Below are 53910 nucleotides of genomic sequence, written 5' to 3'. Positions count from 1 at the left end.
GTCATCGTTCGTGGTGAACACCGGGGACAAGAGTTCGGCGTCGGTGGTGCTGCAGATGCAGCCGGGGCAGCAGCTCAAGCAGGAACAGATCGCCGCCATCATCCACATGGTGTCCAGCAGCGTGGCCGGACTGGATCCCCAGCGCGTGGCGCTGACCGACCAGGCCGGCAATTTCCTGTCGGCCCGCGTGGACCTGTCGGAAGGCTTCGATCCGCTGGCGCAGGAAGGCCAGGCCGGCAAGCTGAGTGCCGAATTGCGCCAGAACGCCCAGGAACTGCTGACCGCCGCCGTGGGGGCGGGGCATTTCCGTGTGACGGTGACGGCCGACCTGAGCCAGGACCGCACCGAAGAGTCTTACGAACAGTACAACGGCGATCCCCGCGTGCTCAGCGAAGCCACGCGGGAAGAAAACGACCGCAGCGGCGGGGTGGCCCTGGGCGTGCCCGGCTCGCTGAGCAACCGTCCGGTGAATGTGCCCTCCGAACCGGAGGCCAAGGACGGCAAGGACGCCAACAACAGCAACTTCCGCGCTGCCGTGTCGCGCAATTACGCCTACGACCGCAGCGTGGTCCAGGTCAAGCGCGGCAAGGGCCGCATCAACAAGCTGCATGTGGCGGTGATCCTGGACGACACCGTGGCGCCCAAGGGCAGCACGGTGTGGAGCCCGGAAGCGCTGCAGCGCGTGGAGAAGCTGCTGCGCGTGGGCATGGGGGTGGACAGCGTGCGGGGTGACCAGATTGCGGTCTCCAGCATGCCGTTCACCGTGCCGCCCCCGGTGGCGCAGTGGTGGGAAGAGCCGGCCAACTGGTATGGCGCGGTGGTGATGGCGCTGTGGACCATCGCCGGCGGGGTGGTGCTGGTGCTGCTGGTGCGCCTGGTCGATGCGGTGCTGCGCCATCTGCGCGAAGGCGCCAAGACGGCCGCCGCGGTGGCGCAGGCAACCCCGGCCCTGGCGGGTGGCGGCGAGACCGACCTTGCCCTGCTGCAGGCGCCGGACAGCGCCCGGGTGTCCACGACCGATATGTCGATGGTGCCTTTGCTGGAGAACGTGGACCTGCCGCCCCCGGGCTCGGAAGTGGATGTGATGGTGGAGCATTTGCGCACGCTGGCGGCCAAGGAGCCGGAGCGCGTGGCGGAAGTGGTCAAACAATGGGTGCAAAAACATGGCCAACCAGTCGGTAGCGAACGCTGAGGGCGCGGCGCGCCTGGCATTGCCGGGCAAGAGCGCGGAAGAGCTGAACCTCATCGAGCAGGCGGCCATCGTGCTGCTGAGCATGGGCGAGGAGCCGGCCGCTGGTGTGCTGCGCTGCCTGGAGCGCGAGGATCTGCTGGCGGTGACCCAGGTGATGTCGCGCCTGAGCGGCATCCGCGTGGATTCCGTGCGCCAGTCGCTGCAGCATTTCTTCGATGACTACCGGGAGCAAAGCGGGGTGCATGGCGCATCGCGCAGCTTTCTGCAGCGCTCGCTGGGGCTGGCGCTGGGCGGCGACATTGCCGGCAGCGTGCTGGACAGCATCTACGGCGATGAAGTGCGACCCAAGATGGCGCGGCTGCAATGGGCTTCGCCAGCGTGGCTGGCCGAGCGGCTGGCGCAGGAGCACCCGCGCATGCAGGCCGTGTTTCTGGCCTTTCTGCCCCCGAAGCTGGCGGGCGATGTGATCGAGTACCTGCCGGCGTCGGGGCGCGAAGCGCTGGTGCTGAACGTGGCCAAGCTCAAGGATGTGGACCGCGATCTGCTGGTCCAGCTGGAGGTGCTGACCGACCAGTACCTGAGCGAATTCGGCACGCAAAGCGTGGCCATGGAAGGCGTGAAGCAGGCGGCAGAAATCCTGAACCGCATCCCCGGCAACAAGCAGGAGCTGGTGGAGCAGCTGCGGGCGCGGGACCCGGAGATCGCCTCGGCGATCGAGACCGAGATGTACGACTTCTTCGTGCTGTCCACGCAGTCCGAAGCCACGCTGACGCAGATCATCGAGGCGGTGCCGGCCGAGCTGTGGGCCCTGGCGCTCAAAGGGGCGGAGCCTGCCGTGCGCAAAGCCGTGCTGGGTGCCATGCCCCGGCGCCAGGCGCAGAGCTTCGAAGACCAGATGCGCCGCAGCGGACCGGTGCCGCTCAGCCGGGTGGAGCAGGCGCGGCGTGAAATCATGGACCTGGTCAAGGCCATGGTGGATGCCGGCGAGCTGGAGATCCAGCTGTTTGCCGAAGCCGTGGTGGAGTGAGCGTGCTGTACCGTCCTTACCACTTCCCCCCTCTGGACCTGGTGCAGGCCGACAGCCTGCAGCAGACCTGCGCACCTGCCGGCGAGCGCGAACGCAATGCCCAGGAGCTGGCGCAGGCTTACGAGCAGGCGGTGCAACGCGGGCATGCCCAGGGCGTTGCGCAAGGGCAGGCCGATGGCGAACGTGCCGGCTATGAAGTGGGACAGCAGGCCGGCATGGCCGCCGGGCGGGCCCAGGCACTGCAGGGCGCACGCGAGGAGCTGCAACGCCTCGGCGCCCCGGTGACGGCCGCCGCCGCGCAGCTGCAGCTGCTGCACGCCGACTGGGAAGCCAGCTTGCGCAAGGATCTGATCGATCTGGTGGAAAAAGTGGCACGCCAGGTGGTGCGCTGCGAGCTGACCTTGCAACCGGCGCAGATTCTGGCGCTGGTGGAAGAAACCCTGGCCGGCATGCCGCAGCGTACGGGGGCCGTGCATGTGTTCCTGAATCCGTCGGATCTGCAGCGCATCCAGGAGCTGGACCACAGCCGTGTACCGGCGTGGCAGCTGCAGGCCGACAGCGCACTGGAGGCGGGCGAATGCCGCCTGCTGGTGGGCGATGAAGAAGTGGATGCCGGCTGCAAGCAGCGCATGGCGGCCTGCATGGACCAGGTGCGCGGACAGCTGCACCCGGTGGAGCCGGTGTGAGCAGTCTGCAGCCGCCACTGTCTGCGCCGGAAGGCGGGCTGGCGCATTCGCTGCGCAGCGTGCAGCTGTCCGATGTGCCAGTGGCGCAGCCCACGGCCCGCCTGCATGCCGCCACCGGGCTGCTGCTGGAGGCGACGGGCGCAGCGCTGCCGCTGGGCGCACGCTGCCAGATCGAGGGGCCGGGCGGCGTGCCGCTGCCGGCCCAGGTGGTGGGGTTTCGCGGTGCGGTCTCGTACCTGATGCCGCTGAAGGCGGTCACCGGTCTGGCGACGGGCGCCCGCGTCACGCCGGACTCGGAAACGCAGACACCGAACATTGGCGCCAGCTGGCTGGGACGGGTGGTGAATGGCCTGGCGGAGCCGCTGGATGGGCTGGGGCGTCTGACGGGCGATGTGCCGTTGCCGGCCCATCCGCCCAAGGTGCATCCGCTGAAGAAGCGACCAATCGCCCAGCCGCTGGATGTGGGCGTGCGCAGCATCAACGGGATGCTGACCCTGGGGCGCGGTCAGCGGGTCGGGCTGTTTGCGGGCAGCGGCGTGGGCAAGAGCGTGCTGCTGGGCATGATCACGCGCCAGACTGAAGCCGATGTGATTGTGGTGGGGCTGATCGGTGAGCGCGGGCGTGAAGTGCGCGAGTTCATTGAGCACGCCCTGGGGGCCGAAGGCCTGCGCCGCGCCATCGTGGTGGTAGCTCCCGCCGACGAGCCGGCGCTGATGCGCATGATGGCGGCCGAGCTGTGCCATACGATCGCGGCCCATTTCCGGGACCAGGGGTGCAATGTGCTGCTGCTGCTGGATTCGCTGACCCGCTACGCCATGGCGCGGCGCGAGATTGCGCTGGCCCTGGGCGAGCCGCCGGCGACCCGGGGCTATCCGCCGTCGGTCTTCAGCATGCTGCCGCAACTGGTGGAAAGCGCCGGCAACGGCGAGCAGGGCCAGGGCAGCATGACGGCCATCTACACCGTGCTGGCCGAAGGCGACGACCAGCAGGACCCTGTGGCCGATACGGCGCGCGCCATTCTGGATGGCCACATCGTGCTGCGGCGCGAACTGGCGGAGCGTGGGCAGTACCCCGCCATCGATGTGGCGGCATCCATCAGCCGCTGCATGCCCCAGGTCGTGACGGAGGCCCATTTGCAGGCCGCCCGCCAGGCCAAGGAGTTGCTGGCGCGCTACAGCCAGGTGCGGGACCTGATCCCCATGGGCGCCTACGTGCCCGGCGCCGATGTGCGAACGGACCAGGCTGTGCAGCGTTGGCCGCTGCTGGAGGCCTATCTGCGCCAGGGCACCCATGAGGCGGCGATGTTGCCGGCGTGCATGGCGCAGCTGCAGGAGGTGTTGGCATGAATGTCCCGGTCCCCGCCCTGGCGCAGTACGTGCACGTGCTGGACCAGCGTGCCCAGCAATCGCTGGCGCAAACCAGCCAGGCCCGCACCCGCCTGGACCACACCCAGACGCAACTGGAGCGGCTGCGGAGCATGGCCCGCAGCGCCGGGGTAAAGAATTTGCATGGAAGTGTCGCCCTATATGCAAACGCAGCGGGTTTCCGTTCCGGGCTGATGGACATGGCCGAGCAATTTCGCGACACCCTGGGGGTGCAGCAGCTCGAATATGTCCAGGCCCAGGCGCAGATGCAGAGGGCTTTCCGTCAGCATGGCAGCATGCAGACGGTGTTGGAGCGAGTGCGCACTGACATGGCTGTCGTGCAGCAGCGCCAGGAACAAAAGCACACGGACGAGCTGGCGGGCCAGGCATGGCAGCGTCAGCTTCGGCAGCCGGATACCGGAAACCGCTAGTACAGCCCAATCGCGAACGCATACCAGGGGAATACAGTGGCAACCTACGATCCAGTCTCTACCGCCAAGGCACTTGCCGAAAGCTATGTCTATGCCCGCCAGACGCAGGTAGAGACCAACACGTCCAAGGCGCAGGGCAAGGTGACGGCCCTCACCAGCCTGCAGACGGCGCTGTCCACCTTCACCACCGCACTCAACACGCTCAGCGCCAAGGGCAGCGTGGTGGCACAGACGGCCACGGTGTCGCGCAGCACGGCTGCCTCGGCATCGGTGTCGGGCACAGCATCGGCAGGCAGCTACAGCTTCGCGGTCAGCCAGCTGGCCACAGCCCAGCAGTCGCTCTACAGCATGGAAGACCTGGGGCTGGCGCTGGACACCACCTTCCCGCAGGACACCACCATGGTGGTGACCGCGGTCGGGGGCGCGGGCTACATCCAGGTGGACCTGGCGGCGGCCGACGAAAACAACGACGGCAAGCTGTCCGTCACGGAAATCGCCCGTGCGCTGAACCAGGCCAGCGATGGCAAGGTCACGGCCTCGGTGGTGACGCAGAACGGCAAGCAGCAGCTGCTGCTGAACGCCGGAGGCACCGGACTGGAGAACGCCTTCCAGCTGCACATGGTGTCGTCAAGCGGTGCCGATGCGGCCGCCCAGCAACTGGCGACCGACTGGGCCGCCACCGTGGCGGGGCTGCAGAACGGCACGATCACGGCCATGCCGGCCGCTGGCGGCGCGAGCATCGGCGGCAAAGGCACCCAGCTGTCGCTGGCGCAGGATGCGGTGTTCAAGCTGGGCGGCGATACGGGCGTGGAGATGCGCCAGGCGTCCAACACCTATACGGGCATTGACGGACTGTCGGTGACCTTCCAGGAGGTCACCACCAGCCCCGTGACGATCACGGTGGCCAAGGACGATGCCGCCACCAAAAGCAATATGCAGAGCTTTGTGGACGCCTACAACACGCTGGTGAAGGCCATGGACAAGCTGACGGCCGCAGGCAATGCCGAGGGCGGCGTGGCCGCTGGTGCGCTCAACGGGGATTCGGGCGTGCGCACGCTGCGCAACCAGCTCAACAGCCTGCTGCGCACCAGCGTGGGCGGTGTGAGCCTGACGGACTACGGCATCTCGGCCCAGCGCGACGGCACCATCGCCCTCGATGCGGACCGTTTTGCCAAGAAGGTGGCCGCCAACCCCGACGCCCTGACCAGCCTGCTGGGGCAGACCAATTCGCTGGAATACAAGCGCACCGGTGTGCTGGGCAGCCTGCAGACCTATATCAACACCTGGAGCAATGCCTCGACGGGGTTCCTGAAGTCGCGCCAGGACGGACTGCAAAAGCAGCTGACGCAGTACAGCAAGGACCAGGACAACATTGACCGCCTGTATGCACAGGCCTACCAACGCTATCTGACGCAATTCACGACGCTGGCGAACCTCGAAACCACGATGGGCAACACCACGAGTCTGCTGGACTCGCTGTTCTCTTCATCGTCGTCTTCGAGTTGAGGCGGTGTCGCGCATCCTGAGCTATGAACGACAACCTTTGGAATGATGGATACGGGGGCTACCGCTCCGCCAACATGGTGGCCCAGACCGCGCAGGCTTCGCCTGTGGAGCTGGTGCTGATGCTGGTGGACGGCCTGCTGGAAGAGATGGCGCGCCTGCGCATGCACATCGCGCACGGCCGGTTCGAGGAGAAAGCCCATTCCATCGCCAAATGCGCCGACATCCTGACCGGGCTGGGCAGCGCACTGGAGGTCGAGGCGGGCAACGAGGTGGTGGAAAACCTGTCCCGCCTCTATGACTTCTGTGCCCAGCGCCTGAACCAGGCGGGCTTTGACATGGATGCCGACAAGGTGGGCGAAGTGCAGGACATCGTCCAGACGCTGCGTGCCGGATGGCAGGGGATGGCGGATGCCCGCCTTTGATGCCAAGCGCCTGGAAGCGCTGGCCCAGCAGCTGCAGGCAGCGGCGGCCGCGCAGGATTGGGTGCGCCTGGGGCAACTGGACCAGTTGCTGAGCCAATGGCTGGCCGAGGAGCAGGCCATGCCGTCGGCCGATCCTGCCCAGCAGGCGGCATGGCACCGGGTGGCGTCCGCCCATGGGCAGGCGCGCAGCGCGTGCCAGCAGGCATTGCAAGAAGCAGGGGCGCGCTTGCGCGACCTGCACAACCACAACGAGGCGCACAAGGCCTACGCATGGCAGGAGCAGCTTTCATGAATTCAATGCCGGTCAGCACCGCGCTGGCCTCGGCGCCTGCCGGAGACAAACAGGGGCCTGCCGTGGCCCAGGCCATCGAGCCTGCGGCAGCGGGCGCTGCCGCACCCCAGGCGTTCATCTCTGGCGCGGCCGACTACGCGCGCGTGCTGGAACAGACGGCGCTGCCACAGGGCCTGTGGACGGAACCGGGTGGGCATGCCAAGGCCTCCACCGTGCAGGCCTTGCTGGCCAAGACCGAGCAGGCCTGGGCCGATGAAACCGACAGCGCGCTGGATGCCAACGCCCTGCCGCTGCTGCCGAGCCTGGCCCCGGCCTGGCAGCCGGAGATGCTGAAGCCACGGAATGCACAGGGGGCACCGGTGGCGGACCCCGCAGAGGTGGATGCCGCCCTGGCCACGGCGGCGATGGCGGTGCAGACGCCGGCCGTGCCGGCAGAGACCGCTTTGCTGCAGCGCGTGCAAGCCAGGGCGGAAACGGTGGCGGCCACGCCCGCCGCCGTGCATGCCACAGTGGATGCCGGCGCACGCAGTGCCCCGGTGTCGCCCGAAGCCTCGGCGGTGCTGCCGGCGGCGCTGCCGCTGGCACAGGGCTCGGGCGGACTGTCGCTCGAGCTGCCCGGCAAGGCGGCAGCGCCCGCCACGGCCACGGCGGTGCGTGCGGAGCAACCGGTGCTGCAGGCACTGGCGCAGCGCATTCAGCTGCAGCAGTCGCAGGGGGTGGAGGTAGCGACGGTGCGCCTGGACCCGCCCCAGATGGGCACCCTGGAAGTCCGCATCCAGCATGACCCGTCCGGGGTGCAGGTGACGCTCCAGGCCTCGCATGCGGAAGTGGGGCGCCAACTGGCCGGCCTGGCAGAAGGTTTGCGCCAGGAACTGCAGGCGCGCACGAACGGCGAAGCCTCGGTGGTGGTGGCGCAGGGACGCGCGTCCGGCCAGACGGCGGGACAAGGCGGACAGCCGCGCGACAACCCGGCGCCCTGGGCGCAGGCTGAGGAAGAAGTAATCGGTCAGGCCCTGCAGGCTTGGCAGTCCGCGGCGCAGGCGGCGGGCTGAAGCACAGAGCGGGAGGGATGATGGCGAAAAAAATCGGAATGTTGTTGGCGTTGGTGGTGATCCTGGGAGTGGGTGTCGCTGCCGGGGGATGGTGGTGGGGGCAGCAGCGTGCGCCGGTGGCGGTGGCCGCGCAGACCTCGCCGCACCTGGATGTGCGCCAGGCCAGCTATGTGACGCTGGACAAGATCGTGGTCATGCTCAAGACCGACCAGAGCCTGCGCACGGGCAACACCTATATGTCGCTGGATCTGGTGCTGCGCACGGACAAGCTGCACGAGAAGGCTGCAAAGGCCGAGCTGCCCATGCTCAAAGGGGTGGCCGTGCGCACGCTGTCCCAGGTGGCGATGGAGCAGGCCAAGGCCATGAGCATCGACGAATGGACCGACCTGCTGACGGCGGATCTGGTGGCGGCCTATGCCAGCCACCCCGATCTGCGGCCGTTCGACAAGGTCATGGTGTCGCGGCTGATCATCGAGTAAATCCCGCCCATGCTGCAGCAAGACACCTCCGCTCCGTATGGCGACGCCGCTGCGCTGGTGGCCGGAGGCTGGGCACCGGCCGACGGGCTCTACAGCACGGCAGCCGTGTCGCCGCAGCAGGAACAGGCGGTGCTGACCGCCTACCTGCCCATGGTCAAGCGGGTCGTGCGCCAGCTGGCCTCGCAGGCGGGTGAGGTCATGGACCAGAACGATATGACCCAGGTGGGTCTGATGGGCCTGCTGGAGGCCTTGCGCCGCTACGGTGCGGTGGATGAGGCCTTTGCCGGCTATGCCCGCCAGCGGGTGCGCGGGGCCATCCTGGATGAACTGCGGCGCCAGGACTGGCGTCCGCGCACGGTGCGCCAGAGTGCCCACAAGGCGCGGGATGCGGTGCGCGCCCTGCGCCGCCAACTGGGTGCCGAGCCCACGCCGGCACAGATTCAGCAGGCCCTGGGTATGGACGACGAGGCCTACCTGGCATACGAGCAGGCGGAGTCTGCGGAGGCCATGGCCAGTCTGGATGAAATGGTCGGCCAGGGCATGGACCTGCCCAGCTCGGCGGCAGATCCGCAGCACGCCGTGCTGCAGCGCCATCTGCTGGAGCAGATGCTGGCGCAGCTGAACGAGCGGGAACAGCGCGTCATCCAGCTCTATTACGAATTCGACCTCAACCTCAAGGAAATTGCAGCGGTGCTGGAGTTGTCCGAGGCGCGGGTCTGTCAGATCAACAAGGAAGCGCTGCGCAAGATGCGTGCAGCGCTGGAGGGGGCGTAAGCCCCCCTCCGTCATTTCGGGAAACACAAAGCATGTTGCAACTTCTGGGCATCTTCATTGTGCTGGGCACCGTCTTCGGAGGGTTTGTGCTCAGCGGCGGTCAACTGGGGGTGATCTGGCAGCCGATGGAGGTCTTCATCATTGCCGGTGCAGGCCTGGGGGCGCTGGTGCTGGGCAACCCCAAGCACATCCTGTCGGAGCTGTGGCTGCAGCTGCGCAACGTGATGTCGCAGACCAAGCAGACGGTGGAGTTCCAGCGCCAGCTGCTGCTGCTGATGTACGAGCTGCTGCTGACCGCGTCCGGGGGGCTGAAGGCCCTGGATGCGCATGTGGAAAAGCCCAAGGACAGCCCGCTGTTCCAGCGCTATCCGCTGGTGCTGGCGGACGCCAAGCTGCTGCATTTCATCGTGGACAACTTCCGCCTGATGGCTATGGGCAAGATCAGCAGCCACGAGCTGGAAGGCGTACTGGACCAGGAGCTGGAAACCATCCAGGAAGAGCTGCTGCAACCGGCCAAATCGCTGGGCAAGATCGCGGAGGCCATGCCGGGCTTCGGCATCCTGGCGGCGGTGCTGGGCATTGTGATGGCCATGAGCTATGTGGCCGATGGCGCCACAGCCGGCGAGATCGCGGTCAAGGTGGGGGCTGCCATGGTGGGCACCTTCATCGGCATTTTCCTGTGCTACGGCGTTCTGGACCCGCTGTGCAACTTCATGAAGCAGCGTGTGATGGAACACATTGCCGCCATGGAATGCGTGAAAGTGGTGCTGGTGGCCCATGTGGCGGGCAAGCCGCCGCTGCTGTCCATCGATGCGGGGCGCCGCCTGGTGCCACTGAACATCAAGCCCAGCTTTGCCGCGCTGGAGACCTGGATCACCGACATGACGGCCCGCGAGACCGGAGGGGCCCGTGCTTAAGCGTGCCGGCCAGGAGCACGGTGAGGTTGTCGTCAAGAAAAGCGGCGGCAAGCACCAGCATGAAGAGCACAACAGCGCCTGGAAGGTGGCGTTTGCCGACTTCTGTCTGGCACTGATGTGTCTTTTCCTGGTGCTCTGGGTGCTGGCCGCGCGCGACAAGGAAGAGGTCGAGATGGCCATGGCCGCCGGCGCGGCACCCAACATGACCTACCAGGGCCAGGGCGTGCGCATGATCGGCGAATACCAGCCGGGTTCGCTGATCCCCAAGAATCCCGTCAGACCGCAGGCCCAGGAAGAGACGGGCGGCCAGCCCCGGGTGCAGAAGCTGCTGGACAGCCCGGAAGAGCTGGCGCAGCTGTCGCGCCGGGTGCGGGAGGTGGGGGAGCAGGTCGGTCTGGGCGACCACATCGTGACCGCCGTGACGGCCGAAGGCCTGCGCATCACCGTGCACGACACCGAGCAAAGCGGCATGTTCAAGCTGGGCAGTGCCGAACCCACCGCCGAGTTCGTGCGGCTGCTGCGCCGCATCGGCCCGATGTTCCGTGAGATCGACAACCAGCTGGTGATTGCCGGGCACACGGATGCCTTGCCCTATAGCAGCCACAGTGCGTTTGCCGCCTCCAACTGGTCGCTGTCCATGCAGCGGGCGCTGGCGGCGCGCGGCCACATGATGCTGGGCGGCATGCCGGAACGCAGCGTGCTGCAGGTGATCGGCATGGCCGACGTGGCCCCGGCCGATCCCGAGCAACCCCAGGCGGCCATCAACCGGCGTGTCGAGCTGCTGGTCACCACCAAGGCCCATGCCCAGAATGTGCACCAGACGTTTGGCCGACTGCCGGTGAGCGAGCCCTTGACGCCCGGGCTGCAAAGCTCGCCCGCGGACACGCCCATGCTGGAGCTGCTGCGCAAGGTATTGCTGCAGCCTTTGCAGGGCGAAGCGCAGGCCAAGCCCTAAAAACTGTCATCATGCAAAGCAGCAAACTCAGAGGCTCCCGGATGAAACTCTCTCCCATTGCGCCCGCTGCGGGCAGCGTGGCTGCACAGGGCGACCGTGTGCAGGACCTGGCCGCATCCCTGCCGGCTGCGGCGGCGGTGGTGGCCCCGGACGTGCAGGTGGGTGTGCAGGCTGCCAGCGTGCAGCGCGCCCAGGTGCAGGCGGCGCAGATGCCGGATGTGGATGCGGCGCGCGTGGAGGAAATCAAGGAAGCGCTGGCGCGTGGCGACATCAGCTTCAATCCCCAGAAGCTGGCACAGCTCATCCTGCGCCACCATGGAGGTGGGGCGTGATGGCCGACGCCACCGGCACCGCACCGTCGCTGTCGACCCGCCAGCGCTGGGCCGCCATTGCCCAGGGCATGCAGCAGGACATGACGGCGTACGGTCATCTGTGCGAGCTGCTGCACACGCAGTTCCATGCCGCCTTGCGCCACGATGCCGAAGCCATGCAGGAGGCTGCAGTACAGATCACGGCCCAGGTGCAATGGCTGGAAGGTACCCGCAAGGAGCGTGGTCAGCATGTGCGGGCGCTGCTGCCCGCGGGCGCACCGTTGTCGATGGAGGCGGCATTTTCCTTGCTGCAGGCGCCGCTGCAGCAGCAGCTGCTGGGTCTGTGGGGGCAGCTGGAAGCCCAGGTGCAGGTCTGCAAGGCCATGAATCAGCGCAATTGCCAGCTCATCATGGAGCAGGCCGAAGTGATGCGCGCCGTGATTGTGGGCAATGCCCAGCCGGAGATCTATGCTCCGCTCTGATTTTCTGCCTTTGCCGGACTGGCCCGGTGCCGGTGGTGCTGGACCGGCTGCTGCTGCGGTGGCGTCGGCCGCACGGCTGCCCCAGCTGCCGGCCACCACCACGGTGGCCGGAGAGACGGCCGTGTACACCCCTTTGGGGCAGGATGTGGCGCGGGAGGTGCAGCAGTTCATCAGCCAGGGCAGTGGCAGTGCCGCCCTGGCGTCGCCCCAGGCGCGCTGGCTGGCGCTGCAGGCTGCACGCCAGGCGGCACGCAGCGAGCGGGGCAAGGAGGGACTGTCTGCCACGGGCGGCGTGCGCAGCGCGGCCGCGGCTGTGGGTGCGGCAGCCTCGCTGCAGCCATCGCAACAGGCTTTTCTGGACCGCATTGCCCCCTGGGCGCAGCAGGCCGCGCAGCGGTTGGGGGTGTCGCCGCGGGCGATCATGGCGCATGCCGCGCTGGAAAGCGGTTGGGGGCAGCGCCCCGTGCGGGATGCGCTGGGCCAGGACAGTCTGAACCTGTTCGGCATCAAGGCGCAAGGCGGCTGGACAGGCGCCAGCACCCCGGCGCTGACCACCGAATACGAGGCGGGGCAGGCGGTGCGGCAGACCCAGTCGTTCCGCCAGTACGCCGACCTGAATGCCACCTTCGGGGACTATGTGCGCCTGCTGGCGCACAGCCCGCGCTACCAGGCGGCCTTGCGTACCGGTGACGATGTGCAGGCCTTTGCCAGCGGCCTGGCGGCGGGCGGCTACGCCACCGATCCGGACTACGCGCAAAAGCTGGTGCGCATCAGCCGCCAGATTCCATCGCCTTGACCTGCACGCCGCCGCCCGGTGCCTGCGGGGCGGCCAGCAGCACGCCGGGGGCAATCAACCGCCCTTTCACCGGCCGGCCGGTGCGGGCATTGCGCACGGTCACCGTGTCCCCCAGCTTGCCGGAGCCGGTGGCCAGCCCCATCACGCTGACCTGTACGCCGTCGCCCTGGGCGCGGATCTCGATCTTGTCTCCCTTGCGCATGGCCACCGGGCTGAGGAGCTGGCGCGCCTGCAAGGCCTGACCGGCCCGCCCGGCGGTCTTGAGCTGTTGGCCCACGGGGGCGGGCGTGTCCAGCAGCTCGTTGCGGTGGGAAAGCGTCTGCGGGCGCAGCTCCAGATCCTCGGCCTGCAAGGCCTGGCCGGCCGGCACGTCGCTGCGCAATGTCCAGACCGGGGCACTGGCCTGCAACTGCGCCACCACGCTGCCGCGCTGGCTGCCGCAGCGCACCGGGATGGAAGCACGGGTCAGGCTGTGCAGTTCAATGGCAGGGACGGTCCAGCCTTCGGTGCAGGGGGCGTGGGCGGCCCCACGGGGGGCTGTGAATTGCACCCGCAGCCGGGCCTGTGCGCGCTGTGCAGTGGGAAGCAACTGGGCCCACGCGGCTTGCAATTGGGCCTGGGCGGCGGCCTGCAGGTCGGCTGGCAACACCGGTGGTGGCGCGGGTGCCTGCTGTGCCGCGGCCTGTGCTGTCAGCCCCAGGGTGGACAGCAGGATGGACATCCAGCTGGTCAGGAATAAATTCATAGCAAATTAAATATCTTTTGTGCAGTAATAAAAATTGTCGAATCAGCGCAAGTGGCAAAAATCACCACGCTTGACCTCTTCGAGGGCATCCTGAGCGAGAGGGAGGTGGTGGTGTTGATTGATGATGATTGGACGATTTTGAATGCCATTGTCTGTATTTTTTTGCGCATTACCGAAATTGCTGTTTGATTGTTTTTTGCTGCTTGCTCGCGAATTGGATTTGTAAGCGCACTTGGTAGCGCTTTGTGTGAAAAGTAGCAACGTGAAACAATCCGCATAGTATGATTTGATGGCGCGCAAGAAATATCTCATGCGCAAATGATCAACACAGGGTTGCGCACACCTGCAGCGGCGCAACGGGGGCGATATGGCACTGAATTTCGACTCGGCGTTGTCCGTGCATGCGCAAGCGCTGCGCGTGCGCTCTGACCGCACGCAATTGCTGGCTTCCAACCTGGCCAATGCCAGCACGCCGGGTTACCAGTCGCGGGACATCGACTTCGCGGAGGCGATGGCGCGTACGGGCCAGGAGGCGGGCCTGCCGTCGCTGGATTGGGGCGGCAGTGCGGATGCGCTGTTCCGCGTGCCCAACCATCCCTCGCAGGACGGCAACACCGTGGAAGTGGGCGTGGAGCAGGCGCTGTTTTCGCAGAACGCCTCGGACTTCCAGACCAGCCTGACCTTTCTGAACATGAAGCTGCGCGGCCTGCAGTCCGCCATCAAGGGTGAATGAGCATGGGTTTTCGTGAAATCGCGCAGATTGCCGGCTCCGCCATGACGGCCCAGAGCACGCGCCTGAACACCGTGGCCAGCAACCTGGCCAATGCCGGTGCAGCCGCCTCTTCCGAATCCGAGGCCTACAAGGCACGCAAGCCGGTGTTTGCCGCCGTGATGGGTGAAAGCACGCTGGACAGCTATGCCGCCCGCGTCCAGGTGCTGGATGTGCTGGAGACGACCGAGCCGGTGCGCAAGGTGCACGAGCCGGGCAATCCCGTGGCCGATGAGGCGGGCTTTGTCTACTACTCCAACGTCAATTCCGTGGCCGAGATGACCGACATGATGTCCGCATCGCGTGCCTTTGAAACCAATGTCGAGGTGCTGGGGCGCGTGCGCTCCATGCAGCAATCGCTGCTGCGCCTTGGAGAGCAATCATGAGCTTGATCAACAGCGCCTCCGGCACGGGCACCAACGCCGGCTCCAGCAGCAGCGACGCCATCTCGCAGGCCCTGGGCGGCACCGAGCTGGGCCAGATGTTCACCAAGCTGCTGGTGGCCCAGGTGCAGTACCAGGACCCGCTGGAGCCCACGGATTCCAGTACTTTCGTCACCCAGCTCACACAGCTGAGCCAGACGGAATCGCTGCAGTCGCTGACGTCGCAGCTGAAGACCCAGTCCTCCATTCTGGACAGCCTGCAGACCATGCAGCTGGGCAGCCAGGTGGGCTCGACGGTCATGGTCTCCACCAACAGCGTGCAGCTGGACGACAGCACCGTGAATGCCGTGGTCAATCTGCCGGCCACGGCCGATCTGACGCTGCAGCTGACGGCCCCCGACGGCAAGGTGACCACGGTCAGCCTGGGCTCCAACGCGGTGGGCGATGCCAACTTCACCATCGACCCCGCCGCGCTGGGCCTGCCTGCGGGCAAGTACGGCATCGTGGTCAAGGATGCCAGCGGCACCAGCTACCCCGTGGAGGTGGCGGGCACGCTGCAGGCCGTGCGCCTGACGTCGAGCGGCAGCGTGGCCCTGCAGGTGCAGGGCCTGGGCGATGTGCTGCCTTCCAGCGTGACGCGTTTCGTGGGTCAGAAGGCCTGAGCGCCCTGACGTTTTCTCCCTCTCTTCACCAGGCCTGAAATCATGAGCTTCCAGATTGCGCTGTCGGCGCTCCAAGCGATCAACAACCAGCTCGACAACATCTCGCAGAACATCGCCAACACCGGCACCACGGGCTACAAGTCCAGCCGCACCAACTTCGCGGCCATGTATGCCAGCTCGTCGCCCAACGGCGTGCGCGCCGCCTCCACCACCCAGACCCTGGATGTGGCGGGCGGTCTGCTGAGCACCGGCCGCAACCTGGATGTGGCCATTGCGGGCAATGGCTATTTCATGGTGAAGGACAGCACCGGCGTGATGAACTACACCCGTGTCGGCGTGTTCGATGTGGACAAGCAGGGCGTGCTGGTGGATCACATGGGTCGCCAGGTGCAGGGGTACGGCGTGACCGCCGGCAATGCGGCCCTGGGCAATCTGGGCAACCTGACGGTACCCACCGGCCAGATCCCGGCGCAGGCCAGCACCTCGGTGGACTTCGTGGCCAATCTGTCGGCGGACTGGAGCGTGCCGGCCAATGCGTTCAACCCCACGGATTCCAGCAGCTACAACAGCTCGACCGTGTCCGTGGTGTATGACTCGCTGGGCCGCCAGCACACCGTCACCCAGTACTTCGTCAAGACGGCGAACAACACGGTGGAAGTGCACTACCAGAACGCAAACGCGGCCGTGGGCACCAGCACGCTGAAGTTCACCAGCGCCGGCCAGCTGGATGCCGCAGCCTCCACTGTGGCTGCCGTGAACCTGACACCGGCCGGCGCGAATGCGCTGTCGGTGACGTTCGACTATGCCGGCACCACCCAGTTTGCCGGCGACACCTCGACCACCACCAATGCCTCGGACGGCTATGCCTCGGGCACGATGGTGAATGTGCTGGTCGGCGCCGATGGCTCGGTGAATGCGCAGTACAGCAACGGCATGGTGCAGAGCGTGGGCGTGATCGCGCTGGCCACCTTCCCCAGCGACAGCGGACTGACGGCCGTGGACGGCACCAGCTGGCAGGCTTCGGCCAAGTCCGGCGCCGCACTGATCGGCACGCCCGGAACGGGCCAGCTGGGCGAGCTGGAAAGCCAGCAGCTGGAGCAGTCCAATGTGGAAGTGGCGTCCGAGCTGGTGGACCTGATGGGTGCGCAGCGCAACTACCAGGCCAACACCAAGGTGATCAGCACGCAGAACGAAATCATGCAGTCGCTGATGCAGGTGATGTAAGGCGGGAGCGGCGCTCATGGACAAGCTGATCTATACCGTCATGACGGGCGCGGAGCGTGCCTTCCATGCCCAGCAGGTGCACGCCAACAACCTGGCCAATGCCGACACCACGGGCTTCCGTGCCGACTACGAAGTGGCCGGCTCGCAGGCCGTGGGCGGGTATGGCTACGACAGCCGCCACCAGAGCACCGGGGCCACGGATGTGGTGTCGCAGCGCCTGGGGGCGGTGCGCGAAACCGGGCGCGATCTGGATGTGGCTGTGCTGGGCCAGGGCCTGCTCACGGTGGCGGACGCCGGCGGTGAGGCCTACACCCGTGCCGGCGCCATGCTGGTGGACAGCGAAGGCAATCTCTCCATCAACGGCCGTGCGGTGCTGGGGGATGGCGGACCGATTGTGCTGCCGCCGTTTCGCGCCCTGTCGGTGGCCGAGGATGGCACCGTGTCCATCCTGCCGGACGACGGGACCGAGATGCAGGAAGTCGATCGGCTGAAGCTGGTGGACGGCAGCCAGCCCATGACCAAGACCACCGCAGGCCTGCTGGTGTCGCGCAGCGGCGATGCCCTGCCAGCCAGCGAGACCGTGCGCGTGCGCAGTGGCGCGCTGGAATCGTCCAACGTGCAGGCCGTGGAGGAGATGGTGGCTGTGATGGACATCAGCCGCCAGTTTGAAATCCAGATGAAGTTGTATCAGGCCGCCGACGGCATGGCCGAAGCCGGCAACCGGCTGCTGCGTGATTGAGTTGCAGTGCGTCGCCCGGCAGGGTGACTTGGAACACGAAAAAGGAACACCACCATGAATCCCGCTTTGCTCGTGAGCAAGACCGGCCTGCAGGCCCAGGACGCGAAGTTGCAGGTGATTGCACACAACCTGGCCAACGTGAACACCGTGGGCTTCAAGCGCAACAGTGCGGCGTTTGAAGACCAGTTCTATGAAATCACCCGCATGCCGGGCAGCAACAGCCAGGGCGACAACCGCGTGCCCGCCGGCGTGCAGCTGGGCACCGGCGTGCGGCTGGTGTCCACGCACAAGCAGTTCACCGAAGGCAGCATGCAGAACACCAGCCAGCAGCTGGATGTGGCCATTGTGGGTAATGGCTTTCTGCAGGTGCTGCAGGCGAATGGCGAGACGGCCTATACCCGCGCCGGTCAGCTGCAGGTGGACAGCGAAGGCCGCCTGGTCAATGCCAACGGCTTGCCGCTGCAGCCGGAAATCACCATCCCCGAAGGCGCCAAGTCGGTGACCATCAGCGAAACCGGCCTGGTCAGCGCCATGGTGGGCACGGATGCCACCGCGCAGGAGCTGGGCACGCTGCAACTGGCCACGTTCGTGAACCCGGCCGGCTTGCAGGCCCAGGGTGACAACCTGTACCTGGTGTCGCAGGCCAGTGGCGATGCGGTGCTGGGCGAGCCCGGTGAAGCTGGCTTCGGCACGCTGCGCCAGTTCGCGCTGGAAAGCTCCAACGTGCAGGCGGTGGAAGAAATGGTGGACATGATCTCGGCCCAGCGCAGCTACGAGATGAACACCAAGGTGCTGTCCGCTGCGGACGACATGATGCGCAACCTGGCGCAAGCTGCATGACCTGCCGCGCTGCATGGGTGCTGCGCTGGCGCGCGGCGGGCGCTGCGCTGGCCTTGCTGGCGCTGGCAGGCTGCGCGGCGCGCCCGCCCGAGGTGATGCAGCCGGCCGAATCGGTGCCGGAGTTTCTGATGACGCCCCAGGCCAGGGCCCAGGGCGGCGGGCTGTTCGTGCCCCATGCATCCACAGGCCTGGTGGCCGACCAGCGTGCGCACCGCGCCGGCGACATCCTGACGGTGTTGCTGGAAGAGGTGACCCAGGCCAGCAAGAAAGCCAATACCCAGACCAGCAAGGGCAGCAGCGTCGGCATTTCGCCGCCCATTCTGGCTGGCAAGAGCATCAAGGCCGACATCGAGCTGGAAGGCAGCAGCAAGTTCAGCGGCGGCGGCAGCAGCACGCAACAGAATGCGCTGTCCGGTGCGATGACGGTCATCGTCCAGCAGGTGCTGCCCAATGGCCTGCTCTACATCAAGGGCGACCGTGCGCTGTCGCTCAACCAGGGTGACGAGGTGCTGCGCCTGAGCGGCTATGTGCGCGCCACCGATGTGGACCTGAACAACCGCGTGTCCTCGCTGCGCGTCGCCAATGCGCGCATCAGCTATTCGGGCCACGGTGCGCTGTCCGATGCCAGCGAGGCTGGCTGGCTGACGCGTTTCTTCCAAAGCCCGCTTTTCCCCTTCTGACCGTGATGATGTTTGCACGCCTGCTGTCTCGTAGCCTCTGTCGCAGTGCCATGGCCCTGGTGCTGGCAGGCCTGGCCCTGCCGTCCGGGGCGCAGCCCGCGGGCAAAACGGGGCGCGGTGCCGAGGCAGCCGCCAAGACCAGTGTGCGGCCTCTGCGCCATCTGGTGCATGTCGAAGGCGTGCGCGAGAACCAGCTGATCGGTTACGGTCTGGTGGTGGGGCTGAACGGCACGGGCGACAGCACGCAGGTCAAGTTTGCGGGCCAGTCCGTGGCCAATATGCTGACCCAGTTCGGCATCAAGCTGCCCGAGAAGACCAGTACCAAGCTGAAGAACGTGGCCACGGTGATGGTCAGCGGGGTGTTCCCGCCGGGCTACCGCAAGGGCCAGAGCATCGACGTGACCGTGTCCTCGCTGGGCGATGCGAAAAGCCTGCGCGGCGGCATGCTGCTGATGGCGCCGCTGCGCGGGGTGGACAACGAAATCTATGCCATCGCCCAGGGACAGCTGGTGGTGGGGGGCTTGAACGCCACTGGCAACAGCGGCTCCAGCGTCACGGTCAACACGCCCACGTCCGGCCGCATCCCCAACGGCGCCACGGTGGAGCGCGAGATCCCTTCCGATTTCGAGAGCGGCGAGACCGTGCTGCTGTCGCTGCGCCAGCCGAGCTTTCGCACGGCCCGCAACATCGTCCAGGCCATCAACACGCGCTACGGCGATATCGCCAGCACGCGCGATGGCACCAGCATCGAGGTGCGCGCACCGCTGGTGCCGACGCAGCGGGTCGGCTTTGTCGCCGACCTGCAGGATCTGCAGGTGGCCATGGGGCAGGAGCTGCCGCGCGTGGTCTTCAATTCGCGCACCGGCACGGTGGTGATTGCCGAGGGCGTCACGGTCAAGGCGGCCGCCGTCTCGCACGGTGCGCTGCGCGTGGTGATCCGCGAGCAGTCCAATGTGAGCCAGCCGGCACCGTTCAGCCAGGGCAACACCGTGGTGACGCCGGAGTCGAGCGTGCAGGTGCAGGAGGGCAACGGGCACATGTTCGAGTGGCCTGCCGGTGCCAAGCTGCAGACCATCATCGACACCATCAACCGCACCGGAGCCTCGCCGGACGACATCATGTCCATCCTGCAGGCTCTGGACCAGGCCGGTGCCCTGCATGGCGAGCTGGTGGTGATCTAAAGGGACACGCCATGGAAACCTCCCGTACCTACCTTGCCGCAGAACGCCCCACGGTCTCCGCCGGGGAGGCCGGCAACCCCCCCGTGGCCGCGGCCCAGCCTGCCGACGATGCGACCGTGCAGCGCCTGACGGCCGCCGCAGTGAAGTTCGAAGGCTTTTTTGTCGCCCAGATGTTGAAGCAGATGCGACAGGCCACGGCAGCGATGGCCGATTCCGGCAGTGCCATCAATGACCGGGTCAATGACAGCACGCTGGCATTGGCCGAGCAGACCGTGGCCGACGGGCTGGCAGGTCAGCGCGCATTTGGGATCGCCGATGTGCTGGTGCGGCAGATGCTGCCCCAGCCAAGCGCGGCAGTGAACGCGGCGGGAACAAGGAAACTTTCATGAGCATGCTTTTCAATGGACTGACCGGAGTGGTGGCCTCGCAGGTCGCCCTCAATACCGTCAGCCACAACCTGGCGAATGCCCTGACGCCCAACTACACCCGCCAGGGCGTGGTGCTGACGGCCAAGGCCTCGGCCAACACTGCGCTGTCCGCCGGTGACGGGGTGGCCGTCACGTCGCTGATCCGCTATGCCGACAGCTACAAGACCCAGCAGATGTGGCGCGCTGCCAGCACCAAGGGGGAATACGAGGCGGCGCAGACCTACCTGCTGCAGCTGGAACAGGTGATGGGCGACGCCGATGGCGGCATCAACGCCGCGCTGGACAAATTCTTCAGTGCCCTGAGCGCCACCAGCGTGGAGCCCACGTCCACACCGCTGCGCCAGCAGATCATCGAAGCCGCCAAGGCGCTGGGCCAGACCATCAACAACATCGGTCAGATCGTGTCCAACCAGGCACTGGCCGTGCGCCAGCAGCGTGCCGTGGCGGTGGACCAGGTCAATTCCTATATCCACGAAATTGCCGCGCTGAACGACAAGATCACGCAGAGCGCCGGTGCCGGGCTGAACACCTCCTCGCTGCAGGACCAGCGCGATGCCAAGGTCGACGAGCTGTCCAAGCTGGTGGGCCTGCAGACGACCACACAGCCGGACGGCTCCATCAACCTGTCGCTGCGCGGTGGCCAGCCCCTGGTGGTGGGCAACCGGGCCTCGACGGTCAGCGTGGATGCGGGCTCGCAGTTCCTGAGCGTGAGCTTCGGGACCGAGACGTTCCAGCTGGGCGCTGAGAACTGGGGCGGAACGCTGGGTGGCCTGGCAGCGCTGGAGAGCGATGTGCTGCAGCCCCTGGATGCGTCCATCCGCGGGCTGGCGCAGGTGATTGCCAGCGAAACCAATGCGGTGCTGCAGTCGGGCTTTGGCACCAATGGTGCGGCAGGGATCGACCTGTTCGTGTTCGATGCCACGTCCACCTCGGCCATGCTGACGGTCAGCGCCGGCATTACCCCGGAACAGCTGGGCCTGTCGGGCGACCCCGCCAAGGTCGGGGACAGCACCAAGCTGCAGGAGCTGATTGCCTTGCAGAGCAAGGCCGTGAACATCTATGGTCCCGGAGGCACCGGCATGGTGGGCAGCTCCGTGCTGCTGGGGGATGTGTACACCCAGCTGGTGGGCAAGCTGGCCATGTACAGCCAGCAGAACAACGCTTCCTATGAAACGGCGCAGACGGTGCGCGACCAGTCGGAATCGAACTGGCGCTCCACCAGCGCGGTGAACACCGACGAAGAGGCGGTGAACCTGATGCAGTACCAGCAGATGTACCAGGCCAATATGAAGGTCATCACCGTGGCCAACGAGCTGTTCGACAGCCTGCTGGAAATGCGCTGAGGCGCACCGCCCATTCACGGACAAGGATTTCAGGCCATGCGCGTATCCAGCAACCAGTACCACATCACCGTCAACGCCTCGCTGCAGAACTCCAACACCCAGTTGGAGAAGCTGATGGGGCAGATGTCCAGCGGCAATCGCCTGACGCGGCCCAGCGACGACCCCATCGCCCATGTGCGCATTTCGCGCCTGCAGCGCGAGGAGGCCAGCATCGCGCAGTACAAGGACAACATCGGTGCGCTCTCCAACCGCATGACGCAAAGCGAGACGGTGCTCAGCAGCATCAACCGCGATTTGCTGAGCACGCGCGATCTGCTGGTGTGGGCCCTGGATGGTGGCAACACCGGCGAGGACCTGAGCGCCATGGCCACCAACCTGGAGTCCTTGCGCGATGCCCTGTACGCCAGCACGCTGACCAAGGACCAGGAGGGCTCCTACCTGTTCTCCGGCACCCTGTCCAAGACCGCAACCGTGGGTTTCAACGCCGCGGCGGCCGCCGGTGCCCGCTACACGGTGGGCGGCAACAGCGAACAGCAGCAGGTGGTGGTGGGCAACGGCCTGACCCAACCTGCGAACGTGACGCTGGGCGATGAAATGGCGGCCATGCTCAACACGCTGGACCAGGCGATCGAAGCCATCCAGGGTGGTGGCACCACGGCCAACAATCCTGCCACCCGCGCCAGCCTGCAGGCGGCGCTGACGGGCGTGGACACGGGCATGGACCAGGTGTCCACCAAGATCTCCAAGCTGGGCGGGGCGCAGAACATCGTCAGCACGCTGGAAACCAACTGGGGCAACCTCAGCACGGCCAACCAGACGGCGGTGCTGGACTACTCCCAGCTGAACTACGCGACCGCAGCCGTGCAGCTCAATACGCTGATGTCGGCCATCAAGGCCACGCAGTCGGCCTACGGCAAGGTCAGCCAGCTCAGCCTGTTTGACGCGCTGTGAGCAGCGCGCGCATTGGTGGCAACGCCTCGGCGGGGCGCATCGGCACCGCCGGTGCAGCGCAACCCGGGTCGGCGGCGCCGGCCATGCCCACCAGCGCGGTGGGCACGCATCCCTTGCCGGCCATCCGCTACCACAGCACCTGGCCCCGGGGATGGATGGCCGCGGCCGTGCCGCAGCGGGTGCGTGAATTCCATGTGCAGATCAGCAAGGCGCAGATGGCGCTGGATTTTTTGGAGCAGCTGGAGCAGCAGCTGTCTGCATTGATACAGGCCTGCCGCCACCAGCGCAAGCTCCCTTCCGATGCCGGTGCGGCTCGACTGCGCAGTGCGTTGCAGGCGGTGCAGGCCGGGTGGGCCAAGCGCCTGCCGCGCACGCTGGAAAGCCTGGACGAATCGCTGCACTGGTCGCCGGTGCAGCGCGCCCGCAAGCAGTTCACCCTGGCCGGCTGGAGCTGGGACAGTCTGCAGGCCGAGCACGCGCGCGATACCGAGCTGGTGGGCTTTTGCCTGCTGGGGCAGGACGGCGCGCAAGGGGCCTGGCAGGCCCGCTGGGAGCGGGCACAAGGCGCCAGCCGGCAGGCGCTGGCCCATGCATTGGCACCCCTGGGCATGCAGCTGAGCGGGCTGGAACAGCCGCTGCTGCTGTCGATCGAAGAGCGCTGCTGGCCGGTGGTGGTACAGCGCTTCATGGTCAAGGGCAATGGCAAGCGCTTTCCTGCCGGGCAGTGGGTGTCGCCGCGCTTGGTGTCATCCACCCAGGCACTGCGTGTGGACAGCTGGAGTGCTGCCGATGCAGTGGCCGTGCAGGCGCTGGCGGCCGAGCTGCCCGCAGCCCGGGAGCGGGTGCTGCAGGCGCAAGCCGCAGTGCGGGCGTTTCAGCATGACGCAGGACAAAGTCTGGACGATGTGGGCCCACGTACCACAGCGGTGCAGGCATTTGCACAGGCGTTTGCGCAGGCCGGCCAGATGCCTGCCTATGATTGGATTTTGGCGGTGGTGCCTGCCGTGCGGGCCGTGTCGCGCCGGCGTGTGGCGCGGCTGTTGCAAAGTCGGGGTGCGTTGGCCTAGCCGTATCGCACCGAGCTTTTGAACCAGGCCCTGCGCAGGGCGGAAACCTCCATGCAGTTGGAATCAGTTGCGGCTCCAGCCGCTGTCGATCTGTCGTATTACCGTTTGGGCACACCGGTTGCTGTGCAGCAGGTGCTGGAGTCATTGCAACGCCAGCAGGCGGTGATGACCTTGCTGGCCGATGTGCCCGATGCCCATGCGGTGCACGATGCCGGAGGCAGGCCCTGCGGCATGGCCGTGCTGAGCCAGGTGGATGCAGAACAGCAGTGCCTGGTCATGGAGGTGTCCGGTGCCTTGCTGCCCCTGCCCGCAGCGGTGCTGGTGGTGGCCCATTTGCCTGGCAGCGTGCGCACCCAGTGGGAGCTGCAGGCGCAGTGGGCAGAGTTGCCGCATGGCCGCTGGCATCTGCAGGCGGCCTGGCCGACCCAGGTCCTGCAGCACCAGCGCCGGCGCCACCCGCGGCTGCAGCTGCCGCTGGGCCAGCGTTACGAAGCCAGCTTCATGTTCGGGCAGCGCCATTGCGTGCTGCACATGGACGACCTCAGCCAGGGCGGGGTGGCCTTGCGTGGCACGCGCAGTGAAACGTCCATGCTGTTCATGGGACGCAAGATCAGCAAAGTGGTGCTGGACCTGGGCAGCGGCGTGCAGGTGCAGGTGGATCTGACCGTGCGCTCGCGGCGCAGCTACAAATCCTTTCTGCTGGGCGAGCAGGTCATGGTGGGCTGCAGCCTGGAAGGCATGACCGACGAAGTGCAGGCCGCGCTGGCGCGCATCATGCAGGAGCGCGGGGTCTAGGGCTGCCAGGCAGCGGCATGCCGTGGCGCTGTATGCGCATGCAAAAAGCCAACCTTGCGGTTGGCTTTTTTCGTGGTGCGGAAGAGCCCAGGCTCTTCCCGAACTGCGCAGCTTATTGCAGCAGCGAAGCCACCATCTGGCTCATGCTGGAGGATTGCTTCAGCATGGCAGTGGAAGCTTGCATCAGCATTTGCTTGCTGGTCATGTTCGAGGTTTCGGTGGCGTAGTCCACGTCCATGATGCGGCCCTTGGAGGCTTCGGTGTTCTGGATCATGTTGCCCAGGTTGTTGTACACATGTTCCAGGCGGTTGGCGGCGGCACCGAACGAGGAGCGCAGCGTGCCCACGGCAGCCGAAGCGAGGTCAGCCAGGTTGATGGCGGCGTTGGCGGTGGTGCCGCTCACGGCGCCAGCCTTCAGGTTGGTTATGGCGGTGTTCAGGGCCGTCAGGCTGGTCGAAGCGTCGAACGCATAGGTTTCGGAGTTGGAAGCGCCGATCTGGAAGGTCGAAGCCGCCGTGAAGGTGCCCGCCGCAGCGAACAGGGCCTGGCCACCGAACTTGGTGTTGGCCATGATGTTGTCGATTTCAGCGGACAGTGCCGTGAATTCAGCCTGCATGGCGGTCTTGTCGGCATCGGTGGAGGTCGCGTTGGCTGCCTCGGTGGCCAGATCCTTCATGCGCAGGATCATGTTGTTGACTTCGGCCAGGGCGCCTTCACCGGTTTGCAGCAGGGAGATGCCGTTCTGGGTGTTCTTCTGGGCCACGGACATGCCGCGGGTTTGGGCTTCCAGGCGGGTTGCGATCTGCAGGCCGGCAGCGTCGTCCATGGCGGAGTTGACGCGGTAGCCGGTACCCAGGCGGGTCATGGAAGTGGACAGGGCCTTGTTGGTGTTGCCCAGGGAATTTTGGGTGCTCAGGGCAGCGGCGTTGGTGTGCAGGCTCAGCATGGAGGGGCTCCGTAAATCAATGTCGGTACGACGTTGCGAGCACCACCATGGCGCTCTTGCATGTACTAAGCGACGGCGCCGTGCGTGAACTTAAATGGCATCCGCAAAAAACTGCGTGCACTGAGCACTGAGCACTGAGCACTGAGCATGCGGAGGGCGGCTGCATCTGCCGCCGCGGGCTAGGCGATGCTGGCCTTCAGATAGTGGGCCCCGGCAATGGGGTTGTGGTAGTAGGGCGGAATGCTTTCAAAGCCCAGCTCGGTGTAGAGCGCACGGGCGGATTCCATGTCGTCCAGCGTGTCCAGCAGCACATGGTCATAGCCCATCTGGCGCGCCGCATTGAGGGCGGCTTCGGCCAGCTCACGGCCCAGGCCAAAACCGCGGAAGGCCTTGCGCACATACAGGCGCTTCATCTCGGCGGCGTTGGGGTAGTCGCTGGTGTCGAGTGGGCGCAGTGCGCAGCAACCGGCCAGGGCGCCATCCACATGGGCCAGCAGCAAGCCCCCGCGGGGCGCAGCGTAGTCGCCGGGCAGGGTGGCGAGTTCGCGCTCGAAATCCTGGAATTCCAGGTCAATGCCCAGGCCGCCGGCATATTCCGCAAACAACAGGCGCACAGCCTCCAGATCGTGCGGGGATTCGGCCAGCAACAGGGCCACGGTGGGCTTGTCCACAGGCGGTAGGTGGCGCGCAGGCGCCAGGGTTGACAGAGGGCCAGTGTAAACGGCAGCGCAAAGACCGCCTATCGGGGATGGACCCAGGCCGGCGGCCACGGCCTGCTGTGCTCAGAAGCCGGGTGTGCTGCCCAGGCCGTAGACCCACCAGGCGGCCGCGGCGCAGACCGCAATCAGCAGCAGGGCCAGCAGCCGGGAGGACAGTCCGTCGCGGGAGGCGGGGGTACCGGCGGGGGCCGGCTGGTTGCCGTGCAGCATGGCCTGCACCAGGGGCTTGCGGCGCACCAGGGCATAGAAAGCGATGGCGCACAGGTGCAGGGCCAGCAGGCCCAGCAGCCACCACTGGCCCCAGCTCTTGTGCCAGCCGCTGGCCCAGGCGACGGTGTCGCCGCTGACAAAGCGCGTCAGCGGCCCGGCAAAGGCAATTTCATCGTCGCTGAGCAGGCCGGTACCCACCTGCAGCCCCAGCACCAGCAGCAGGGCCAGTACCGACAGCGCCCCCAGCGGGTTGTGGCCGACCGTGTCGGCCGCCGGCTGGCGCAAATAGCGCAGCAGGCGCGCGGGCCCGGGAATGAAGGTGGCAAAGCGTGACCAGTGGCCGCCCAGCACGCCCCAGAGGAGGCGAAACACCAGCAGGGCCAGCACCACATGGCCCAGGCGCAGATGCCATTCCATGGCATTGCCGCCGACTTTGGCGGTCACCACCAGGGCGATCATGCAGGCCGCCAGCAGCCAGTGGAACAGGCGGGTGGGAAGGTCCCAGATGCGGGTGGATGCATTGCTCATGGACTTCAATGTATGCGGATGCAGGCAGCGGCCGGAGGGAGTCCGCGCAAAAAAGTGCGGCTTTGCGTTGAACGGAGGCACTGCCATACTGGGCCGCAGGCACCTGGTGCCGCGACTGCGTTTCCCCACAACCCAAGGAAAAAAACCATGAAGAAGATCCTGCCTGCGCTGCTGGTGGCGGCCTCGGCGGCGCTGTTGGCTGCGCCTGCCTCGGCCCAGTTTGCCAAAAGCGAAGACGCCATCAAATACCGCCAGGGCGCTTTGTTCGTGATGAGCCAGCATTTCGGCCGCCTGGGCGCCATGGCGAACGGCAAAGCGCCTTTTGATGCGAAAGTGGCGCAAGAGAACGCCGCTGTGCTGGAAACCATGGCCAAACTGCCGTGGGCGGCGTTCGGCGACGGCACAGAAGGCGGCAAGGCCAAGCCCGAGGTGTGGAAGGAGAAGGCCAAGTTCACGGAACATGCCGACAAGTTCCAGGCAGAAAGCGCCAAGCTGGTGGCCGCGGCCAAGACCGGGGATCTGGCGCAGCTGAAGAATGCCTTCGGCCCTGCCGCACAGTCCTGCAAGGCCTGCCACGACGCGTTCCGCAACCGTTGAAGCGGCGCGGCTGGTGCCAGGCGACTGGCACCAGACCGCTGCCCTGCGGGCACAAAAAAAGCCAGCACGGGTGCTGGCTTTTTGCATGGCGGAAAGAACCGAGCGCGCCAGGGCCGCGCGCCGCAGCTGGCGGGCCTTCAGGCCTCGGCCAGCAGTTTTTCGATCAGCTTGTGCAGCTCGGCAAAGTCGGGGGCGCCGACATAGGTCTTCACGATCTCGCCGCGCTTGTTGACGATGTAGGTGGTGGGCGTGATGCGGATATCGCCCCAGGCCTTGGCAGCGGCACCGGTGTTGTCCAGCGCTACCTTGAAGGGCAGCTGACGCGACTGGACAAAGTTCACCACATAGCTGGGGGGGTCGTAGCTCATGGCCACGGCCAGGGTGTCGTAGCCCTTGTCCTTGTACTTGTCGTAGGTCTTGATGATCTCGGGCATTTCCGCCACGCAGGTGGTGCAGCTGGTGGCCCAGAAGTTCACCAGCGTCACCTTGCCCTTGAGGTCTTCGGTGGTGCGGGTGCTGCCGTCGAGCAGCACAAAGGACGACTGCGGCGCAGCCGCGCTGTGACTGCCCCAGAACACATAGGCCCCCAGGCCTGCGAATGCGGCAAGCGCCACGCCTGCCATCCAATGTTTGATTGCCATGTTGTGATTGTGTACCAAGCGCCGGAACCGATGCCAGCGTGCAGGATTGGAGCCTGATGCTGGACAAAAGTTCTGTGCGGGGAAAGGGCAGGGCACAGTGCCCCCAGCACGTGGAAATACCTGGCAAGCATCGGCTTTCTTGCGCGTTAGTGCGCGTACAGAAAATGCGGGGGCTGCCGATAATGGCGGCATGACCACATTCGCTGCCCGTTGCGCTTCTCTTTTTGCGGTGTGCGCTGCTGTCGCCACGCTTTCGGCCTGTGACCACAAGCCGGAGCTGACCTGGCACGAAGTCACGCTGCGCGATGCGGAACTCCATGCCCGTTTCCCCTGCGAGCCCGATGTGGCCCAGCAGAAGGTGGATTTCGGCATGGAGCAGGGTGCGGTGAATGTGACCATGATGGGCTGCGATGCGGTGGACGCGACCTACGCCGTCTCGCACTGGCTGCTGGACGATGTGCGGCAGGCCGACGATGCCCTGGCCTACTGGGAAGCCGCGGTGCTGACCAAGCTCAAGGCCGTGGACAGCACGGAGGGCAAGAGCGGCGCACCTTTTGTGCCGGTCGGGGCCATGAACCTGTCGCGCTCCATCCGCGCCACGGTGCAGGGGGAAGGGCCGTCGGGCTGGACCATCACCACGCATGGCGTGTGGTTCGCCAAGCAGGAGGGCGACAAGGCCCGGATCTACCACGCGGTGATCTACGCGCCCAAGCCCCAGCACGAAGTGGCCTCCCAGTTCTTCCAGGCCCTGGAACTGCAGAACTGACGGGATGAGGGGCTGGTGGACTGGGGCGGTGCACGGAGAGGACCTCACCGCCTGCCGTCCCGCCCAGGCGCTGTGGCAGGCGTGGCGCGTTCAGGCGCTGCCATGGCATGGCCTTGCAGTGCCACGGCAGCCCGCATTGTTGTCAAAGCACCACGGACTGTCCCTGTCACGGCCCTGGCGGGCATGCCAGCACCCGCGGGCGGGGTGACCGGGCGGGCCATAATGGACGGAACAATCGCGCTCCATGAAACCTGTTCGCATTCTCCTCATCGCCCATGCGCCCCTGGCGCACGCCTTGCGCGAAGCGGCACTGCATGTCTTCAATGACTGCGGTGGCGATGTGCTGGCGCTGGACGTGCAGGCCCATGCCGAACCCGAAGACACCCTCCAGAAAGCGCGGGCCCTGCTGCCGGCGCAGTCCGAAGAGGGCCCCCTGCTGGTGCTGACCGACGTCTTTGGCGCCACCCCCAGCAACGTCGCCCTGCGTCTGGTGGAAGGCCGCAATGCACGCGTGGTGACCGGGGTGAACCTGCCCATGCTGCTGCGTGCCTGGTGCTACCGCGCGGAGTCTTTGGAAAACCTGGCCGCCCGTGCGCAAGCCGGCGGCACGCAAGGCATCATGCTGGCCGGTGGTGGCAGCGCGCCCCAAAACCAGCGTCCCCGTTTGCACCATGATTCAGACCACAGTCACCATCAGCAATAAGTTGGGCCTGCACGCCCGCGCGTCCGCCAAGCTCACCAAACTGGCGGGCAGTTTCCCCTGCGAAGTCTGGCTCTCGCGCGGCGAGCGCCGTGTCAACGCCAAAAGCATCATGGGCGTGATGATGCTGGCCGCCGGCCTGGGTGCCGAAGTGGTGCTGGAAACCGATGGCGAGCAGGAGCAGCAGGCCTCGGATGCCTTGCTGGCCTTGATCAACGACAAGTTTGGCGAAGGTCAGTGAGCGCCTGCTCTTGATATTGCTGCGATGCAGCAATATCAGGCAGCGCAGGCCTAAGCTTGCCTTGCATCAAGAGAGCCCGACCCGGCGTCTGTGGTGTAGGCTGGAATCGCTGGCGCTGGGCTGACAATAGCGGCCTGCGCAACGCGCCTTGCAAGGCGCACCAGAAGAAGGATTGACCGCATGACGTTCGCTATCCATGGCCTGGCCGTTTCCCGGGGAATTGCCATTGGACGCGCCGTCGTGGTGGCCTCCAGCCGCATGGAGGTGCGGCACTATTTCATCCAGCCCGAGCAGGTGGAGAGCGAAATCGCCCGCACCCGTGCCGCGCGCAATGCGGTGGTGACCGAGCTGTCGCGCCTGCTGGAGAGCATGCCGGTGGATGCCCCCGGCGAGGTGGCGGCCCTGCTGGAAGTGCACCTGATGCTGCTGCAGGACGAGCTGATGGTCAACGGCGTCAAGCAGTGGATCACCGAGCGCCTGTACAACGCCGAATGGGCGCTGACCACGCAGCTGGAGGTGATCTCGCGCCAGTTCGACGAGATGGAGGACGATTACCTGCGCGAGCGCAAGTCCGATATGGAGCAGGTGGTCGAGCGCATCCTGCGCCACATGCGCGGCGTGGCCAGCCCGGTTTCGCCCGAGGCCTGCGCCGCCAAACCCCGGCGTGCCTCCGATGCGCAGCAGACATTGTCCGACGACATGACCGATGCCCCGCTGGTGCTGGTGGCCCAGGATCTGTCGCCGGCCGACATGCTGCAGTTCAAGCGCAGTGTGTTCGAAGGCTTTGTGACCGCCGTGGGCGGCAAGACCAGCCACACGGCCATCGTGGCGCGCAGCATGGACATTCCGGCCGTGGTGGGCGCACGTGCCGCCAGCCAGCTGGTGCGCCAGGACGACTGGGTCATCATCGACGGTGACGCCGGTATCCTGATCGTCGATCCGTCGCCCATCGTGCTGGAGGAATACCAGTTTCGTCGCCGCCAGATGCTGCTGGAGCGTGAGCGCCTGACCCGCTTGCGCCACACCCCGGCGCAGACGCTGGATGGCCAGAAGATCGAGCTGCTGGCGAACATCGAACAGCCCGAGGACAGTCCCGCCGTGGTCAAGGCGGGCGCCGTGGGTGTGGGGCTGTTCCGCAGTGAATTCCTGTTCATGGGCCGGGGCGGGAAGCTGCCCGGCGAAGAAGAGCAGTACCTGGCCTACCGCGCCGCGCTGGAAGGGCTGGAAGGCATGCCACTGACCATCCGCACCATCGATGTGGGGGCGGACAAGCCGCTGGAAGGCAAGATCAACGCCTCGCTGAATCCGGCGCTGGGCCTGCGCGCCATCCGCTGGAGTCTGGCCGAGCCGGTGATGTTCCGCACCCAGCTGCGCGCCATCCTGCGTGCGGCGGCCCATGGCAAGGTGAACATGCTGTTCCCCATGGTGGCGCACCGCAGCGAGATCACGCAGATCCTGGCGCAGCTGCGGCTGGCGCAGTCCGAACTGGATGCGCGCGGCATGGCCTACGGCAAGGTGGAACTGGGCGCGATGATCGAAATCCCGGCGGCAGCGCTGATGGTGCGCACCTTCCTGCAGTACTTCGACTTTCTGTCCATCGGCACCAACGACCTGATCCAGTACACGCTGGCGATCGACCGCGCCGACGAGGCCGTGGCCGAGCTGTACGACCCGCTGCACCCGGCTGTGCTGCAGCTGGTGGCCCAGGTGATCCGCGAGGCCAATGCGGCTGGCAAAAGCGTCTGTGTGTGTGGCGAGATGGCGGGGGATGTGGCATTTACCAAGCTGCTGCTGGGGCTGGGGCTGCGCAGCTTTTCCATGCACCCGGCGCAGGTGCTGGCGGTCAAGCAGGAAGTGCTGCGCACCGATACTCGCAAGCTGCATGACTGGGCACAGGCGGTACTGGATGCCGACGATCCTACGGCGGCGCTGCAGCAGACCGTAGACAGTCTGACGTCGCTGGCGGCGGTGGTGCCAGCGATGCGCTGAGGCCTGTCTCCAGTGTCTGCGCAGGGTGGGCTGTGCGGACTGTTTGGCAGGCGTCCGGCCGGGCGTGGCACGGGTGGTGGAAATGAAACACCCTGCGGATAAAAAGTTATTGAGATTTATTCGCATTCAATGCTATAGTTCAACCCATGGAAGCAGCCGACACCGCCCTGGTGGGAGTTTGAAGGTCGAGGCGGCTTCCCATGGTTTCATCGTGGGGCGACCTAAGGCCTGTAAAGCCTGAAAGTCGTTTTTTGCCAGCCAGCGGAATGCCCGGTTAGCCACGCAATTTTTTAACGCTGAAACCTGTGTGATCGTGAACTTTGACTGCGCCTTGCAGGCTGTTGCCGCAAGGCGTTTTTGTTTGGTGGCGTCATTCGGCTGCAGCCTTGGTGGCTGTCTCCGGGTGCTGCACGCAGCCATCGCGTATACAGCGCATCGCAAGCGGTTCCGCACGGCTGCGATCGGGGGCCGCCATAAAAAAAGCCATTGCCTGCAGGCAATGGCTTGGACCGCTGGAAGACGGCGGAAGCGCCGCGCGGGGTTACACGCCGGCGGCGTGGGCCTGTTGGTCTGCGTGGTAACTGGAGCGGACCATGGCGCCCACGGCGGCGTGCGTAAAGCCCATCTTGTAGGCTTCTTCCTCGAACATCTTGAAGGTGTCCGGGTGGACATAGCGGCGCACCGGCAGGTGGCTGTTGGTGGGCGCCAGATACTGGCCGATGGTCAGCATGTCGATGTTGTGGGCGCGCATATCGCGCATCACCTGCAGGATTTCCTCGTCCGTCTCGCCCAGGCCGACCATGATGCCGCTCTTGGTGGGCACCTTGGGGTGCAGCGCCTTGAACTTCTTGAGCAGGTTCAGGCTGAACTGGTAGTCCGAACCCGGGCGCGCTTCCTTGTACAGGCGGGGCGCCGTTTCCAGGTTGTGGTTCATCACATCGGGTGGCGCCGAGGTGAGGATTTCCAGCGCGCGGTCATCGCGGCCACGGAAGTCGGGCACCAGAATTTCGATCTGCGTGGTGGGCGACAGGGCGCGGATGTTCTGGATGCATTCCACAAAGTGGCCCGAGCCGCCGTCGCGCAGGTCGTCGCGGTCCACACTGGTGATCACCACATAGTTCAGCTTCAGGGCGGCAATGGTGCGCGCCAGGTTCAGCGGCTCGTCCTTGTCCAGCGGGTCGGGGCGGCCATGGCCCACGTCGCAGAACGGGCAGCGGCGGGTGCACTTGTCGCCCATGATCATGAACGTGGCCGTGCCCTTGCCGAAGCATTCGCCGATATTGGGGCAGCTGGCTTCCTCGCAGACTGTGTGCAGCTTGTTGCTGCGCAGAATGTCCTTGATCTCGTAGAAGCGCGTGGTTGGGCTGCCGGCCTTGACACGGATCCACTCGGGCTTCTTCAGCACTTCGGCCTGCTCCACCTTCACGGGGATGCGCGCCAGCTTGGCGGCCGCCTTCTGCTTGGCCAGCGGGTTGTAGTTTTCGGTGGACTGCGCTTCGCGCACGACTTCGTTGCTGCTCATGGTGTGCGTTTTTTCAGGGGGCGAGGCGGGCGATCAGCTGGTGGCCGAGCACGTGGGCAACCTCGTCCCAGGTTGTCTGGATGCCTATTGTAGAAAGGTCCACCGTGGGCAGCCCTGCATAGCCGCAAGGGTTGATGCGGGAGTAGGGCTCCAGGTCCATGTCCACGTTCAGCGCCAGGCCGTGGTAGCTGCAGTGGCGGCTGACCTTGATGCCCAGGGCGGCAATCTTGCCCAGGCCGGTGAAATCGGGTTCGGGCGCGCCGCTGCCAGGCGCGCGGTGCAGCGGGCGCTGCTCCAGCCGGGCGTGGCTGCGCGGGTCGTCCAGGCGCACATAGATGCCGGGGGCACCGGCCACACGGTGGCCGGTCACGCCAAAGTGGTCCAGCGTACGGATGGCGGCCTCTTCCAGGCGGTAGACATATTCCTTGACGAAATAGCCCAGGCGCTGCAAGTCCAGGAGCGGATAGGCCACGACCTGCCCCGGTCCGTGGTAGGTCACCTGGCCGCCGCGGTTGGTGGCCACCACCGGAATGTCGCCTGTTTGCAACAGATGGTCCGACTTGCCGGCCAAACCCTGGGTGAAGGTGGCTGGATGCTCGCAGATCCAGAGCTGGTCCGGCGTTTGCGCAGTGCGTGTGCGCGTGAACTCCTGCATGGCCTGCACAGTGGGCGCATAGGCCACACGCCCGATCAGGCGGGCATCCAGCACCGCGGCGCAGGCCACGGCGGCCTGCGCCGCGGCGGTGTTCACAGCACCACCTTGACCATGGGGTGGGAGGTCAGGGCGCGGTAGAGGTTGTCCAGCTGCTCGCGGCTGGTGGCCGTGACGGTGATGGTCACGCCCAGGTATTTACCAGAGCTGCTGGGGCGCAGTTCCACGGTGGAGGCGTCGAATTGGGGGTCGAACTCTTCGGCCACCTTGGTGATGGCGTGAACGAGACCGTCCGTCTTGACGCCCATCACCTTGATGGGGAAGAGGGACGGGTATTCGATCAGCGAATCCTTGCGCGGATCCTGTTCGTCTGGCGTGCTGCTGTCAGTCATAGTGCGGTTCATTCCCAGTTGTAAGCGGCGCAAGCCCAGGGCTTTGCTTGGCTATGGGCGGCATTGTGCGGTATCGTTGCGCCCGTTTTCTGGGCAGGGTTGGCTTACAGCCGGCTGGCTGCACACAAATTCCCGAGTGCAAGAGGGTTCGCCCTAACGAATCGGACGGGTTTCTACTTATAATCAGAGGCTTTGTGAAAAAGTTTAGGTCTGCTGCGGGCGCTCCACGATGAAAAAAAATGCACCCTGGCAGGACGAACTTGAGGCTGAAGAAGAGGATTTCAAGCCTCTGAGCCCGGAAGAGGCGCAGGCCTGGCGTCGGCGCAATCCGTCGCTGTCGGTCTGGCGCATCGTGTTGGGCCAGGTGGCAGTCGGTGTGCTGGTGGCTGTGCTGGCATGGTGGATCAGCGGTCAGGCCCGTGTGGGCTGGTCGGCCGCGTACGGCGCCCTGTGCGTGGTGGTCCCGGCGGTGGTCTTTGCGCGTGGCGTCACGCGTGGTGGTCCGGCCGCTGGTGCAGGTTCCGCGATGACGCGCCTCTTTGGATGGGAATTGGTCAAGTTGGTGTTGTGCGTTGCCATGATGGCCGCCGCGCCAAGCTTGGTGAAGGACCTGAGCTGGCTGGCACTGCTCGCCGGCATGGTCGTAGTGATGAAAACGTATTGGATCGCGCTGCTGGTGCGATCCGGTGTCCGAAAAACTGAAGTTTGAGAAGAGAGTTGACGATGGCCGCTGATGCGAACGCCCCAACTGCAAGTGAATACATCGTTCACCACTTGCAACACCTGCAAAACATCAAGCAGAAGTCCGTCATCGATTTCTCGGTAGTCAACTATGACTCCGTCGCGGTCGCTGCCATCCTGGGCCTGCTGGGCATCTTCGTGATGTGGCTGGCCGTGCGCAAGGCCACCTCCGGTGTGCCGGGCCGCTTCCAGGCTGCGGTGGAAATGCTGGTCGAAATGGTGGACAACCAGGCCAAGGCCAATATCCACAACGCCCAGTCGCGCAAGTTCATCGCTCCGCTGGCACTGACCGTGTTCGTCTGGATTTTCCTGATGAACGCCATGGACATGCTGCCTGTGGACCTGCTGCCCGTGCTGTGGCAAGGCGCCACCGGTGACCACCACGCCTACCTGCGTGTCGTGCCCACCGCCGACCTGTCCACCACGCTGGGCCTGTCGTTCGCCGTGCTGGTGCTGTGCCTGTACTACAGCGTCAAGATCAAGGGCCTGGGTGGCTGGGGCCACGAGCTGGTGACCGCCCCCTTCGGCACCTCCAAGAATCCCGTCTTCGCCCTGATCCTGGGCGTGGTCAATCTGCTGATGCAGATCATTGAATACGTTGCCAAGACCGTGTCGCATGGCATGCGACTGTTTGGCAACATGTACGCTGGTGAGTTGGTGTTCATGCTGATTGCCCTGATGGGTGGCGCAGCGGCTATGTCGCTCTCTGGCGCGTTGCTCCCTGTGGGGCACATCATTGCAGGCACGATCTGGGCGATCTTCCACATCTTGGTGATCACCCTGCAGGCCTTCATTTTCATGATGCTGACGCTGATTTACCTCGGCCAGGCTCATGAAGCTCACTGACCCTTCCCCTTTCAACCTTTCAACTTTCCTTTAATCTCTAGGAGTCATCATGGAAAACATTCTCGGTCTCGTCGCTCTGGCTTGTGGTCTGATCGTTGGTCTGGGTGCTATCGGCGCTTCGATCGGTATCGCTCTGATGGGCGGCAAGTTCCTGGAATCCTCGGCTCGCCAGCCTGAGCTGATCAACGAACTGCAAACCAAGATGTTCATCTTGGCCGGTCTGATCGACGCTGCTTTCCTGATCGGTGTGGCTATCGCTCTGCTGTTCGCTTTCGCCAACCCCTTCGTCCTGGCCTAAGCTCCGATCAACGCCCTAGATAGAAAGGTGTTGCCGTGAGTATCAACGCGACCCTGTTCGTTCAGGCCATTGTTTTCCTGATCCTGGTGCTGTTCACGATGAAGTTCGTGTGGCCCCCGATCGCGAAGGCACTGGATGAGCGAGCCCAGAAAATCGCCGATGGCCTCGCTGCTGCCGACAAGGCCAAGTCCGAACTGACCGCTGTGAACAAGCGTGTCGAGCAGGAACTGAGCCAGACGCGCAACGAGACAGCATCGCGGCTTGCGGACGCCGAACGCCGCGCCCAGGCCATCATTGAAGAGGCCAAGGCCCGCGCGACAGAAGAAGGCAACAAGATTGTTGCCGCTGCCCGCGCCGAAGCTGAGCAGCAAGCCGTTGCCGCCCGTGAAGCCCTGCGCGAGCAAGTGGCTGCATTGGCTGTGAAGGGTGCCGAGCAAATCCTCCGCAAGGAAGTGAACGCCGGCGTCCATGCTGATCTGCTGAACCGCCTGAAGACAGAGCTGTAAGGAAAGCAAAATGGCAGAACTCGCCACCATTGCCCGCCCTTACGCCGAAGCATTGTTCAAAGCCAGCGCCGACAAGGGCGCTGATTTGGGCAGCACTGTCGCTTGGGTGGAGGAATTGGCGGCGATTGCCGCCGATCCGCAATTGCGCCAACTGGCCGACAACCCCAATGTGTCGAAGACGCAAGTGTTCGATCTGATCGCGGGTGTGGCCAAGTCGGCATTGCCCGAGGCCGCGCGCAACTTTCTGCGTGTGATCCTCGAAAACGGCCGTCTGGACGCGCTGCCCGAAGTGGCAGCACAGTTCCGCAGCCTCGTGAACAGCAAGAGCGGCTCTTCGGATGCCGTGGTGTTCAGCGCTTTCCCCATTGCGGATGCAGCGCTGGCCGAGCTGGGCGCTTCGCTGGAAAAGCGCTTTGGCCGCAAGCTGAACCTCACTGTGAAGCCGGATGACTCGCTGATCGGTGGCGTTCGCGTCGTGGTGGGCGACGAGGTGCTGGACACCTCCGTCAAAGCCCGTCTGGAACAAATGAAAGCGGCCCTCATCGCGTAATGCGCGCTTGAGGTCTCGGCTAAACACAAGAAAGAAGGAAAGAGTCATGCAACTCAATCCCGCAGAAATTTCTGAATTGATCAAGAGCCGCATCGAAGGTCTGGCTGCGAGCACCGACGTCCGTAACCAAGGCACCGTGGTGTCGGTGACCGACGGTATCGTGCGCGTGCACGGCCTGTCCGACGTGATGGCTGGCGAAATGCTGGAATTCCCCGCTGGCGCCGATGGCCAGGCTTCGTTCGGCCTGGCGCTGAACCTGGAGCGCGACTCCGTGGGCGCCGTGATTCTGGGTGCTTACGAGCACATCAAGGAAGGCGACGTCGTCAAGTGCACGGGCCGTATCCTGGAAGTGCCCGTGGGCCCCGAGCTGGTCGGCCGCGTGGTGAACGCCCTGGGTCAGCCTATCGACGGCAAAGGCCCCATCAACGCCAAGATGACCGACGTGATCGAAAAGGTTGCGCCCGGTGTGATCGCACGTCAATCCGTGGACCAGCCGCTGCAAACCGGCATCAAGTCCATCGACTCCATGGTGCCCGTGGGCCGTGGTCAGCGTGAACTGATCATTGGTGACCGTCAGACCGGCAAGACTGCTGTGGCCATCGACGCGATCATCAACCAAAAGGGTCAGGGCGTGACCTGCATCTACGTGGCGATTGGTCAGAAGGCTTCTTCGATCAAGAACGTGGTGCGCTCCCTGGAGCAAGCTGGCGCGATGGAATACACCATCGTGGTGGCTGCGACCGCTTCCGAATCCGCTGCCATGCAGTACGTGTCGGCCTACTCCGGCTGCACGATGGGCGAATACTTCCGCGACCGCGGTGAAGACGCCCTGATCGTTTATGACGATCTGTCCAAGCAAGCTGTGGCTTACCGCCAAGTGTCGCTGCTGCTGCGCCGTCCCCCAGGACGTGAAGCTTTCCCCGGCGACGTGTTCTATCTCCACTCGCGTCTGCTGGAGCGTGCCGCTCGCGTGAACGCTGACTACGTGGAAGCTTTCACCAAGGGTGAAGTGAAGGGCAAGACCGGTTCTCTGACCGCTCTGCCTATCATCGAAACCCAAGCCGGTGACGTGTCCGCCTTCGTGCCTACCAACGTGATCTCGATCACTGACGGCCAGATCTTCCTGGAAACCAACCTGTTCAACGCTGGTATCCGTCCCGCTATCAACGCCGGTATCTCGGTGTCCCGCGTGGGTGGTTCGGCTCAGACCAAGCTGGTGAAGGGCCTGTCCGGCGGTATCCGTACTGACCTGGCACAGTACCGTGAACTGGCTGCGTTCGCGCAGTTCGCTTCCGACCTGGACGAAGCCACCCGCAAGCAGCTGGACCGCGGTGCCCGCGTGACCGAACTGCTGAAGCAAGCCCAGTACAGCCCGCTGTCCACTGCGCTGATGGGTGTGTCGCTGTTTGCCGTGAACAAGGGTTTCATGGACGACATCGAAGTCAAGCAAGTGCTGCCTTTCGAAGCTGGTCTGCACCAGTTCCTGAAGTCCAGCCACGCTGCCCTGCTGGACCGTCTGAACGAAAAGCGTGCTTTCGACAAGGAAGGCAAGGACGAGGCCGAATTGACCGCTGCCGTCGCTGCGTTCAAGAAGTCGTTCGCTTAAACCGGACGAGGAGCCATCATGGCAGCAGGTAAGGAAATACGCGGCAAGATCAAATCGGTGGAAAACACCAAGAAGATCACCAAAGCCATGGAAATGGTGGCTGCATCCAAAATGCGCAAGGCGCAGGAGCGGATGCTGGCTGCCCGTCCATACAGCGAAAAAATCCGCAACATTGCAGCCAACCTTGGTCAAGCCAACCCTGAGTACGTGCATCCGTTCATGCAAGTGAACGATGCCAAGAAGGTCGGCGTCATCGTGGTGACGACCGACAAGGGCCTGTGCGGCGGCATGAACACCAACGTGTTGCGTGCCGTCACGACCAAGCTGCGTGAACTGCAGGATGCGGGTATTACGACAGAAGCAGTGGCCATTGGCGGCAAGGGACTGGGTTTCCTGGGCCGTGTTGGTGCCAAGGTGGTTTCCCACGCTACAGGCCTGGGTGACACGCCGCATCTCGACAAGCTCATCGGGCCTGTCAAGGTGCTGCTGGACCAATATGCTGAAGGCAAGCTGAGCGCGGTGTACGTGGCGTACACCAAGTTCATCAACACCATGAAGCAAGAGTCGGTGGTGGAGCAGCTGCTTCCCCTGTCGTCCGAAAAAATGCAAGCCGAGAAGACGGGTGCATCGTGGGAATACATCTACGAACCTGACGCCCAGAGCGTCATTGACGAACTGCTGGTTCGTTACGCAGAGTCCCTCGTGTATCAGGCGGTGGCGGAAAACATGGCGTCCGAGCAATCGGCGCGCATGGTGGCCATGAAGGCCGCAACCGACAACGCCGGCAACGTCATCAGCGAGTTGAAGCTGGTCTACAACAAGACGCGTCAGGCAGCGATTACGACCGAGTTGTCGGAAATCGTGGCAGGCGCCGCCGCTGTGTAAACGGCTTTAACGCACAAACAGATTGGAGCAAAGAATGGCTCAAGTACAAGGCAAGATTGTTCAATGTATCGGCGCCGTGGTGGACGTGGAGTTCGCCCATGGTGAAGTGCCCAAGGTCTACGATGCGCTGAAGCTCGAAGGCTCGGCCCTGACGCTGGAAGTTCAGCAGCAGCTGGGCGACGGCGTGGTGCGTACCATTGCGCTGGGTTCTTCCGACGGTATCAAGCGTGGCCTGATGGTCACCAACACCGGCAACCCCATCACCGTGCCCGTGGGCAAGGCCACTCTGGGCCGCATCATGGACGTGCTGGGCAACCCCATCGACGAGCGCGGTCCCGTGGATCAGACTCTGACGGCTGCCATCCACCGCAAGGCTCCTGCGTACGACGAACTGTCGCCTTCGCAGGAACTGCTGGAAACCGGCATCAAGGTGATCGACTTGGTCTGCCCCTTCGCCAAGGGCGGCAAGGTGGGCCTGTTCGGTGGTGCCGGTGTGGGCAAGACCGTGAACATGATGGAACTCATCAACAACATCGCCAAGGCCCACAGCGGTCTGTCGGTGTTCGCTGGTGTGGGTGAACGTACCCGTGAAGGTAACGACTTCTATCACGAAATGTCGGACGCCGGCGTGGTGAACCAAGAGTCTCTGAACGACTCCAAGGTTGCCATGGTCTACGGCCAGATGAACGAGCCCCCAGGAAACCGTCTGCGCGTGGCGCTGACCGGCCTGACCATGGCTGAAGCGTTCCGTGACGAAGGCAAGGACGTGCTGTTCTTCGTGGACAACATCTACCGTTACACCCTGGCCGGTACCGAAGTGTCCGCTCTGCTGGGCCGTATGCCTTCCGCCGTGGGCTACCAGCCTACCCTGGCCGAAGAAATGGGCAAGCTGCAAGAGCGTATCACCTCCACCAAGGTGGGCTCGATCACTTCCATCCAGGCCGTGTACGTGCCTGCCGATGACTTGACCGATCCTTCGCCTGCCACGACCTTTGCTCACTTGGACTCCACCGTGGTGCTGTCCCGTGACATCGCTTCGCTGGGTATCTACCCCGCCGTGGACCCGCTGGACTCCACCAGCCGCCAGCTGGACCCCCAAGTGGTGGGTGAAGAGCACTACAACGTGGCCCGCTCCGTGCAAGGCACGCTGCAGCGCTACAAGGAACTGCGCGACATCATCGCCATTCTGGGCATGGACGAACTGGCACCGGACGACAAGCTGGTGGTGGCACGTGCCCGTAAGATGCAGCGTTTCCTGTCGCAGCCTTTCCACGTGGCTGAAGTGTTTACCGGCGCTCCCGGCAAGTACGTGCCTCTGGCTGAAACCATCCGCGGTTTCAAGATGATTGCCAACGGCGAAGCCGATCACCTGCCCGAGCAGGCCTTCTACATGGTTGGCACCATCGACGAAGCCTTCGAGAAGGCCAAGAAGCTGGCCGCCTAAGGTGAACCGCAGGCACTGGATGCGCAAGCGTCTCCTGCCTGTTCACCCCAAGCCCAGATTCCCACCTTTTCCAAGGAGCAAAGATGAACACCATCCACGTTGATGTGGTCAGTGCCGAAGAGTCCATCTTCTCCGGTGAAGCGCGCTTTGTCGCCTTGCCCGGTGAAGCGGGCGAGTTGGGCATTTATCCCCGCCACACACCGCTGATCACCCGCATCAAGCCGGGTTCGGTGCGCATCGAAATGCCGGATGGCAGCGAAGAATTCGTCTTCGTGGCCGGCGGCATTTTGGAAGTGCAACCCAACTGCGTGACTGTGCTGTCCGACACCGCGATCCGCGGCAAGGACCTGGACGACGAGAAGGCTCAGAAGGCCAAGGCCGCTGCCGAGGAAGCCCTGAAGAACGCCAAGAGCGAGCTGGACCTGGCCAAGGCCCAGTCCGAGCTGGCTGTCATGGCGGCCCAGATCGCTGCCCTGCGCAAGTTCCGCCAAAAGCGCTGATCTCCTGCGGGAGTTCTGCATGAAAGCCACCGCAAGGTGGCTTTTTTATTGCCGTGGCAGGGTGCCGGTGGACAAGGGGTGTTCCGGCATGGCTGAAACGCGCTTTTCAGGGTTGGCGCGCGACTGCGCAGTACAGCCGCAGTCCCGGGTGGGGTGCGTTGCGGCGGTTGAAAAAATATTTTCTTTCCGGGCCCCGGCCCCAAGGATGTGGATATGCGGTGCAGCGGTCGTCTGGTGCAATGGAATGAGGCCCGGGGTTTTGGCTTTGTGCAGATCGATGGCAGCGGCGAGCGGGTGTTTGTGCACATCAGCGCCTGGCAGCCCCGGCCCGATGCGCAGCAGCGCCCGCAGGTCGGCATGCCGCTGACCTTTGCGCTGGGCATGGTCCAGGGCAAGCCGCGCGCCTTGGCCGTGGCATGGCAGGAGCCCCATCGGCGCGCGCCGGTGCAGGGCCGGGCCCGGGCGGCAGGCGCCACGCCTGTGCCGGGGCACGTGCGGCGATCGCAAGCGGCACGCACGCCAGCCCACCACCGTGGCGCCTATACGCCGTTGCTGGTCTTGGCCCTGTGGTGGGTGGCGGTCGCTGCGGTGTGGGGGGTGTCCGAATGGGGGGTGTTGGCCTATGCGGGGCTGAGCCTGTGGTGTTTCGGCGCCTACTGGTATGACAAGCAGCAGGCGCAGTCGGGGGGCTGGCGCACGCCCGAAGCCACCTTGCACACGCTGGCACTGTTGGGGGGCTGGCCGGGCGCTTTGCTGGCCCAGCAGTGGCTGCGGCACAAGTCGAGCAAACCGGAATTCCGCCAGGCGTTCTGGGCCACGGTGGTGCTGAACATGCTGGCATTCACCGGTTTGCATGCACCCGCCGTGCAGGCGTGGCTGTTGCATCGCTGAAGCGCAGCAGCGCAGCGGGTGACAGATCCGACGCCGACCCGAAGGTGGGTCGCTGCTGGAGCGCGGTGTGACCGCTTACAGGTCCTTGAAGAACCGGCCTTGGACCACCGGCGTATCGGGCAGGCTGGCGCCATGGCCGGTGTGGTGCGCGGCGTCGGCCGGGAAGTGCGCCGCCAGCAGGTCGGAGACACGCAGCAAGGCGGTTTCCATCCCTTGCGCATAGGCATCGCGGCGGAAATCCTGCTGCATGCCCTCCAGCACGGCCTGCCAACTGGCGGCCGGCACGGCGCGGTGCAGTGCGCGGTCGGCCACGATCTCGATGGCGTGGTCTGCCATCAACAGGTAGATCAGCACGCCGTTGTTCTGCTCGGTGTCCCACACGCGCAGCTTGCCGAACAGCGCCACACCCCGCTCGCGCGCCGTCGCGTCGCGCCAGATGTAGCTATAGGGCAGGCCGCCTTCCACGCACAGGCGCACCTGGCCGCTGTGGCGCGCTTCGCTGGCGGCCACCTGGCGCTCCAGCCGCAGCAAGACCTCGGGCGGGAAGGCGCGGCGAACCTGGCCCTCTGTCCAGCGGTGGTGCAGCAGGCGCTGCAAACGGTTCCACAAGCCTGCCATGTCACCAACTCCCCGAGGCGCCGCCGCCTCCAAAACTGCCACCGCCGCCGGAGCTGAACCCTCCGCCGCCACTGAAACCGCCACCGCCGCCAGAGCCTCCACCCCAACCGCCGCCACCGATGAAGGGGCCGCCTCCACCCCCGCCGCCCCCGCGGCTGTTGGACAACAGGGTGAACAACAGAGCCAGCACGCCGGCACCGCCGGCCAGCAGCAGGCTGGTGGTCAGCACATAGGCCAGGAAGCCGGTGCCGCCACCCATGATGGCGGCGCCCAGTTTGTTGCCGAAGATGCCGCGCACGATGGGGCCCGCCACCATCACCCCGAAGAACAGGAAGATGGCCAGCTCTTCCAGGTCCCAGCCCCGGTCTTGTTGGCGTGCGGGTTGGCTGGGGGCCGGGAGGGCTTCACCGGCGATGCGCGCAGCGACCTGGTCCAGCGCGGCCAGAATGCCGCCGGCGTAGTCGTTCTGGCGAAAGTGCGGGGCCATCTGCTGGTCGATGATGCGCGCTGCCGCCAGATCGGGAATGGCGCCTTCCAGGGCACGCGCCACCTCCATGCGCATGCGCCGGTCGTTCTTGGCGACCACGATCAGCAGCCCGTCGCCCACCTCCTTGCGACCGATCTTCCAGCTGTCGGCCACGCGCCAGGCGTAGGCGGCGATGTCTTCCGGTGCCGTGGTGGGTACCATCAGCACGACCACCTGGGAGCCGGATTTTTCTTCGATGCCCCGCAGCCGGTTTTCCACAGCCAGGGCCTGCTCGGCCGACAGGGTCTGGGTCTGGTCCATCAGCCGCGCTGTAAGGGCAGGCACGGGCTGCAGCGGCTGTGCGACGGCAGACTGCCACAGTGCAAAGACGAGGAGGAGCAGAGCGCCCAGTGTGCGCCGGCAGTGCATCAGAGGCATGGTGAATCCTGCTCCGGATGGCGGCACTTACTTTTTGCCGCTGGAGAAGTCCACCGTGGGAGGACGCGAGATTTCGGCCTCGTTCTGCACCGTGAAGTTGGGCTTGGGCTTGTAGCCAAACACCATGCCGGTCAGGTTGGTGGGGAAGCTGCGCGCCAGCACGTTGTAGTCCTGCACGGTCTTGATGTACTGGTTGCGGGCCACGGTGATGCGGTTTTCCGTGCCTTCCAGCGTGACGCGCAGGTCACGGAAGCCCTGGTTGGCCTGCAGCTGGGGGTATTGCTCGGCCACCACCATCAGGCGGGACAGCGCGCCGGACAGCTCGCCCTGGGCCTGCTGGAATTTGTTGAAGGCCTCGGGGTCGTTGATCAGCTCGGGCGTGGCCTGGATGGAGGTGGCCTTGGCACGGGCTTCGATCACCTTGGTGAGCGTGTCCTGCTCGAAGCTGGCTTCGCCCTTGACCGAGGCCACGATGTTGGGCACCAGATCGGCGCGGCGCTGGTATTGGTTCAGCACCTCGCTCCAGGCGGATTTGGTCTGCTCGTCCAAACGCTGGAAATCGTTGTAGCCGCAGCCGCTGAGGCCGAGGGCAAGGGCGAGAATGGCAAGCAGACGTTTCATGGCAGACCTCGTAGGCAGTGTTCAGCAAAAGGCGCAAAGAAGCACAGATTGTGCAACAGAGCGACCGTTGGTCGGTGTAGGGCGGCAGGCACAGCATGCGAGAGCATGGCGGCGTGCAGCCCTGCACAAAATCCCTGGGTTCTGGGGCGCGGGTATGCTCCGCACATGCAGGTGCCCACTATCATGACGCATTCAGGCTGCTTGTTGGTTGCGCAGAGGTGTGCGAAGCCGGGTGAACGGAAGAAGGAAGCGTTGCGCTATGGATGACATCGTGAAGCAGGCCCTGGCTAAATGGCCCAACGTGCCCGATTGCTACGGTTGGCTGGCCCTGGATGCGCGCGGGCGCTGGTTCCTGCGTGACCAGGCCACCCAGGCGTGTGGCTTTTTCCCCAGCAGCAAGGGATCGCTGCTACAGCACGAAAAGCTGATCGACTTCATCGGCCGCAATTACGAGGTGGATGAGCGAGGCTGCTGGTATTTCCAGAATGGGCCGCAGCGCGTGTATGTGGAGCTGGAAGACACCCCGGTGGTGTGGCGGGTGGACGAGGATGGCAGCGTGCGTACCCACACCGGCCGGCCGGTCCAGCCGCAGCGCTGCCTGGTGGACGAGCAGGGGCATGTCTATCTGGTGGCCGATGGTGTGTTGGGCCTGGTGCACACGCAGGACGTGATGCGCATGGCGGCCTTGATCGAAGCCGGGCGCTGGGAGCCGCACGAGGTGTGCAGTGCAGCCCTGGAGGCCCAGTTCCGGTTTGTGCGTAGCCCGGAGCAACTTGTGGCCGACGCGCCGTCCGCAGCGGCCTGATCCACGCAGGGACTTGCGCCCGGGTCAACGCGCCTGAGCGCGCAGGACCATCAAAAAAGGACCGCAGCGCGGTCCTTTTTCGTGGGCGGAGCACAGAGGGATTACTTGGCCTCTGCAGTCTCTGCTGCCGCAGCGGGAGGCTGGGGCTCGTCGAACTTGCCGCCGCCAGCATTGGCCATGAACGCCACACCGCGTGCAATTTCCAGGTCATTGAAATCACCGCCACCTTGCGGTGCCATGGCGCCCTTGCCCTTCAGCGCCGACTGGACCAGGGTTTCAAAGCCCTGTGCCAGACGAGGGCCCCAGGCGCCGGCATCGCCGAACTTGGGTGCGCCCGACACGCCGGTGGCATGGCAGGCCGCGCACTGGCCCTTGTACACGTCTTCACCGCCGCGCAGCGGGCGGTTGGCATCGCGGATCTCGACGGAGCCGATCTTCTGGATGCGCATGGCCTGCGCCATATCGTGGTTGCCTGCCCCCGGGCCGGTCTTGTTGGAAGAACTCACGAATTGCACCAGACCGATGATGACGAACACCGGGATGACAAACGAGAAAAAGACCGCGATCAGCAATTGCTTGGGATTCTTGACCGGGCCCGTATGGGCTTCTTCGTGGGAGGTGGCGCTCATGAAGACCTCAATTTTTGTGTGGGCTTAAAGGAACTGCGGATTATATCGACCGCCTGTGCGCTAGCCACTGGCAACGCCACGGGTTGACGCGGTGGCCGCACTTGTCGTGAGGTAGATCAAGAAGCCGGCATCTGGGCCATAAAACAACAAGGCCCTGGCGGGTGCCAGGGCCTTGTCGGGGCGTGCCTGCGGGCAGGCTGTGCGGCGGCGCTGCTGCGCCTTACTGCGCCGGTGCTGCAGCTGCGGGGGCTGCTGCTGTCTGGGTGGTTTCGGTCCAGCCGCCGCCCAGCGCCTTGTAGAGCAGCACCTGGTTCTGCAGCTGTGCCAGTCGCACCTGCACCACAGCCTGCTCCAGCGTGAACAGGGAGCGCTGGGCATCCAGCAGATCCAGGTAGCTGGCCACACCGTTGGTGTAGCGCAGGTTGGACAGATTCAGGCGCGAGGACTCGGCTTCCAGCTGGGCCTGCTGGGCACGCAGCTGTTCTACCAGGGATTCGCGGCTGACCAGGGCATCCGAGACTTCGCGGAACGCGGTCTGGATGGCTTTCTCATACTGCGCCGCAGCAATCTTCTTGCTGGTTTCCGCCACCTCCAGATTGGCCTGGTTGCGGCCTGCCGTGAAGATCGGCAGGTAGATCGACGGCGCAATGCTGAACGTGGTGGAGCCGGACTTGAACAGGTCGGACAGCTCGGTGTTGGCAAAGCCGGCTGCGGCGGTCAGCGAGACGTTCGGGAAGAACAGCGCGCGTGCCGCACCGATGCTGGCATTGGCGGCCACCATGCTCTGTTCGGCCTGGCGGATGTCCGGGCGGCGCAGCAGCAGGTCGGAAGGCAGGCCCGCAGGCACATCGGCCAGCGCCGGCAGATCGGCCAGCCGCTTGCCTTGCAGGCTGGCGAGCAGCTCGGCAGGTACCTGCTGCCCCACCAGCAAGGTCAGCGCGTTGATGTCCAGATCGCGCTGGCGGGTCTGCTGGGCCAGCGTGGCGCGGGCATTCTCGGTCAGCGAGCGGGCTTGCTGGAAGTCCAGCTCCGACGAGGCTCCGGCATCGAAGCGCAGCTTGGCCAGGCGCACGGACTCTTCGCGTGTCTGCAGCGTGCGCTGCGAGATGGCGCGCAGTTCCTCATCGGCCTGCAGCCCCAGCCAGGCGTTGGCGACCGCGGCCACCAGACTGATCTGGGTCGACTTGCGGCCTTCTTCCGTGGCCAGGTACTGGGCCAGGGATTGCTCCTTGAGGCTGCGGATGCGGCCCCAGAAGTCAATTTCCCAGCTGGGCATGGACAGGCCCACCATGTAGGTGTTGACGTAGCCGGAACCGTCGGTGCTGGCAGCACGGGACCCCTGGGCGGCCACCCCCAGCTCCGGAAATTGCGCGGCGCGCTGGATCTGGTACTGGGCGCGGGCCTGCTCGATATTGAGCACGGCCACGCGCAGGTCGCGGTTGTTGTCCAGCGCCAGGGTGATCAGCTGCTGCAGACGGGCATCCGCGAAGAAGTTCTGCCACGGAATGTCGGCAGCGGCCGTGCTGGTGCTGGCGGCATTGGCTGCCGGGTAGCTGGCAGCCACGGGCGTCGCCGGGCGCTCCAGTTGCGGAATGAAGGAGCAGCCAGAGGCCAGCAGCGCGCCGACCAGCAGGGTGGGAACAAGTCGCTTAGTCATGGTGAGAGCCTCCGTCAGTCACCGCAGCGGTGGATGCGGGAGGGGTCTTGTCTTGGTCGAGCTTCTGGCCAAACAGCTTGAAGACGCCGATGAAGAAGATGGGAACCAGGAAGATCGACAGCGGCGTGCCAATCACCATGCCCCAGAACACGCCGGTACCGATTTCGCGCTGGCTGGCCGCGCTGGCGCCGGAGGCGATGTACAGCGGCACCACGCCCAGAATGAACGCCAGGGACGTCATCAGAATCGGGCGGAAGCGCAGATGGGCTGCCTCCAGTGCCGCGTCATAGGCACTCATGCCCTGGGCGTGCAGGTCCTTCGCAAATTCCACGATCAAGATCGCGTTCTTGGCGGACAGACCGATCACGGTGATCAGCGCCACCTGGAAGTAGATGTCGTTGGGCATGCCGCGGATGAACATGCCGGCCAGCGCGCCCAGCACGCCCAGTGGCACCACCAGCATCACGGACAGCGGAATGCTCCAGCTTTCATACAGCGCAGCCAGGCACAGGAACACGGCCAGGATGGAGAAGGCGTAGAGCAGCATGGCCGAGGAGCCGGACTTCTTTTCGTCCAGCGACTGACCGGTCCACTCGTAGCCAAAACCTTCGGGCAGGTCGAGGGCGAGCTTTTCCATCTCGGCCATGGCCTGGCCGCTGGTGTAGCCGGGCTTGGCGGAACCGGTGATGCTCATGGAGGGGTAGCCGTTGTAGCGGGTCACCTGCATGGGGCCGGAGATCCACTTGGCGCTCACCATGGTGGAGAGTTCCACCAGCTTGCCATCCGCATTGGGCACCGTCAGACGCAACACGTCTTCCGGCTGCATGCGGCGGTTGGCATCGGCTTGGATGGTCACGCGCTGCATATAGCCCTGGTTGGGGAAGTCGGTGGAGTTCGACGAACCCAGTGCCGTGGCCAGCGTGGAAGCCAGATCCCCCATGCTGACGCGCTGTGCATACACGGCGTCGCGGTTGATGTTGACCTGCCACTGTGGTGCATCGTCCACACCGTCAAAGCGCACACCGGTCAGGATGGGGCTCTGGTTGGCCTTGCCCATCAGCATGTTGCGCGCTTCCAGCAGGGCTGCATGGCCCTTGGCGCCACGGTCCAGCAGGCGGAACGTGAAACCATCGCTGTTGCCCAGTTCCGGAATGGAAGGCGGCACCAGGGTGTAGATGAAGCCATCGCGCAGCGCCATCATGGCACCCATGGTGCGGCCGGCAAACGATTGCGCATCCGAGCCCGCACCACTGCGTTGCGACCAGTCCTTGAGGGTGGTGAACGCCAGGCCCATGTTCTGCCCCTGGCCGGAGAAGCTGAAGCCCAGAATGCTCACGATGTGGTCGGTTTCGGGCTGGCTCAGCACAAACTTTTCCAGCTCGGCCATGGCGTCACCGGTACGGTCCAGCGTGGCGCCGGGCGGCAACTGTGCCAGCGAGATCACATAGCCCTGGTCTTCCGTCGGCAGGAAGGCGCTGGGCAGCTTCATGAACATGAATGCCACACCGGCGATCACCAGCAGATAGACCACCACGGCCTGGAACGAGCGCTTGACCACGGAATTCAGTGCACCGTGGTAGCGCTTGGTGCCGGCGTCGAACTTGCGGTTGAACCAGTTGTAGAAGGGACCCAGCGGGCCGGTCTTCTTGTCATGCGCATGGCCCTTGGGAATGGGCTTGAGCATGGTCGCGCACAGCGCAGGGGTCAGCGTCAGCGCAAAGAAGCCGGAGAAGAAGATGGAGATGGCCATCACCAGCGAGAACTGGCGATAGATGTTGCCGGTGGCGCCGGAGAACATGGCCAGCGGCAGGAACACGGTGACCAGAATCACCGTGATGCCCACCACGGCGCCCTGGATCTGCCCCATGGCCTTGATCGTGGCTTCCTTGGGCGGTATGCCTTCCTCGGCCATGATGCGTTCGACGTTCTCCACCACCACGATGGCATCGTCCACCACGATACCGATCACCAGCACCATGGCGAACATGGCCAGGATGTTGATGGTCAGCCCCGCCGCCAGCATGACGCCGAAGGTCCCCAGCAGGGCGATGGGCACCACGATCGTCGGGATCAGGGTGTAGCGGATGTTCTGCAGGAAGACCAGCATCACGATGAACACCAGCACGATGGCTTCGAGCAGGGTGTGCACCACTTTCTCGATCGAGATCTTGACGAACTTCGAGGTGTCGTACGGTGCGGACCAGTTCACGCCCGGGGGCAGGAAGGGCGCCAGCGTGTCCATCTTTTCATAGACCAGCTTGGCCGTGGCCATGGCGTTGGCGGTGGAGGTCAGCTGCACGGCCATGGCGACGGCAGGCTTGCCGTCCAGGCGCGAGTTGAAGGCATAGGACTCGGTGCCCAGCTCCACGCGGGCCACGTCCTTGATGCGCACCGTCGAGCCGTCGGCGTTGGAGCGCAGCACCACGTTGCCGAATTGCTCGGGCGTCGTGAGCTGGCCGGGGACCACGATACTGGCGCTCATGGTCGTGCCGGGGACGTTGGGTGTGTCACCCAGTGCACCGCCGGAGATCTGCTGGTTCTGTGCGGCGATCGCGGCATTCACCGAGGCAATGGGCAGACCATAGCCTTGCAGCTTGATGGGGTCGACCCAGATGCGCATGGCGCGGCCGGCCGCGAACAGCTGGGCCTTGCCCACGCCTTCGAGGCGCTGGACTTCGGGCAGCACGTTGCGGTTGACGTAGTCGGCAATGTCGTCGCGCGAGGTCTCCCCAGATTCGGCCTGGAAGGCCAGAATCATCAGGAAGTTGCTCATCGCCTTGTCGACCTTCACACCCAGCGCCTGCACCACGCTGGGCAGACGGGGCTCAGCCCGCGCCAGGCGGTTCTGCACGTCCACCTGGGCCAGGTCGGCATTGGTGCCGGGCTTGAATGTGAGGGTCAGGGTGCCCTGGCCCCCGGCGGGGGCCTTGCTTTCCATGTACATCAGGCCGGCGGCACCGTTCATCTCACGCTCGATGAGCTGGAGCACCGAATCGGTCATGGTCTCGGAGGTGGCTCCGGGGTAGGTGGCCGTGACCGTGATCGTGGGCGGTGCCACGGACGGGAACTGTGCCACTGGCAGCTGGGTGATCGAGATGATGCCGGCCAGCACCACAAAGATCGCAATCACCCACGCAAAGATAGGGCGGTGGATAAAAAACTTCGACATAGGAATCTGTCCCGTTTATTGGGCCGCCGCAGGCTTGGTGTCTGCAGCAGCTTCCGGCTTGGCGGCGTGGGCTTTCTCTGTGGCTGGTGCGGCCGGAGCGGCTGCTGCGGGAGCGGCCTTGGCGTCGGCTTGCCATGGCACCGGGGTCACCTTCTTGGCCCCCATGCCGACCTTGATCACGCCGTCCACCATGACTTTTTCGCCATCCTTGAGGCCACCCGTCACGATCCAGTTGTTGCCTTGTGAACCATTGATCTGCACGGGACGCGGGGCCACCGTGCCGTCTTCCGCCACCACCAGCACGAAGTTGCCCTTTTCATTGCGGGTCACGGACTGCTGGGGAATGACAGCGGCGTTGTCCACCTGGGCCTGTTCCAGCTGCACGCGCACATACATGCCGGGCAGCAGCAGACCATTCGGATTGGGCAACTCGGCACGGACGCTGACCTGGCCGGTGTTCTCGTCCACGGTCAGATCGGTGAACAGCATGCGGCCGGTGTGGCCGTATTCCTTGCCGTCTTCGGTGAAGACATGGACCTTGGCGGCGTTCGCGCCGTCACGGGTGAGCTTGCCGGCGGCCAGCGCTTCCTTGAGCCGCAGGATGTCGGTCGAAGACTGCGTCAGGTTGACATACAGCGGATGGATCTGCTGGATGGTGGCCAGTTGGGTGGCTTCGCCCTGGCCGACCAGCGCGCCCTCGGTCACCATGGCGCGGCCAATGCGGCCGGCGATGGGGGCGGTGACTGTGGCATAGCCCAGATTGACATTGGCGTTGGTCACACCGGCCTTGCCGGCGGCCACCTGGGCCAGTGCCGCTTTTTCGGCCGCAATCGCGGCGTCGTAGTCCTGCTTGCTGATGGCATTGGCTTCCACCAGGGGCTTGTAGCGGCGTGCGGTGGCGGCCGCTTGCACCAGGCTGGCTTCGGCCTGGGCCAGGGTGGCCTGCGCGCTTTGCAGATTGGCCTGGTAGGGCGTGCTGTCGATCTGGAAGAGCTTCTGGCCGACCTTGACGTCCGAGCCTTCCTGGAACAGGCGCTTTTGCAGGATGCCGGCCGCGCGTGCGCGGACCTGGGCGGTGCGGAAGGCTTCCAGGCGACCGGGCAGGTCGGTTACCAGGGGAACGCTGCCCAGTTTCACGGTCACCACACCGACTTCCGGAGGCTTGGCCTGTGCGGCCGCTTGCGCATTCTGCGCACCGTCATTTTTGTCGCCGCATGCAGCCAGGCTCAAGGCCGACACCACTGCCACGCCCAGGGCGATGGCGCGCAAACGGGCGTGGGGGGCGAAGAGGGGGGCCTTGGCCGCATGGCTTGCTTCATACACGGGATGCATGAAAGTCCTTCCGGTAGTTTGTTGGATGCAAAAAAGGGCGCGATGCCTGTGCGTCGCGCCAAAAACAGAGTCTCACGCCCTGAAAATCGATGTCGCAATTATACATACATCCATGAATGTATAATGACACTTGAGGCTGCTACCTGCATCCTCGGAGTCTGTGGGATGAATGTCAAACCCTGTGTGGGAAGGAGTGCAGCGTGGCGCGTCGGACAAAGGAAGATGCTTGCGCGACCCGCAACAGTCTGCTGGATGCGGCGGAGCAGGTGTTCTATGAGCAGGGGGTGGCGCGTGCCTCGCTCAATGAAATAGCGCAGCGCGCCGGAGCCACGCGGGGTGCGGTCTATTGGCACTTCAAGGACAAGCTGGATCTGTTCTACGCCATGCTGGAGCGGGTCACGCTGCCGCTGGAGCAGGCGGCCTACGGCGAGGATGTGGGCGGCGCCCGGCTGGAAGGCCTGGCGCGGGTGCGGCACGTGATTGCTTCCGTCTTTGTGCGGCTCGAAGAGGATTCGCAGACCCGCAAGGTGTTCGAGGTCCTGTTGCACAAGGTGGAATACGTGGGGGAGCTGGTGTCTGTGCAGGAGCGCAATGTGCAGGCGATGGCTGAGTTCGATGCCAAGCTGGAAGCTGCGCTGGTGTATGCGCAGGGCGCGCAACAGATCGAACTGCCGGTCAGTGCGGCCGAGGCGGCGCTGGCCTTGCGCTGTCTGTTTGACGGTGTGATCCAGAGCTGGCTGCTTTCGCGCGGTGGTTTTGGACTCTCGGCGGTGGGCATGCGCGCCGTGGATGCGTATCTGCGGGGACTGGGGTTTGCCTTGCCTGCGTGAAGCTGCGCTGACTGCGTGGGAAAGTCATGCCACAATAGCGGGCTTGAGACGTTGAATTGTGTCTGCAGCGGCTGTAGCTCAGTGGATAGAGTATTGGCCTCCGAAGCCAAGGGTCGTGGGTTCGATCCCCGCCAGCCGCGCCAACTTCTGCTGCACTTTGTGTGCGGTAGAAGAAGAAAAAATCACCGATTTCTTTTTGTGAGAAAAAACGGTGCTACAATTCAAATCTCTTCGGAGGGGTGCCCGAGTGGCTAAAGGGGGCAGACTGTAAATCTGTTGGCTTACGCCTACACTGGTTCGAATCCAGTCCCCTCCACCAGTAATGGTTGTAAGAGAAGTGTCGCTTAAGGCGATGCGCGCAAACGCAAGGTTTGCGGGAGTAGTTCAATGGTAGAACCCTAGCCTTCCAAGCTAATGACGCGGGTTCGATTCCCGTCTCCCGCTCCAGGTTTGAAATTCCAACATTGCGCATTCGTGCGTGGTGTTTGCCCATGTGGCTCAGTGGTAGAGCACTCCCTTGGTAAGGGAGAGGTCGGCAGTTCGATCCTGCCCATGGGCACCATCCTTCTGGTGCTTCTTTCAGATGGTAGCGCCCAGAGCAAGTTAGAGCATTTGATTTTTTTCGGAGTCGAAAAAATGGCAAAAGAAAAGTTCGAGCGCACCAAGCCCCACGTGAACGTGG

The 53910-nt window shown here is 64.9% G+C and carries 61 protein-coding genes, 4 tRNA genes and 1 pseudogene (1 of these 66 only partly in view); 51 read left to right on the top strand and 15 right to left on the bottom strand.

Annotated features, from left to right (window positions below; translation table 11 throughout):
* The 16 genes in view from fliF to B3349_RS15120 are tightly spaced (at most 41 nt apart) and all read left to right on the top strand, a layout consistent with a single transcriptional unit that may run on beyond the window.
* Positions 1 to 1192 carry the 3' portion of a flagellar basal-body MS-ring/collar protein FliF gene (gene fliF, locus B3349_RS15195; RefSeq protein WP_291589982.1) on the top strand. The gene continues 425 nt to the left of window position 1, outside the view, so only the last 1192 of its 1617 coding nucleotides appear in the window; its start codon lies off the left edge, out of view; it ends in the stop codon at positions 1190 to 1192.
* Entirely contained in the window at positions 1164 to 2219 is a 1056-nt protein-coding gene (locus tag B3349_RS15190) for a FliG C-terminal domain-containing protein (RefSeq protein WP_291589980.1), read from the top strand. Before fliF ends, B3349_RS15190 begins: the two co-directional genes overlap by 29 nt.
* 2 nt (positions 2220 to 2221) lie before the next feature.
* Positions 2222 to 2905 carry a flagellar assembly protein FliH gene (gene fliH, locus B3349_RS15185; protein ID WP_291589978.1) on the top strand — a complete coding sequence of 228 codons (684 nt, stop codon included), beginning with the start codon at positions 2222 to 2224 and terminating at the stop codon, positions 2903 to 2905.
* Positions 2902 to 4251, top strand: coding sequence for a FliI/YscN family ATPase (locus B3349_RS15180; RefSeq protein WP_414646912.1), 1350 nt, complete (start codon positions 2902 to 2904; stop codon positions 4249 to 4251). The genes fliH and B3349_RS15180 overlap by 4 nt, the downstream gene beginning before the upstream one ends.
* On the top strand, positions 4248 to 4700 hold the full coding sequence (locus tag B3349_RS15175; protein ID WP_291589977.1) for a flagellar FliJ family protein: 453 nt from the start codon (positions 4248 to 4250) through the stop codon (positions 4698 to 4700). The genes B3349_RS15180 and B3349_RS15175 overlap by 4 nt, the downstream gene beginning before the upstream one ends.
* 36 nt (positions 4701 to 4736) lie before the next feature.
* Positions 4737 to 6206: a flagellar filament capping protein FliD gene (gene fliD / locus B3349_RS15170; protein WP_291589975.1), complete on the top strand. Its 1470-nt coding sequence runs from the start codon at positions 4737 to 4739 to the stop codon at positions 6204 to 6206.
* Positions 6207 to 6229: 23 nt separating this feature from the next.
* A complete protein-coding gene (gene fliS, locus B3349_RS15165) occupies positions 6230 to 6628 on the top strand; it encodes a flagellar export chaperone FliS (protein ID WP_066541933.1) in 399 nt (132 codons plus the stop codon).
* Positions 6615 to 6920, top strand: a complete 306-nt coding sequence (gene fliT, locus B3349_RS15160) for a flagellar protein FliT (protein WP_291589972.1) — start codon at positions 6615 to 6617, stop codon at positions 6918 to 6920. Before fliS ends, fliT begins: the two co-directional genes overlap by 14 nt.
* On the top strand, positions 6917 to 7972 hold the full coding sequence (locus B3349_RS15155; protein ID WP_291589971.1) for a flagellar hook-length control protein FliK: 1056 nt from the start codon (positions 6917 to 6919) through the stop codon (positions 7970 to 7972). Before fliT ends, B3349_RS15155 begins: the two co-directional genes overlap by 4 nt.
* A gap of 38 nt (positions 7973 to 8010) precedes the next feature.
* The gene (locus B3349_RS15150; RefSeq protein ID WP_291589969.1) at positions 8011 to 8451 is read left to right on the top strand and encodes a hypothetical protein; all 441 of its coding nucleotides are present in this window, start codon (positions 8011 to 8013) and stop codon (positions 8449 to 8451) included.
* A 9-nt stretch (positions 8452 to 8460) separates the two neighbouring features.
* On the top strand, positions 8461 to 9225 hold the full coding sequence (gene fliA, locus B3349_RS15145; protein WP_291589968.1) for an RNA polymerase sigma factor FliA: 765 nt from the start codon (positions 8461 to 8463) through the stop codon (positions 9223 to 9225).
* Between the two features lie 32 nt (positions 9226 to 9257).
* On the top strand, positions 9258 to 10142 hold the full coding sequence (motA, locus tag B3349_RS15140; protein ID WP_066541924.1) for a flagellar motor stator protein MotA: 885 nt from the start codon (positions 9258 to 9260) through the stop codon (positions 10140 to 10142).
* Positions 10135 to 11097, top strand: coding sequence for a flagellar motor protein MotB (locus B3349_RS15135; protein WP_291589965.1), 963 nt, complete (start codon positions 10135 to 10137; stop codon positions 11095 to 11097). The genes motA and B3349_RS15135 overlap by 8 nt, the downstream gene beginning before the upstream one ends.
* 41 nt (positions 11098 to 11138) lie before the next feature.
* Entirely contained in the window at positions 11139 to 11429 is a 291-nt protein-coding gene (gene flgM, locus B3349_RS15130; RefSeq protein ID WP_291589963.1) for a flagellar biosynthesis anti-sigma factor FlgM, read from the top strand.
* Positions 11429 to 11890 (top strand): flagellar export chaperone FlgN, encoded by a 462-nt coding sequence (gene flgN, locus B3349_RS15125; protein ID WP_291589961.1) that lies wholly within the window; start codon positions 11429 to 11431, stop codon positions 11888 to 11890. The genes flgM and flgN overlap by 1 nt, the downstream gene beginning before the upstream one ends.
* The gene (locus B3349_RS15120) at positions 11877 to 12686 is read left to right on the top strand and encodes a glucosaminidase domain-containing protein (RefSeq protein WP_291589960.1); all 810 of its coding nucleotides are present in this window, start codon (positions 11877 to 11879) and stop codon (positions 12684 to 12686) included. The genes flgN and B3349_RS15120 overlap by 14 nt, the downstream gene beginning before the upstream one ends.
* Here the strand turns inward: B3349_RS15120 and flgA are convergent.
* Positions 12661 to 13431, bottom strand: a complete 771-nt coding sequence (gene flgA, locus B3349_RS15115; RefSeq protein WP_291589958.1) for a flagellar basal body P-ring formation chaperone FlgA — start codon at positions 13429 to 13431, stop codon at positions 12661 to 12663. The genes B3349_RS15120 and flgA overlap by 26 nt on opposite strands.
* A 51-nt stretch (positions 13432 to 13482) precedes the next feature.
* On the opposite strand from flgA, the gene B3349_RS15110 reads away from it, so the two are divergent.
* The 14 genes from B3349_RS15110 to B3349_RS15045 all read left to right on the top strand — a co-directional run bounded on the left by B3349_RS15110 (position 13483) and on the right by B3349_RS15045 (position 24493).
* The gene (locus tag B3349_RS15110) at positions 13483 to 13620 is read left to right on the top strand and encodes a hypothetical protein (RefSeq protein ID WP_291589956.1); all 138 of its coding nucleotides are present in this window, start codon (positions 13483 to 13485) and stop codon (positions 13618 to 13620) included.
* A gap of 178 nt (positions 13621 to 13798) precedes the next feature.
* The gene (gene flgB, locus B3349_RS15105) at positions 13799 to 14164 is read left to right on the top strand and encodes a flagellar basal body rod protein FlgB (protein WP_066541916.1); all 366 of its coding nucleotides are present in this window, start codon (positions 13799 to 13801) and stop codon (positions 14162 to 14164) included.
* A gap of 2 nt (positions 14165 to 14166) precedes the next feature.
* Positions 14167 to 14586: a flagellar basal body rod protein FlgC gene (gene flgC / locus B3349_RS15100; protein ID WP_218333492.1), complete on the top strand. Its 420-nt coding sequence runs from the start codon at positions 14167 to 14169 to the stop codon at positions 14584 to 14586.
* Positions 14583 to 15245 (top strand): flagellar hook capping FlgD N-terminal domain-containing protein, encoded by a 663-nt coding sequence (locus B3349_RS15095; RefSeq protein WP_291589952.1) that lies wholly within the window; start codon positions 14583 to 14585, stop codon positions 15243 to 15245. Before flgC ends, B3349_RS15095 begins: the two co-directional genes overlap by 4 nt.
* Positions 15246 to 15287: 42 nt before the next feature.
* Positions 15288 to 16469 (top strand): flagellar hook protein FlgE, encoded by a 1182-nt coding sequence (locus B3349_RS15090; protein WP_291589950.1) that lies wholly within the window; start codon positions 15288 to 15290, stop codon positions 16467 to 16469.
* Positions 16470 to 16485: 16 nt separating this feature from the next.
* Complete coding sequence (locus B3349_RS15085) at positions 16486 to 17208, top strand: flagellar basal-body rod protein FlgF (protein WP_291589948.1); 723 nt, start codon at positions 16486 to 16488, stop codon at positions 17206 to 17208.
* Between the two features lie 54 nt (positions 17209 to 17262).
* Entirely contained in the window at positions 17263 to 18048 is a 786-nt protein-coding gene (flgG, locus tag B3349_RS15080; protein WP_291589946.1) for a flagellar basal-body rod protein FlgG, read from the top strand.
* Positions 18045 to 18728, top strand: coding sequence for a flagellar basal body L-ring protein FlgH (gene flgH / locus B3349_RS15075; protein WP_291589944.1), 684 nt, complete (start codon positions 18045 to 18047; stop codon positions 18726 to 18728). The genes flgG and flgH overlap by 4 nt, the downstream gene beginning before the upstream one ends.
* A gap of 8 nt (positions 18729 to 18736) precedes the next feature.
* Positions 18737 to 19909: a flagellar basal body P-ring protein FlgI gene (locus tag B3349_RS15070; protein ID WP_414646913.1), complete on the top strand. Its 1173-nt coding sequence runs from the start codon at positions 18737 to 18739 to the stop codon at positions 19907 to 19909.
* Between the two features lie 11 nt (positions 19910 to 19920).
* Positions 19921 to 20298, top strand: a complete 378-nt coding sequence (locus tag B3349_RS15065) for a flagellar biosynthesis protein FlgJ (RefSeq protein WP_291589939.1) — start codon at positions 19921 to 19923, stop codon at positions 20296 to 20298.
* Positions 20295 to 21680, top strand: a complete 1386-nt coding sequence (gene flgK / locus B3349_RS15060) for a flagellar hook-associated protein FlgK (RefSeq protein ID WP_291589937.1) — start codon at positions 20295 to 20297, stop codon at positions 21678 to 21680. Before B3349_RS15065 ends, flgK begins: the two co-directional genes overlap by 4 nt.
* Before the next feature lie 36 nt (positions 21681 to 21716).
* The gene (flgL, locus tag B3349_RS15055; protein WP_291589936.1) at positions 21717 to 22631 is read left to right on the top strand and encodes a flagellar hook-associated protein FlgL; all 915 of its coding nucleotides are present in this window, start codon (positions 21717 to 21719) and stop codon (positions 22629 to 22631) included.
* The gene (locus B3349_RS15050; protein WP_291589934.1) at positions 22628 to 23698 is read left to right on the top strand and encodes a hypothetical protein; all 1071 of its coding nucleotides are present in this window, start codon (positions 22628 to 22630) and stop codon (positions 23696 to 23698) included. The genes flgL and B3349_RS15050 overlap by 4 nt, the downstream gene beginning before the upstream one ends.
* A 51-nt stretch (positions 23699 to 23749) precedes the next feature.
* Positions 23750 to 24493 (top strand): PilZ domain-containing protein, encoded by a 744-nt coding sequence (locus B3349_RS15045; RefSeq protein ID WP_291589932.1) that lies wholly within the window; start codon positions 23750 to 23752, stop codon positions 24491 to 24493.
* A 112-nt stretch (positions 24494 to 24605) separates the two neighbouring features.
* Here the strand turns inward: B3349_RS15045 and B3349_RS15040 are convergent, their stop codons facing one another.
* The 3 genes from B3349_RS15040 to B3349_RS15030 form a co-directional block, all read right to left on the bottom strand.
* A complete protein-coding gene (locus B3349_RS15040) occupies positions 24606 to 25439 on the bottom strand; it encodes a flagellin N-terminal helical domain-containing protein (protein WP_291589929.1) in 834 nt (277 codons plus the stop codon).
* A gap of 179 nt (positions 25440 to 25618) precedes the next feature.
* Positions 25619 to 26110: a GNAT family N-acetyltransferase gene (locus tag B3349_RS15035; protein WP_066541887.1), complete on the bottom strand. Its 492-nt coding sequence runs from the start codon at positions 26108 to 26110 to the stop codon at positions 25619 to 25621.
* A 111-nt stretch (positions 26111 to 26221) separates the two neighbouring features.
* The gene (locus B3349_RS15030; protein WP_291589926.1) at positions 26222 to 26896 is read right to left on the bottom strand and encodes a cytochrome b/b6 domain-containing protein; all 675 of its coding nucleotides are present in this window, start codon (positions 26894 to 26896) and stop codon (positions 26222 to 26224) included.
* 147 nt (positions 26897 to 27043) lie between these two features.
* Here B3349_RS15030 and B3349_RS15025 point away from each other — a divergent pair, with 147 nt between their 5' ends.
* Complete coding sequence (locus tag B3349_RS15025; protein WP_218333394.1) at positions 27044 to 27493, top strand: c-type cytochrome; 450 nt, start codon at positions 27044 to 27046, stop codon at positions 27491 to 27493.
* A gap of 137 nt (positions 27494 to 27630) precedes the next feature.
* Here B3349_RS15025 and B3349_RS15020 read toward each other — a convergent pair whose 3' ends face one another.
* The gene (locus tag B3349_RS15020) at positions 27631 to 28134 is read right to left on the bottom strand and encodes a TlpA disulfide reductase family protein (protein WP_291589923.1); all 504 of its coding nucleotides are present in this window, start codon (positions 28132 to 28134) and stop codon (positions 27631 to 27633) included.
* Positions 28135 to 28324: 190 nt separating this feature from the next.
* On the opposite strand from B3349_RS15020, the gene B3349_RS15015 reads away from it, so the two are divergent.
* The 4 genes from B3349_RS15015 (at position 28325) to ptsP (ending at position 31830) form a co-directional block, all read left to right on the top strand.
* Positions 28325 to 28900, top strand: coding sequence for a hypothetical protein (locus tag B3349_RS15015; protein ID WP_291589921.1), 576 nt, complete (start codon positions 28325 to 28327; stop codon positions 28898 to 28900).
* 244 nt (positions 28901 to 29144) lie between these two features.
* Positions 29145 to 29603, top strand: coding sequence for a PTS sugar transporter subunit IIA (locus B3349_RS15010; RefSeq protein WP_218333396.1), 459 nt, complete (start codon positions 29145 to 29147; stop codon positions 29601 to 29603).
* Positions 29572 to 29841, top strand: a complete 270-nt coding sequence (locus B3349_RS15005) for an HPr family phosphocarrier protein (RefSeq protein ID WP_066541878.1) — start codon at positions 29572 to 29574, stop codon at positions 29839 to 29841. The genes B3349_RS15010 and B3349_RS15005 overlap by 32 nt, the downstream gene beginning before the upstream one ends.
* Positions 29842 to 30021: 180 nt before the next feature.
* A complete protein-coding gene (ptsP, locus tag B3349_RS15000) occupies positions 30022 to 31830 on the top strand; it encodes a phosphoenolpyruvate--protein phosphotransferase (RefSeq protein WP_291589917.1) in 1809 nt (602 codons plus the stop codon).
* Positions 31831 to 32371: 541 nt separating this feature from the next.
* Here ptsP and lipA read toward each other — a convergent pair.
* From lipA to B3349_RS14985, 3 genes are all read right to left on the bottom strand, one after another.
* A complete protein-coding gene (gene lipA / locus B3349_RS14995; protein WP_291589915.1) occupies positions 32372 to 33352 on the bottom strand; it encodes a lipoyl synthase in 981 nt (326 codons plus the stop codon).
* Positions 33353 to 33365: 13 nt separating this feature from the next.
* On the bottom strand, positions 33366 to 34007 hold the full coding sequence (gene lipB, locus B3349_RS14990; RefSeq protein WP_291590011.1) for a lipoyl(octanoyl) transferase LipB: 642 nt from the start codon (positions 34005 to 34007) through the stop codon (positions 33366 to 33368).
* Between the two features lie 92 nt (positions 34008 to 34099).
* Entirely contained in the window at positions 34100 to 34396 is a 297-nt protein-coding gene (locus B3349_RS14985) for a YbeD family protein (RefSeq protein ID WP_291589913.1), read from the bottom strand.
* A 229-nt stretch (positions 34397 to 34625) separates the two neighbouring features.
* On the opposite strand from B3349_RS14985, the gene B3349_RS14980 reads away from it, so the two are divergent.
* From B3349_RS14980 to B3349_RS14935, 10 genes are all read left to right on the top strand, one after another.
* Complete coding sequence (locus B3349_RS14980; protein WP_066541865.1) at positions 34626 to 35105, top strand: ATP synthase subunit I; 480 nt, start codon at positions 34626 to 34628, stop codon at positions 35103 to 35105.
* A 14-nt stretch (positions 35106 to 35119) separates the two neighbouring features.
* A complete protein-coding gene (gene atpB, locus B3349_RS14975) occupies positions 35120 to 35983 on the top strand; it encodes a F0F1 ATP synthase subunit A (RefSeq protein WP_066541863.1) in 864 nt (287 codons plus the stop codon).
* A 49-nt stretch (positions 35984 to 36032) separates the two neighbouring features.
* The gene (gene atpE / locus B3349_RS14970) at positions 36033 to 36281 is read left to right on the top strand and encodes a F0F1 ATP synthase subunit C (RefSeq protein WP_011803767.1); all 249 of its coding nucleotides are present in this window, start codon (positions 36033 to 36035) and stop codon (positions 36279 to 36281) included.
* A gap of 35 nt (positions 36282 to 36316) precedes the next feature.
* The gene (locus B3349_RS14965; protein ID WP_066541861.1) at positions 36317 to 36787 is read left to right on the top strand and encodes a F0F1 ATP synthase subunit B; all 471 of its coding nucleotides are present in this window, start codon (positions 36317 to 36319) and stop codon (positions 36785 to 36787) included.
* Positions 36788 to 36797: 10 nt separating this feature from the next.
* On the top strand, positions 36798 to 37337 hold the full coding sequence (locus B3349_RS14960; protein ID WP_291589901.1) for a F0F1 ATP synthase subunit delta: 540 nt from the start codon (positions 36798 to 36800) through the stop codon (positions 37335 to 37337).
* A 46-nt stretch (positions 37338 to 37383) separates the two neighbouring features.
* Positions 37384 to 38943: a F0F1 ATP synthase subunit alpha gene (atpA, locus tag B3349_RS14955; RefSeq protein WP_283339870.1), complete on the top strand. Its 1560-nt coding sequence runs from the start codon at positions 37384 to 37386 to the stop codon at positions 38941 to 38943.
* Between the two features lie 18 nt (positions 38944 to 38961).
* The gene (gene atpG, locus B3349_RS14950; protein ID WP_291589899.1) at positions 38962 to 39828 is read left to right on the top strand and encodes a F0F1 ATP synthase subunit gamma; all 867 of its coding nucleotides are present in this window, start codon (positions 38962 to 38964) and stop codon (positions 39826 to 39828) included.
* A gap of 34 nt (positions 39829 to 39862) precedes the next feature.
* Entirely contained in the window at positions 39863 to 41272 is a 1410-nt protein-coding gene (gene atpD / locus B3349_RS14945; protein ID WP_283339868.1) for a F0F1 ATP synthase subunit beta, read from the top strand.
* An 83-nt stretch (positions 41273 to 41355) separates the two neighbouring features.
* Entirely contained in the window at positions 41356 to 41772 is a 417-nt protein-coding gene (locus B3349_RS14940) for a F0F1 ATP synthase subunit epsilon (RefSeq protein WP_066541852.1), read from the top strand.
* 213 nt (positions 41773 to 41985) lie between these two features.
* Positions 41986 to 42663, top strand: a complete 678-nt coding sequence (locus tag B3349_RS14935; RefSeq protein WP_291589894.1) for a DUF1294 domain-containing protein — start codon at positions 41986 to 41988, stop codon at positions 42661 to 42663.
* A 75-nt stretch (positions 42664 to 42738) separates the two neighbouring features.
* On the opposite strand, the gene B3349_RS14930 is transcribed toward B3349_RS14935, so the two are convergent.
* From B3349_RS14930 to B3349_RS14920, 3 genes are read right to left on the bottom strand one after another with little or no spacing between them, the layout of a single operon-like run.
* Positions 42739 to 43281 (bottom strand): TPM domain-containing protein, encoded by a 543-nt coding sequence (locus tag B3349_RS14930; protein ID WP_291589892.1) that lies wholly within the window; start codon positions 43279 to 43281, stop codon positions 42739 to 42741.
* A 1-nt stretch (position 43282) separates the two neighbouring features.
* Positions 43283 to 44185: a TPM domain-containing protein gene (locus tag B3349_RS14925; RefSeq protein ID WP_414646910.1), complete on the bottom strand. Its 903-nt coding sequence runs from the start codon at positions 44183 to 44185 to the stop codon at positions 43283 to 43285.
* 27 nt (positions 44186 to 44212) lie between these two features.
* Positions 44213 to 44806 carry a LemA family protein gene (locus B3349_RS14920; RefSeq protein ID WP_280013285.1) on the bottom strand — a complete coding sequence of 198 codons (594 nt, stop codon included), beginning with the start codon at positions 44804 to 44806 and terminating at the stop codon, positions 44213 to 44215.
* Between the two features lie 259 nt (positions 44807 to 45065).
* On the opposite strand from B3349_RS14920, the gene B3349_RS14915 reads away from it, so the two are divergent.
* Positions 45066 to 45611 (top strand): DUF2946 family protein, encoded by a 546-nt coding sequence (locus B3349_RS14915; protein WP_291589889.1) that lies wholly within the window; start codon positions 45066 to 45068, stop codon positions 45609 to 45611.
* A 107-nt stretch (positions 45612 to 45718) separates the two neighbouring features.
* Here B3349_RS14915 and B3349_RS14910 read toward each other — a convergent pair.
* The 4 genes and pseudogenes from B3349_RS14910 to B3349_RS14895 form a co-directional block, all read right to left on the bottom strand.
* A pseudogene (locus tag B3349_RS14910) lies at positions 45719 to 46240 on the bottom strand (c-type cytochrome); the annotation flags it as partial.
* Positions 46241 to 46460: 220 nt separating this feature from the next.
* Positions 46461 to 47897, bottom strand: a complete 1437-nt coding sequence (locus tag B3349_RS14905; RefSeq protein WP_291589887.1) for an efflux transporter outer membrane subunit — start codon at positions 47895 to 47897, stop codon at positions 46461 to 46463.
* Positions 47890 to 51066 (bottom strand): efflux RND transporter permease subunit, encoded by a 3177-nt coding sequence (locus tag B3349_RS14900; RefSeq protein ID WP_291589885.1) that lies wholly within the window; start codon positions 51064 to 51066, stop codon positions 47890 to 47892. The genes B3349_RS14905 and B3349_RS14900 overlap by 8 nt, the downstream gene beginning before the upstream one ends.
* Positions 51067 to 51081: 15 nt before the next feature.
* A complete protein-coding gene (locus tag B3349_RS14895; protein ID WP_291589883.1) occupies positions 51082 to 52398 on the bottom strand; it encodes an efflux RND transporter periplasmic adaptor subunit in 1317 nt (438 codons plus the stop codon).
* A gap of 200 nt (positions 52399 to 52598) precedes the next feature.
* Here B3349_RS14895 and B3349_RS14890 point away from each other — a divergent pair, with 200 nt between their 5' ends.
* The 5 genes from B3349_RS14890 (at position 52599) to B3349_RS14870 (ending at position 53790) form a co-directional block, all read left to right on the top strand.
* On the top strand, positions 52599 to 53228 hold the full coding sequence (locus B3349_RS14890) for a TetR family transcriptional regulator (RefSeq protein ID WP_291589881.1): 630 nt from the start codon (positions 52599 to 52601) through the stop codon (positions 53226 to 53228).
* A gap of 67 nt (positions 53229 to 53295) precedes the next feature.
* Positions 53296 to 53371, top strand: a tRNA-Arg gene (locus B3349_RS14885).
* A 90-nt stretch (positions 53372 to 53461) separates the two neighbouring features.
* Positions 53462 to 53547 (top strand) — tRNA-Tyr (locus B3349_RS14880).
* 54 nt (positions 53548 to 53601) lie between these two features.
* Positions 53602 to 53675 (top strand) — tRNA-Gly (locus B3349_RS14875).
* Positions 53676 to 53715: 40 nt separating this feature from the next.
* Positions 53716 to 53790, top strand: a tRNA-Thr gene (locus B3349_RS14870).
* The last annotated feature ends 120 nt before the right edge of the window (positions 53791 to 53910 follow it).

The sequence above is a fragment of the Comamonas sp. UBA7528 genome (assembly GCF_002479375.1).
In the GTDB taxonomy this organism is placed as follows: domain Bacteria; phylum Pseudomonadota; class Gammaproteobacteria; order Burkholderiales; family Burkholderiaceae_C; genus Comamonas.
The sequence above is the reverse complement of the archived record's forward strand: the minus strand, read 5'-3'. Positions and strand labels throughout refer to the sequence as shown.

Coding starts and splice junctions, on each gene's coding strand:
- B3349_RS15190 (WP_291589980.1), top strand. CDS start 1,164: ATGGCCAACCAGTCGGTAGCGAACGCTGAGGGCGCGGCGCGCCTGGCA.
- B3349_RS15175 (WP_291589977.1), top strand. CDS start 4,248: ATGAATGTCCCGGTCCCCGCCCTGGCGCAGTACGTGCACGTGCTGGAC.
- fliS (WP_066541933.1), top strand. CDS start 6,230: ATGAACGACAACCTTTGGAATGATGGATACGGGGGCTACCGCTCCGCC.
- fliT (WP_291589972.1), top strand. CDS start 6,615: ATGCCCGCCTTTGATGCCAAGCGCCTGGAAGCGCTGGCCCAGCAGCTG.
- B3349_RS15155 (WP_291589971.1), top strand. CDS start 6,917: ATGAATTCAATGCCGGTCAGCACCGCGCTGGCCTCGGCGCCTGCCGGA.
- B3349_RS15150 (WP_291589969.1), top strand. CDS start 8,011: ATGTTGTTGGCGTTGGTGGTGATCCTGGGAGTGGGTGTCGCTGCCGGG.
- fliA (WP_291589968.1), top strand. CDS start 8,461: ATGCTGCAGCAAGACACCTCCGCTCCGTATGGCGACGCCGCTGCGCTG.
- motA (WP_066541924.1), top strand. CDS start 9,258: ATGTTGCAACTTCTGGGCATCTTCATTGTGCTGGGCACCGTCTTCGGA.
- flgM (WP_291589963.1), top strand. CDS start 11,139: ATGAAACTCTCTCCCATTGCGCCCGCTGCGGGCAGCGTGGCTGCACAG.
- flgN (WP_291589961.1), top strand. CDS start 11,429: ATGGCCGACGCCACCGGCACCGCACCGTCGCTGTCGACCCGCCAGCGC.
- B3349_RS15120 (WP_291589960.1), top strand. CDS start 11,877: ATGCTCCGCTCTGATTTTCTGCCTTTGCCGGACTGGCCCGGTGCCGGT.
- flgA (WP_291589958.1), bottom strand. CDS start 13,431: ATGAATTTATTCCTGACCAGCTGGATGTCCATCCTGCTGTCCACCCTG.
- flgB (WP_066541916.1), top strand. CDS start 13,799: ATGGCACTGAATTTCGACTCGGCGTTGTCCGTGCATGCGCAAGCGCTG.
- flgC (WP_218333492.1), top strand. CDS start 14,167: ATGGGTTTTCGTGAAATCGCGCAGATTGCCGGCTCCGCCATGACGGCC.
- B3349_RS15095 (WP_291589952.1), top strand. CDS start 14,583: ATGAGCTTGATCAACAGCGCCTCCGGCACGGGCACCAACGCCGGCTCC.
- B3349_RS15090 (WP_291589950.1), top strand. CDS start 15,288: ATGAGCTTCCAGATTGCGCTGTCGGCGCTCCAAGCGATCAACAACCAG.
- B3349_RS15085 (WP_291589948.1), top strand. CDS start 16,486: ATGGACAAGCTGATCTATACCGTCATGACGGGCGCGGAGCGTGCCTTC.
- flgG (WP_291589946.1), top strand. CDS start 17,263: ATGAATCCCGCTTTGCTCGTGAGCAAGACCGGCCTGCAGGCCCAGGAC.
- flgH (WP_291589944.1), top strand. CDS start 18,045: ATGACCTGCCGCGCTGCATGGGTGCTGCGCTGGCGCGCGGCGGGCGCT.
- B3349_RS15070 (WP_414646913.1), top strand. CDS start 18,737: ATGTTTGCACGCCTGCTGTCTCGTAGCCTCTGTCGCAGTGCCATGGCC.
- B3349_RS15065 (WP_291589939.1), top strand. CDS start 19,921: ATGGAAACCTCCCGTACCTACCTTGCCGCAGAACGCCCCACGGTCTCC.
- flgK (WP_291589937.1), top strand. CDS start 20,295: ATGAGCATGCTTTTCAATGGACTGACCGGAGTGGTGGCCTCGCAGGTC.
- flgL (WP_291589936.1), top strand. CDS start 21,717: ATGCGCGTATCCAGCAACCAGTACCACATCACCGTCAACGCCTCGCTG.
- B3349_RS15045 (WP_291589932.1), top strand. CDS start 23,750: ATGCAGTTGGAATCAGTTGCGGCTCCAGCCGCTGTCGATCTGTCGTAT.
- B3349_RS15040 (WP_291589929.1), bottom strand. CDS start 25,439: ATGCTGAGCCTGCACACCAACGCCGCTGCCCTGAGCACCCAAAATTCC.
- B3349_RS15030 (WP_291589926.1), bottom strand. CDS start 26,896: ATGAGCAATGCATCCACCCGCATCTGGGACCTTCCCACCCGCCTGTTC.
- B3349_RS15025 (WP_218333394.1), top strand. CDS start 27,044: ATGAAGAAGATCCTGCCTGCGCTGCTGGTGGCGGCCTCGGCGGCGCTG.
- B3349_RS15020 (WP_291589923.1), bottom strand. CDS start 28,134: ATGGCAATCAAACATTGGATGGCAGGCGTGGCGCTTGCCGCATTCGCA.
- B3349_RS15015 (WP_291589921.1), top strand. CDS start 28,325: ATGACCACATTCGCTGCCCGTTGCGCTTCTCTTTTTGCGGTGTGCGCT.
- B3349_RS15010 (WP_218333396.1), top strand. CDS start 29,145: ATGAAACCTGTTCGCATTCTCCTCATCGCCCATGCGCCCCTGGCGCAC.
- B3349_RS15005 (WP_066541878.1), top strand. CDS start 29,572: ATGATTCAGACCACAGTCACCATCAGCAATAAGTTGGGCCTGCACGCC.
- ptsP (WP_291589917.1), top strand. CDS start 30,022: ATGACGTTCGCTATCCATGGCCTGGCCGTTTCCCGGGGAATTGCCATT.
- lipA (WP_291589915.1), bottom strand. CDS start 33,352: ATGAGCAGCAACGAAGTCGTGCGCGAAGCGCAGTCCACCGAAAACTAC.
- lipB (WP_291590011.1), bottom strand. CDS start 34,007: ATGCAGGAGTTCACGCGCACACGCACTGCGCAAACGCCGGACCAGCTC.
- B3349_RS14985 (WP_291589913.1), bottom strand. CDS start 34,396: ATGACTGACAGCAGCACGCCAGACGAACAGGATCCGCGCAAGGATTCG.
- B3349_RS14980 (WP_066541865.1), top strand. CDS start 34,626: ATGAAAAAAAATGCACCCTGGCAGGACGAACTTGAGGCTGAAGAAGAG.
- atpB (WP_066541863.1), top strand. CDS start 35,120: ATGGCCGCTGATGCGAACGCCCCAACTGCAAGTGAATACATCGTTCAC.
- atpE (WP_011803767.1), top strand. CDS start 36,033: ATGGAAAACATTCTCGGTCTCGTCGCTCTGGCTTGTGGTCTGATCGTT.
- B3349_RS14960 (WP_291589901.1), top strand. CDS start 36,798: ATGGCAGAACTCGCCACCATTGCCCGCCCTTACGCCGAAGCATTGTTC.
- atpA (WP_283339870.1), top strand. CDS start 37,384: ATGCAACTCAATCCCGCAGAAATTTCTGAATTGATCAAGAGCCGCATC.
- atpG (WP_291589899.1), top strand. CDS start 38,962: ATGGCAGCAGGTAAGGAAATACGCGGCAAGATCAAATCGGTGGAAAAC.
- atpD (WP_283339868.1), top strand. CDS start 39,863: ATGGCTCAAGTACAAGGCAAGATTGTTCAATGTATCGGCGCCGTGGTG.
- B3349_RS14940 (WP_066541852.1), top strand. CDS start 41,356: ATGAACACCATCCACGTTGATGTGGTCAGTGCCGAAGAGTCCATCTTC.
- B3349_RS14935 (WP_291589894.1), top strand. CDS start 41,986: ATGCGGTGCAGCGGTCGTCTGGTGCAATGGAATGAGGCCCGGGGTTTT.
- B3349_RS14930 (WP_291589892.1), bottom strand. CDS start 43,281: ATGGCAGGCTTGTGGAACCGTTTGCAGCGCCTGCTGCACCACCGCTGG.
- B3349_RS14925 (WP_414646910.1), bottom strand. CDS start 44,185: ATGCCTCTGATGCACTGCCGGCGCACACTGGGCGCTCTGCTCCTCCTC.
- B3349_RS14920 (WP_280013285.1), bottom strand. CDS start 44,806: ATGAAACGTCTGCTTGCCATTCTCGCCCTTGCCCTCGGCCTCAGCGGC.
- B3349_RS14915 (WP_291589889.1), top strand. CDS start 45,066: ATGGATGACATCGTGAAGCAGGCCCTGGCTAAATGGCCCAACGTGCCC.
- B3349_RS14905 (WP_291589887.1), bottom strand. CDS start 47,897: ATGACTAAGCGACTTGTTCCCACCCTGCTGGTCGGCGCGCTGCTGGCC.
- B3349_RS14900 (WP_291589885.1), bottom strand. CDS start 51,066: ATGTCGAAGTTTTTTATCCACCGCCCTATCTTTGCGTGGGTGATTGCG.
- B3349_RS14895 (WP_291589883.1), bottom strand. CDS start 52,398: ATGCATCCCGTGTATGAAGCAAGCCATGCGGCCAAGGCCCCCCTCTTC.